Annotated in this window: 44 protein-coding genes, 1 tRNA gene and 1 pseudogene; 34 read left to right on the forward strand and 12 right to left on the reverse strand. The window is 58.0% G+C overall.

All coding sequences use genetic code 11. The features are described from left to right. Positions 1 to 49: 49 nt before the first annotated feature. On the reverse strand, positions 50 to 1,231 hold the full coding sequence (gene istA, locus ACYVGS_RS13935) for an IS21 family transposase (RefSeq protein ID WP_460589286.1): 1,182 nt from the start codon (positions 1,229 to 1,231) through the stop codon (positions 50 to 52). A 352-nt stretch (positions 1,232 to 1,583) separates the two neighbouring features. Between istA (ACYVGS_RS13935) and ACYVGS_RS13940 the strand changes: the two genes are divergently transcribed. The 11 genes and pseudogenes from ACYVGS_RS13940 to istB all read left to right on the forward strand — a co-directional run bounded on the left by ACYVGS_RS13940 (position 1,584) and on the right by istB (position 12,627). After that, positions 1,584 to 1,700 carry a hypothetical protein gene (locus ACYVGS_RS13940; RefSeq protein ID WP_460589326.1) on the forward strand — a complete coding sequence of 39 codons (117 nt, stop codon included), beginning with the start codon at positions 1,584 to 1,586 and terminating at the stop codon, positions 1,698 to 1,700. Between the two features lie 87 nt (positions 1,701 to 1,787). Next, positions 1,788 to 2,447 (forward strand): VOC family protein, encoded by a 660-nt coding sequence (locus tag ACYVGS_RS13945; RefSeq protein ID WP_460589287.1) that lies wholly within the window; start codon positions 1,788 to 1,790, stop codon positions 2,445 to 2,447. A 61-nt stretch (positions 2,448 to 2,508) separates the two neighbouring features. Then, positions 2,509 to 3,018 (forward strand): fatty acid desaturase family protein, encoded by a 510-nt coding sequence (locus ACYVGS_RS13950; RefSeq protein ID WP_460589288.1) that lies wholly within the window; start codon positions 2,509 to 2,511, stop codon positions 3,016 to 3,018. A gap of 157 nt (positions 3,019 to 3,175) precedes the next feature. Then, on the forward strand, positions 3,176 to 4,279 hold the full coding sequence (locus tag ACYVGS_RS13955; protein WP_460589289.1) for an NAD(P)-dependent alcohol dehydrogenase: 1,104 nt from the start codon (positions 3,176 to 3,178) through the stop codon (positions 4,277 to 4,279). Continuing rightward, the gene (locus tag ACYVGS_RS13960) at positions 4,252 to 5,073 is read left to right on the forward strand and encodes an FAA hydrolase family protein (RefSeq protein ID WP_460589290.1); all 822 of its coding nucleotides are present in this window, start codon (positions 4,252 to 4,254) and stop codon (positions 5,071 to 5,073) included. Before ACYVGS_RS13955 ends, ACYVGS_RS13960 begins: the two co-directional genes overlap by 28 nt. Before the next feature lie 69 nt (positions 5,074 to 5,142). Then, positions 5,143 to 6,990, forward strand: a complete 1,848-nt coding sequence (locus ACYVGS_RS13965; RefSeq protein WP_460589291.1) for an acyl-CoA synthetase family protein — start codon at positions 5,143 to 5,145, stop codon at positions 6,988 to 6,990. A 630-nt stretch (positions 6,991 to 7,620) separates the two neighbouring features. Further along, a complete protein-coding gene (locus ACYVGS_RS13970; RefSeq protein ID WP_460589292.1) occupies positions 7,621 to 8,499 on the forward strand; it encodes a PIN domain-containing protein in 879 nt (292 codons plus the stop codon). Between the two features lie 44 nt (positions 8,500 to 8,543). Next, a pseudogene (locus ACYVGS_RS13975) lies at positions 8,544 to 9,769 on the forward strand (IS3 family transposase). Positions 9,770 to 9,844: 75 nt separating this feature from the next. Next, positions 9,845 to 10,252: a hypothetical protein gene (locus ACYVGS_RS13980; RefSeq protein ID WP_460589293.1), complete on the forward strand. Its 408-nt coding sequence runs from the start codon at positions 9,845 to 9,847 to the stop codon at positions 10,250 to 10,252. A gap of 82 nt (positions 10,253 to 10,334) precedes the next feature. Beyond that, entirely contained in the window at positions 10,335 to 11,861 is a 1,527-nt protein-coding gene (istA, locus tag ACYVGS_RS13985; RefSeq protein ID WP_460589294.1) for an IS21 family transposase, read from the forward strand. Then, positions 11,851 to 12,627: an ATP-binding protein gene (istB, locus tag ACYVGS_RS13990; protein ID WP_460589295.1), complete on the forward strand. Its 777-nt coding sequence runs from the start codon at positions 11,851 to 11,853 to the stop codon at positions 12,625 to 12,627. The genes istA (ACYVGS_RS13985) and istB overlap by 11 nt, the downstream gene beginning before the upstream one ends. A gap of 59 nt (positions 12,628 to 12,686) precedes the next feature. On the opposite strand, the gene ACYVGS_RS13995 is transcribed toward istB, so the two are convergent. Next, positions 12,687 to 12,899, reverse strand: a complete 213-nt coding sequence (locus tag ACYVGS_RS13995) for a transcriptional regulator (RefSeq protein ID WP_460589296.1) — start codon at positions 12,897 to 12,899, stop codon at positions 12,687 to 12,689. Positions 12,900 to 13,016: 117 nt separating this feature from the next. Here ACYVGS_RS13995 and ACYVGS_RS14000 point away from each other — a divergent pair, with 117 nt between their 5' ends. Continuing rightward, positions 13,017 to 13,664: a LexA family protein gene (locus tag ACYVGS_RS14000; RefSeq protein ID WP_000854920.1), complete on the forward strand. Its 648-nt coding sequence runs from the start codon at positions 13,017 to 13,019 to the stop codon at positions 13,662 to 13,664. A 256-nt stretch (positions 13,665 to 13,920) separates the two neighbouring features. Then, positions 13,921 to 15,504: a peptide chain release factor 3 gene (locus ACYVGS_RS14005; RefSeq protein ID WP_460589297.1), complete on the forward strand. Its 1,584-nt coding sequence runs from the start codon at positions 13,921 to 13,923 to the stop codon at positions 15,502 to 15,504. Positions 15,505 to 15,558: 54 nt separating this feature from the next. On the opposite strand, the gene ACYVGS_RS14010 is transcribed toward ACYVGS_RS14005, so the two are convergent. The 5 genes from ACYVGS_RS14010 to ACYVGS_RS14030 form a co-directional block, all read right to left on the reverse strand. Further along, entirely contained in the window at positions 15,559 to 16,044 is a 486-nt protein-coding gene (locus tag ACYVGS_RS14010; protein WP_460589298.1) for a glutathione peroxidase, read from the reverse strand. Positions 16,045 to 16,116: 72 nt separating this feature from the next. Beyond that, positions 16,117 to 17,295, reverse strand: coding sequence for a fatty acid desaturase (locus ACYVGS_RS14015; RefSeq protein WP_460589299.1), 1,179 nt, complete (start codon positions 17,293 to 17,295; stop codon positions 16,117 to 16,119). A gap of 74 nt (positions 17,296 to 17,369) precedes the next feature. Then, the gene (locus ACYVGS_RS14020) at positions 17,370 to 18,203 is read right to left on the reverse strand and encodes an endonuclease/exonuclease/phosphatase family protein (RefSeq protein WP_460589300.1); all 834 of its coding nucleotides are present in this window, start codon (positions 18,201 to 18,203) and stop codon (positions 17,370 to 17,372) included. A gap of 114 nt (positions 18,204 to 18,317) precedes the next feature. Next, the gene (locus ACYVGS_RS14025) at positions 18,318 to 19,661 is read right to left on the reverse strand and encodes a glutamine synthetase family protein (protein ID WP_460589301.1); all 1,344 of its coding nucleotides are present in this window, start codon (positions 19,659 to 19,661) and stop codon (positions 18,318 to 18,320) included. A gap of 176 nt (positions 19,662 to 19,837) precedes the next feature. Then, positions 19,838 to 20,686, reverse strand: a complete 849-nt coding sequence (locus ACYVGS_RS14030) for a helix-turn-helix transcriptional regulator (protein WP_460589302.1) — start codon at positions 20,684 to 20,686, stop codon at positions 19,838 to 19,840. A gap of 167 nt (positions 20,687 to 20,853) precedes the next feature. On the opposite strand from ACYVGS_RS14030, the gene ACYVGS_RS14035 reads away from it, so the two are divergent. Further along, complete coding sequence (locus ACYVGS_RS14035) at positions 20,854 to 21,900, forward strand: AraC family transcriptional regulator (protein ID WP_460589303.1); 1,047 nt, start codon at positions 20,854 to 20,856, stop codon at positions 21,898 to 21,900. A 34-nt stretch (positions 21,901 to 21,934) separates the two neighbouring features. On the opposite strand, the gene ACYVGS_RS14040 is transcribed toward ACYVGS_RS14035, so the two are convergent. Both ACYVGS_RS14040 and ACYVGS_RS14045 read right to left on the reverse strand, forming a co-directional pair. Further along, positions 21,935 to 22,531, reverse strand: coding sequence for a lysozyme family protein (locus ACYVGS_RS14040; protein WP_460589304.1), 597 nt, complete (start codon positions 22,529 to 22,531; stop codon positions 21,935 to 21,937). A 17-nt stretch (positions 22,532 to 22,548) separates the two neighbouring features. After that, positions 22,549 to 24,261 (reverse strand): proline--tRNA ligase, encoded by a 1,713-nt coding sequence (locus ACYVGS_RS14045; RefSeq protein ID WP_460589305.1) that lies wholly within the window; start codon positions 24,259 to 24,261, stop codon positions 22,549 to 22,551. 279 nt (positions 24,262 to 24,540) lie between these two features. Between ACYVGS_RS14045 and ACYVGS_RS14050 the strand changes: the two genes are divergently transcribed. The 17 genes from ACYVGS_RS14050 to ACYVGS_RS14130 all read left to right on the forward strand — a co-directional run bounded on the left by ACYVGS_RS14050 (position 24,541) and on the right by ACYVGS_RS14130 (position 37,214). Beyond that, complete coding sequence (locus ACYVGS_RS14050; RefSeq protein WP_460589306.1) at positions 24,541 to 24,957, forward strand: HU family DNA-binding protein; 417 nt, start codon at positions 24,541 to 24,543, stop codon at positions 24,955 to 24,957. A gap of 183 nt (positions 24,958 to 25,140) precedes the next feature. Then, the gene (locus ACYVGS_RS14055) at positions 25,141 to 25,434 is read left to right on the forward strand and encodes an FmdB family zinc ribbon protein (RefSeq protein ID WP_460589307.1); all 294 of its coding nucleotides are present in this window, start codon (positions 25,141 to 25,143) and stop codon (positions 25,432 to 25,434) included. 61 nt (positions 25,435 to 25,495) lie between these two features. After that, on the forward strand, positions 25,496 to 27,286 hold the full coding sequence (aspS, locus tag ACYVGS_RS14060; protein ID WP_460589308.1) for an aspartate--tRNA ligase family protein: 1,791 nt from the start codon (positions 25,496 to 25,498) through the stop codon (positions 27,284 to 27,286). Between the two features lie 33 nt (positions 27,287 to 27,319). Beyond that, positions 27,320 to 28,063 (forward strand): YebC/PmpR family DNA-binding transcriptional regulator, encoded by a 744-nt coding sequence (locus ACYVGS_RS14065; protein ID WP_460589309.1) that lies wholly within the window; start codon positions 27,320 to 27,322, stop codon positions 28,061 to 28,063. Between the two features lie 110 nt (positions 28,064 to 28,173). Further along, positions 28,174 to 28,692, forward strand: a complete 519-nt coding sequence (gene ruvC, locus ACYVGS_RS14070; protein WP_460589310.1) for a crossover junction endodeoxyribonuclease RuvC — start codon at positions 28,174 to 28,176, stop codon at positions 28,690 to 28,692. 33 nt (positions 28,693 to 28,725) lie between these two features. After that, the gene (gene ruvA, locus ACYVGS_RS14075; RefSeq protein ID WP_460589311.1) at positions 28,726 to 29,346 is read left to right on the forward strand and encodes a Holliday junction ATP-dependent DNA helicase RuvA; all 621 of its coding nucleotides are present in this window, start codon (positions 28,726 to 28,728) and stop codon (positions 29,344 to 29,346) included. Continuing rightward, positions 29,346 to 30,416, forward strand: coding sequence for a Holliday junction branch migration DNA helicase RuvB (gene ruvB / locus ACYVGS_RS14080; RefSeq protein WP_460589312.1), 1,071 nt, complete (start codon positions 29,346 to 29,348; stop codon positions 30,414 to 30,416). Before ruvA ends, ruvB begins: the two co-directional genes overlap by 1 nt. 5 nt (positions 30,417 to 30,421) lie before the next feature. Further along, a complete protein-coding gene (gene ybgC / locus ACYVGS_RS14085; protein WP_460589327.1) occupies positions 30,422 to 30,847 on the forward strand; it encodes a tol-pal system-associated acyl-CoA thioesterase in 426 nt (141 codons plus the stop codon). Continuing rightward, positions 30,844 to 31,554: a protein TolQ gene (gene tolQ, locus ACYVGS_RS14090; protein ID WP_460589313.1), complete on the forward strand. Its 711-nt coding sequence runs from the start codon at positions 30,844 to 30,846 to the stop codon at positions 31,552 to 31,554. Before ybgC ends, tolQ begins: the two co-directional genes overlap by 4 nt. Before the next feature lie 36 nt (positions 31,555 to 31,590). Continuing rightward, positions 31,591 to 31,983, forward strand: coding sequence for a protein TolR (tolR, locus tag ACYVGS_RS14095; RefSeq protein ID WP_460589328.1), 393 nt, complete (start codon positions 31,591 to 31,593; stop codon positions 31,981 to 31,983). A 582-nt stretch (positions 31,984 to 32,565) separates the two neighbouring features. Further along, a complete protein-coding gene (locus ACYVGS_RS14100) occupies positions 32,566 to 32,841 on the forward strand; it encodes a cell envelope integrity TolA family protein (protein ID WP_460589314.1) in 276 nt (91 codons plus the stop codon). Next, entirely contained in the window at positions 32,841 to 34,148 is a 1,308-nt protein-coding gene (gene tolB, locus ACYVGS_RS14105; RefSeq protein ID WP_460589315.1) for a Tol-Pal system protein TolB, read from the forward strand. The genes ACYVGS_RS14100 and tolB overlap by 1 nt, the downstream gene beginning before the upstream one ends. Before the next feature lie 57 nt (positions 34,149 to 34,205). Further along, positions 34,206 to 34,739 carry an OmpA family protein gene (gene pal, locus ACYVGS_RS14110; RefSeq protein WP_460589316.1) on the forward strand — a complete coding sequence of 178 codons (534 nt, stop codon included), beginning with the start codon at positions 34,206 to 34,208 and terminating at the stop codon, positions 34,737 to 34,739. Between the two features lie 22 nt (positions 34,740 to 34,761). Continuing rightward, a complete protein-coding gene (gene ybgF, locus ACYVGS_RS14115) occupies positions 34,762 to 35,706 on the forward strand; it encodes a tol-pal system YbgF family protein (protein ID WP_460589317.1) in 945 nt (314 codons plus the stop codon). 7 nt (positions 35,707 to 35,713) lie between these two features. Then, entirely contained in the window at positions 35,714 to 36,367 is a 654-nt protein-coding gene (gene queE / locus ACYVGS_RS14120) for a 7-carboxy-7-deazaguanine synthase QueE (RefSeq protein WP_460589318.1), read from the forward strand. Continuing rightward, positions 36,351 to 37,037 carry a 7-cyano-7-deazaguanine synthase gene (gene queC / locus ACYVGS_RS14125; protein ID WP_460589319.1) on the forward strand — a complete coding sequence of 229 codons (687 nt, stop codon included), beginning with the start codon at positions 36,351 to 36,353 and terminating at the stop codon, positions 37,035 to 37,037. The genes queE and queC overlap by 17 nt, the downstream gene beginning before the upstream one ends. A 101-nt stretch (positions 37,038 to 37,138) precedes the next feature. Beyond that, positions 37,139 to 37,214, forward strand: a tRNA-Lys gene (locus ACYVGS_RS14130). Positions 37,215 to 37,226: 12 nt separating this feature from the next. Here the strand turns inward: ACYVGS_RS14130 and ACYVGS_RS14135 are convergent. Then, positions 37,227 to 38,399 (reverse strand): tyrosine-type recombinase/integrase, encoded by a 1,173-nt coding sequence (locus ACYVGS_RS14135; protein ID WP_460589320.1) that lies wholly within the window; start codon positions 38,397 to 38,399, stop codon positions 37,227 to 37,229. Between the two features lie 494 nt (positions 38,400 to 38,893). Here ACYVGS_RS14135 and ACYVGS_RS14140 point away from each other — a divergent pair, with 494 nt between their 5' ends. The 3 genes from ACYVGS_RS14140 to ACYVGS_RS14150 are packed head-to-tail and all read left to right on the forward strand — an operon-like array spanning position 38,894 to position 40,630. Continuing rightward, complete coding sequence (locus tag ACYVGS_RS14140) at positions 38,894 to 39,115, forward strand: hypothetical protein (RefSeq protein ID WP_460589321.1); 222 nt, start codon at positions 38,894 to 38,896, stop codon at positions 39,113 to 39,115. A 26-nt stretch (positions 39,116 to 39,141) separates the two neighbouring features. After that, positions 39,142 to 39,375, forward strand: coding sequence for a hypothetical protein (locus ACYVGS_RS14145; protein WP_460589322.1), 234 nt, complete (start codon positions 39,142 to 39,144; stop codon positions 39,373 to 39,375). 46 nt (positions 39,376 to 39,421) lie between these two features. Further along, positions 39,422 to 40,630, forward strand: coding sequence for a tyrosine-type recombinase/integrase (locus ACYVGS_RS14150; protein WP_460589323.1), 1,209 nt, complete (start codon positions 39,422 to 39,424; stop codon positions 40,628 to 40,630). A 409-nt stretch (positions 40,631 to 41,039) separates the two neighbouring features. On the opposite strand, the gene ACYVGS_RS14155 is transcribed toward ACYVGS_RS14150, so the two are convergent. Next, complete coding sequence (locus ACYVGS_RS14155) at positions 41,040 to 42,452, reverse strand: argonaute/piwi family protein (RefSeq protein ID WP_460589324.1); 1,413 nt, start codon at positions 42,450 to 42,452, stop codon at positions 41,040 to 41,042. Continuing rightward, a complete protein-coding gene (locus ACYVGS_RS14160) occupies positions 42,449 to 43,999 on the reverse strand; it encodes an SIR2 family protein (protein WP_460589325.1) in 1,551 nt (516 codons plus the stop codon). The genes ACYVGS_RS14155 and ACYVGS_RS14160 overlap by 4 nt, the downstream gene beginning before the upstream one ends. Positions 44,000 to 44,058: the final 59 nt, after the last annotated feature.

Genomic DNA, 44,058 nt, shown 5'->3' on the forward strand with positions numbered 1-44,058 from the left:
GCAAACACGGGGGCTTCGGAGGTTTTTGCAGTATTTGGAGGCAAAATCCCTAGGACCCCTCGTTAGGCAGCAAATCGTCTCGTAAGCTTGAGTAGCGGAAGGCTTGAGGCTTGGATGCTAAAGCCCGAATCACATGTTTGTAATCAATGCGGTGTGCACGCTGCTCGCCCGGTTTTGGATAAACACGCGGCAAAGTGAGCGCGTAGGTTTGTCCGACATAGAGCATGAGCTTGTCGTGGTGCAAGCGTAGTTGCAGACGCTCGCCGACGAGTCGTGAGGGTACTGAGTAAACCACCCGCCGAACCTCAATCGTAGCAGAGCGAGTGACCCGAACTGACAAAACTTGATAGTCAACAGAAGGTTGATCTGGCAGTGGACTCAGTGCAGCTTGTTCATCGGCAAACCGCGAACGAACCCGCTGATTGAGCTTGGCTACAGTTTTGTCGATCCAGTATTGGTACGCCGCAATGCACTCGAAATCGTGATTGCCACGCAGCTTAAACTGTTGTGACAAGCGATGTTTCAACGAACCGTTGGCGCATTCTACAACACCGTTTTCATGCGACTGGCCAGGGTTATTGCGGGTGGGCTGCATACGATAATGATCACACAAATCGCGGTATGCATCTGTCCATATATTCTGGGTATTGTTGCGTGCTGCACTGAGGCTGTCGGTGCGATGCTCAACCGGGCTGCCGCCTGCTTGTTGCAGTGCGCGCTGTAAACCACAGGCTAACGCTGCGTAGCTTTCGCCGCCTTGTACAATTGTGACTGAGCGCCAGCCGCTATAAGCAAGACGAAACTGGTAGAGCAAGTGGGGAAAGGCCTGACCCGCAAGGGTAACCGCGTCATCGGGGTGGGTGAAATCGGAAAACCCTTGCTGCCCTATCACCGCTTGCTGGCGAAACATCACCTCTTTGTCGGGGCCGGACAGCGCACGCCATTGCTTTACCCGTCGCTGCAACGTTCTCAATACACGTTGATCGTAGTGCTCGGGGTAGTGCTCTTGCAAATACCCCAACAGCGTCAGTCCAGTAAGGCTCGGCTCGCGTTCGAGTAACACCACAAGCTCACGCTCCCAGACCGCCTCCAGCGGATCTTCGCGGGTGCGCCAATGGCGCTCAGGTGGATGGTGGATTGGGTCTTTCTCGATTCTACGGCCTGAACGGACGGAAATATTTGCCTTCGCGGCTGCAGTTTCTTGGGTGATACCACGTTGTCGATGCTGCATGTACAGCTCCTCTTGTCGTTGGGTGATATGTAATCCCGGCACGCTGTTCTCCAAGGGAAAATCAAAGTACCGAACGTTACACCCAACCGGCCAAGATAGTTGTCGTCAACCGGTCATCCTAATTGTCGCCGAACAGCAATCCCAATCCCAATCCCAGTGGCAGGTTAGTGGTATGAAAATTCTAACTTAGCGTGAGGTCGGAATCATAACTTTAGGAAGTTTGACAGGCGCCAAACTGGCATGCTAGCATTTGTAAGAGCTTAAGCAGATGTTGTTTTGAGTTAAATGAAGACGACGATAATTAATAATAGTGAGTGAGACGTGTATGGCAAAGGTAACTGAGCTTGGGTATATGGGTTTGAGTATTTCGGATGCTGATGCTTGGAAAAGTTATGCTACGAGTTGCCTTGGTATGGAGCTGCTGGAAAGCGAAGTTGCCGATACATTCTATCTAAGGATGGACTATTGACATCACCGTATAGAATTGCGTGTCGGTAGTGAGGATGACCTCGCCTATTTGGGTTGGAGAGTAGCTGGCGCAGCTGAGTTAAGTGCTATGGCGGTTAAGCTTTCAGAGGCGGGAATAGCCTATAAGGTAGGAAGTTCGGCTGAGGCCAAAGAGCGGCGTGTTCTGGGGTTGATTAAGACCCGGGATCCAGCGGGTGTTCCAACGGAAATATTTTACGGTCCACAGGTTGATGGTCATCTGCCGCTTTACCCTGGTCGTCGAATGCATAGTGGGTTTGTTACCGATGATATGGGGATGGGGCATGCGCTCGTAGCAAGTGACGATCCAATTGCGTCATATAAGTTCTATGAGCTTCTGGGCTTGAGTGGGTCAATCGAGTATCACTTGAAAACCCCTGATGGAGTGGCGAAGCCAATATTCATGCATTGCAATAATCGACAGCATTCTATTGCATTCGGAGTTCCAAGCCAAAAACTACTAAATCATTTCATGATCGAATACCGTTCTCTTGATGACTTAGGTATGGCCCATGACATTATTCGTACAAAGAAAATTGATGTTGCGCTTAATCTTGGAAAACATGCAAATGATCAGGCTTTAACTTTCTATTCGGCAACGCCTTCTGGATGGTTGATGGAGTTGGGGTGGGGTGGCGTGGTGGCGTCATCGCAGCAGCAATACCACGAGAATGATGTTTTTGGACACCAAATTGAGGCGTCCGGAATGGGATTGGATGTCGAACTTTAATTTTTAATCAAATAATAATATTTCTTATGTGATTAATGATAAATAGAATTTGGTGATAATAATGAAAGATTACATAATATATTACCTTTCCCCGCTGACAATATTGGTAAGTGTTGTTGGTCTGGTTTTAGGGGGAGGATATGTCTGGCTAGGATTAGCAACGTTACCTGCTTTAGCGTTGGGTGATGCAATTCTCCCCAGAGATTTAAGAACACGAAATATCAAAATAATGTGGCTAGCCTACGTTCCAGTAGTTATTACTTCGATACTGGCTGCATCCGCCTATTTTCTATTATCTATGCGAGTGGGTGAAGGTGGTTTAACGGCCTTTAATACAATTGGCGCTGTGATTTCTACAGGTTGGACAGCAACTATCGTAGGTATACCTGCTTTCCATGAAATGTTCCATCGCAGAGATTCTTTTTTAAGAAATTTTGGATTGTGTTTTCAGGTGTTCTATATGGATCCCACTCGGGACATAGCGCATGTGGTTGGGCATCATATTGATGTAGGGACCAATAAAGATGGTGATACTGCAAGGCGCGGTCAATATCAGTTTGCATGTCGTTAGAAAGTTAAGTTTTAGAGTGATTAATTAGTTGTGTTGAAACTTCACCCAGCTTGCGACTTTAATATTAAGTTATAAATTTGGTGTTACAAGTCGCTTTTTTATATCTAGAGTAAGATTTTATTATTGTTAATTAAACTTTACGTAACTAGGATTTATTATGGAAATCAATGCTGCAGTTGTGCGAGAAGCTGGTAAAGATTTTTCTATCGAAAGCCTCCAGATGGAGGAACCTAGAAAAAATGAGGTATTAGTAAGAATAGTTGGTGTTGGAATTTGCCATACTGATATTGTCGCGCGAGATCAGCAGCTCCCTATACCACTGCCAGCCGTTCTTGGGCACGAAGGGGCGGGTATTGTAGAAAAGGTTGGTAGTGAAGTGCGTTCTGTTAAGCCTGGTGACCATGTCGTTTTATCTTACTCGCATTGCGGGATTTGTCGAAGTTGTAGCAGAGATAATTACAGTTATTGTGAGAGCTTTGCACCTCTAAATATGTCGGGTGGACGTGCTGATGGTAGCTCCGCGTTGTCTTCTGGTGGGAAGAGGATATCGGGCCACTTTTTTGGCCAGTCTTCCTTTGCTAATTTTGCCTTAGCGTACGAGGATAATGTTGTAAAGGTTAGAAATGATGCACCCTTGGATCTCCTTGGTCCGCTGGGATGTGGCATCCAAACGGGTGCAGGTGCAATCATGCGAGCTTTTTCCTGTAAAGCAGGGTCATCGATAGTGATATCGGGTGGGGGGGCTGTGGGCTTGAGTGCGGTTTTGGGTGCCGTTGTCCAGGGCTGTAATCCAATCGTAATTATTGAACCACATCAGAATCGAAGGGATTTAGCACTAGAATTAGGCGCTACTCATGTTCTTGATCCGCTGGAAATAGAAAATCTCAGTGAAGCGTTGTTGGCGATAGCTGCCAGCGGCTTTGATTATGCGCTTGATACTAGTGGTATTCAGCCAGTTATTTCTAGCGTTTTTAATGCGATGGGGCTTAGTGGCACGCTAGGTCTGGTGGGAATGCCGAAGCCTGAAGCCAGTGCGGCCAGCTTTGATATTCTTACGATGATATTAAAAGGTATAAAAGTGAAAGGGATTTGTGAGGGCGATGCAGATCCTCAGGAATTCATCCCTACATTAGTCGACTTATATTTAGATAATAAATTCCCGTTCGATAAGTTGTGTCAAAAATTTCCATTTGAAAAAATCAACGAAGCTGTTGCCGCCCAGCATGGTGGTAAATGTATAAAGGCAATTTGTTTGATTTAGGAATGGGTTTGTGTATGACAAATTATATAGAAAGTGTCGGCGATGAACTGTACGCAGCCCTTAAGGGCGGTAAGGCAGTACCTCCTATAACAGACCGCTATCCGGAAGTAAGTATAGATGACGCCTATAAAATTTCGCTCCATTTGCTTAGAAAGCGTGAACTAGACGGAGAGCGGGTCATAGGAAAAAAGATTGGCGTTACCAGTCAAGCAGTTCAAGATATGTTGAATGTTGCACAACCAGATTTTGGCTTTCTAACTAACCAAATGCAGTGTGAAACTGAAGCGCGAATATCAAATATGATTGCTCCGCGCGCGGAAGGTGAGATCGCATTTGTATTGAAAAGTGACTTGGTAGGACCGGGGATCAATGAAACAGATGTTCTTAATGCAACGGCGTGGGTAATGCCGTGCTTTGAGATTGTTGATTCCAGAATTCATAACTGGAAAATAAAGATTCAAGACACTATAGCCGATAACGCCTCATGTGGGCTGTTTGCCGTCAATCAGAAGTGCCGGATTGATCCTAGGGAAGTAGATCTTGTGAATTGCAATATGCGCGTTTACAAAAATGGCAACGCCATTAGTGAGGGGCGCGGGATAGAGGCAATGGGCAATCCTTTAACATGTGTTGCGTGGCTTGCAAATACTTTAGGAGAGTACGGAATCAGTCTTTATCAAGGCGATATTATTCTGTCTGGGTCGCTAGTCCCTCTCGAGCCGGTTTCAGTTGGTGATCAAATGTCGCTAGAGATTAGCGGTATTGGTGGGTTGAGCTTGAATTTTGTTAGCTGAAATTTCCCAGAATATCTATGTTAAGTGTGAATTGCATGCTATTGATTAATATTGAATTGGAAAATAAAAATGGATAAATGGCAAAACATTAATATGTGGTGCGAGGCGGCTAAATCAATAGACTGGTTTAAGGAACCATCGATTACGCTTGACGAGAGTCAAGCGCCGCTCTATCAATGGTTTAGTGATGGTGAATGTAATACCTGCTACAACAGTTTAGATAGGCACGTTCATGATGGTCGTGGTGAACAAACGGCTATTATCTACGACAGTCCGGTTACGGATACCATTGAGTATATATCGTACAGCACACTATTAAATAGAGTTAGTCGATTTGCCGGTGCGCTTAAGGAGCTGGGGGTTGGCAAGGGAGACCGAGTTATAATATATATGCCTATGGTTCCTGAGGCAGCAGTTGCAATGCAGGCTTGCGCAAGAATCGGTGCGATTCATTCGGTAGTCTTCGGTGGATTTGCTGCTAATGAGCTTGCTTCACGAATTGATGATTGCCTGCCAAAACTTGTGATTTCGGCTTCTTGTGGTATTGAGCCTAACCGATTTGTTGCGTACAAGCCTCTGCTTGATGAGGCGATACAACGCGCTACGCATAAACCTGAGCATTGCATAATTTTACAGCGGCCACAGTTAGAGGCGGTGATGATAGAGCATCGAGATCTCAACTGGAGTGACGTAGAGGAAACCGGTGATTTATGCGATTGTGTACCGCTCAAGTCTACTGATCCACTCTATATTATTTATACCTCTGGTACCACAGGAAATCCTAAGGGCGTAGTTAGAGATAATGGCGGCCATATGGTTGCGATGAACTGGAGTCTTGAAAATATCTATGGAATTAATCCAGGTGACGTGTTTTGGGCAGCTTCTGATATAGGTTGGGTGGTGGGGCATTCATACATTGTGTATGGGCCACTCATTCGCGGCGCCACTGCATTGATGTTTGAAGGTAAGCCAGTTGGAACGCCAGATGCCGCTACTTACTGGAGATTAATAGAGCGCCATAAAGTTAAGGCTATGTTTACAGCCCCAACTGCAATAAGGGCAATCAAACAGCAAGATCCTGCTGGAGAGGGGCCTCAGAATTTCAATCTTTCGAGTCTTAAACACTTATTTTTGGCTGGCGAGCGTGCAGATTCAGACACTATACAGTGGGCCGAGAAGCAACTAGATATTCCTGTTATAGACCACTGGTGGCAAACAGAATTAGGTTGGCCTGCAGTCGCAAATTGCATTGGTATTGAGTTATTGCCAGTAAAGTACGGGTCTTCTGGTAAGCCCGTGCCAGGTTTTGATGTGGTGGTGTTGGCTGAGGACGGTAGCGAAGCTGAGCGCGGAGGAATGGGATCACTTGCCATTCGATTGCCCTTACCGCCTGGAACATTGCCGAGCTTATGGAAAAATGACACTGGCTTTATCGATAAATATCTCTCTGAATACCCAGGTTACTACAGTGCTGGCGATGCGGGATATATAGACAAAGACGGTTACGTTTACATTATGAGTCGTACCGATGATGTTATCAACGTAGCTGGTCATCGCTTATCGACTGGTCAGATGGAAGAAGTAATTTCTAAACATCCAGATGTTGCAGAATGCGCAGTGTTTGGAATTAAGGATGAAATGAAAGGGCAGATACCGTTAGGATTGCTAGTTCTAAATTCAGGAACACTGCGAGCGGATAATGATATTGTTGCTGAAGTTGTTTCTAGAATTCGCGATGAAATAGGGCCAGTAGCATTCTTCAAAAGAGCAATTGTTGTAAAGCGGTTGCCAAAAACGCGGTCAGGTAAAATACTCCGCGCAACGTTACAAAGAATTGCAGATAAAGAAGAGTTTAATGTACCTGCGACAATTGATGATCCGGTTATTCTCGATGAAATTGCGTTATTAATTGGATAAATTAGTTACGTGATTCATAGAGACCGTTTCAATCTTGTTAGCTCCGGCTTTATTTTGGAATTGGCATTTCGTATACGCTTATCAGATCGATGACCATCACCGTAAGGCTTGATATGTATGTTCTACATATATATCAAGAGTCACTAGTTTGTTTGTGAAGGCACATCGACACAGTCAGCTTTGCTGAAATTCTTTTTCTATGTAGCCATATGATAGTGAAAGGATGTACATGAATTACATGTGTAGGAGTTTACTCCTCAGTTTAAAACTGAAGAGTAAAGCCATCGCGATATTGATAGATGATTACCTTGATGGGATGTTGTGGAGTGCCTGCCCATGGAATATGCAGAATAGACATATTCCATGCTCGTACAGAAATGTTCTACGTTATTCAGCATTGTGGTTAGACGATAACGCAGTTAGGAATTTCAGCTACATTTTGTAATAAGTTGGTTAAACTTTTTCTAGGATTACTTGTAACTCCTAGTAGCTAAGCATGGTACTTTCTCAAGCCATGCTTAAAGCTTCAGACTCGTCCATATATTGATGATTACGTGTTTGTGGTGCGATGTCAGAAATTTCCTTTATCATGTTCTCTGGTCAAAAAGTGGCATATATGGGGCATTGGGAATGGATTACAAAACGTTAGTTTTCATCGACACCAACGTGGTATTGGAGTGTCTTGATCTGAGACAGCTCCCTTGGTTTGAAATTGACAAGTCAGGTCCAGTCCTAGTCATGTTGACTCCCACCGTTTTACGTGAGGTGGATAGCAAGAAAAATGATGGGCGCCTAGGTAATCATGCTCGTCGATTCAACAATCTTCTTCGTCCGCTTTTGGGCTTGGAAGAGGTTACGACAGTAAGATCTTCTCCGTTTCCAAGGGTTGATGTTGCACTCGCTAGATGTTCTGCGATCAGCTGGCACGATTTTCCCGAACTCGACCAATCTGAGGCTGATGCACGTATCATTGCCGAGATTTTACACACCGAGGCGGCTGAGCCTGTTCGAAAAGTATTTGTCAGTCAGGATATACGGCCGTTGGATTTAGCGCGACGGCATGGTGTCGAAATTTATCATATCGGTGAAAATTGGCTGCGTCCAAAGGAGATAACAACTGCTGAACGTAAGGTGGCTGCTCTTGAAAAGGAAATAGCTGCACTAAAAATAAGTCAGCCTGAATTGCTATTGGAATGGAGTTATGCAGACTCTTCTGTTGATGTACTTCGCGTTAATAGCCTTTCTGACAGTGAGCAGGATGCGATTTTAGATCGGATTAGAAAACAAAGCCCAAGGCAGGAACAGCAGAATGGATATAGCACCCGAATTATTGGTGACTTTAACTATGACTACACATTAGATGACCGATACGACGAATGGTTAGACCATCAGTTGCCGCGCTTTGTTAATCAGTTAGATAAGAAAATGGAGCTTCTCTACAATCAAGTTGAGATTTCCATTATTTTGAGAAATGTGGGCCAAGTGCAAGTGGACTGCCCCGGCAATTGATTGGACACCTTTGATTGCTTATTTTGTTGCAATTGGAGGTGAGGATGAAGAAGTACAAACGCTGGAACAGCAAGCGGAAGGCGGAAGTTGCTGTAGCCTTGCTGAAGGGTGAGCCACTCGAGGAGGTGAGCCGGGCGACAGGCCAGCCTGCTCATGTGCTGACAGCCTGGAAGGAAGCATTTCTTGAGGGCGGTGCGGCAGCTTTCCAGGAGGGTGAATCGGCCAAGGAGCGGCAGCTGGAGGCCGAGAATCGCCAACTCAAGGCCAAGGTCGGTGAGCTGGTCATGGATAGTGACCTGCTCTACGAGAAGATCGCTCGCCTGGAGAATGGCGTCCCTTTTCACTTGAGGAAGTCGAAGCGTTGAGCGAGGCCAGCTCGATTTCCACGAAGCGTCGCTATGGATGGTCTCGTGTATGCAGGGTTTGGAGTCTGCCGCGGTCAACGGCTTATGATTGGCGCCGTCGCCGTGCACAGAGTGGTCGTGCCGTTTCCCGTAGGGGCTGTAAGCCCATCGTGTCGGACGAGGTACTGCTGAGTGCCATCCGCGCAATTCTGGCAGAGGCGCCGAGAACGACGTTCTATGGAGAGGGTTACCGCAAGGTGTGGGCGCGACTGCGCTTCCGAGGTATCCGGGCCGACAAGGAGCGTGTCCGCCGTCTGATGGGCGAGCACAATTTATTGGCACCAACCCGCACGGGGCGCCCTCGCGGCCCGCGATCGCATGATGGGACGATTATCCCAATCGCTCCGAACGTGATGTGGGGGACTGACGCCACGGCAGCCTGGACGCTGGAGCAGGGGCAAGTCACGGTCTTCGCGACCGTGGACCATTACACGGGAGAATGCCTTGGCATTCATGCCGCCAAGTATGGTTCCAGGCACGAAGCTCTGGAGCCCATCCGGCAGGCAGTGAAGCGAATCTACGGCACCTACGAGAACCAGGTGGCGACAGGCCTGCTTCTGCGTCACGACCACGGCAGTCAGTTTGTGAGTCGTGATTATCAGCGGGAGATTGAGTTTCTCGGCATCACCTCGTCGCCGAGCTTTGTCAGAAGCCCGGAGGGCAATGGCGTGATCGAGCGCTTCTTCCGGACGCTCAAGGAGCAACTACTGTGGCTGCGAGAGTTCAGGGACGCTGAGGCACTCCGAGCTGCGCTGTACGCTTTCCGGGACCGTTACAATGCGAACTGGATCCTGCAGCGACACGGCTACCGCACGCCTGATCAGGTGCGCGGAGAGTGGGAGCGGAAGCTGAAAATGGCTTCCTAAATGGGTGTCCGATCAATTGCGGGCGGTACACAAGCCGAATCGTTGCTTATAGAACTTACTGCCACCGGTGGGTGGATGAATAGTAAACTTATTCTGGTAGCTCCTACGGGCCCGTCGGCTCCACGCCCCCGGCCACTTAACATGTTTGGGCCAGATTTCCATTCAAATATTCCCAGAGTAAATTCTCCACCTGGGAAGCACGAGGTAGTCGTCGAGGATGAAGTGAAGCGCTCCTGTTATGTGCGAATCGGCTGCGAGGATTTCAGGCACGGTTCAGAATATGAATATAAATTTGTAGCTTGGTTGGATCCTTGGATCGAAGCACCTTTTAGGGTTGATGCGGTACTCACCGCTGCTAATCTTCGAGGGGAGAGCAGTTCTAGTCTTATCTTGCAAAAATGCGCAAATCTCGTGACCCTTGATGATTTGATCGATTTGGATGAGCTGAAATATCGCAAGCTGTTGATTTGCATCCAAAATTGACCCACTAACCCCCCGGAATTGCATCGAATTTTGACCCACGTATAACTCTTCCCTGTTGAGTCTTCAGCAGGGGTGAAACGGAGTGATAGACGTGGCTTTAGTCAGTGTAATTCGGCGTTGGCACCTGCGAGACCAGGTGCCAATAAGAGAGATCGCCCGCCGCACCGGGTTGTCCAGAAACACGGTACGCAAGTACCTCGCCAGCGGCACCCTGGAGCCGGCTTACCCGTCGCGCAGGTCGCCGAGCAAGCTGGATGATTACGAAGATACCCTAACCAACTGGTTATTCCGGGAGTCGCGCCGGCACCGCAAGCAGCGGCGTACCATCAAGCAGCTATATCGGGATCTGCTCACCCTCGGCTACACCGGCTCATACGACCGGGTGGCCGCCTTTGCACGGCAATGGCGCCAGGAACAGCAGGATGCCCGGTTGCTAGCGACCAAGCAGGCCTACGTTCCCCTCCAGTTCTCTCCCGGAGAAGCGTTCCAGTTCGACTGGAGTGAAGACTGGGTCAAGATCAGCGGCGTTAACACCAAATTGCAGATTGCGCACTTCAAGCTCAGCTACAGCCGGGCCTTCTTCCTCCGCGCCTACCTGACGCAGTCACACGAGATGCTCTTTGACGCCCACTACCACGCATTTGTCGCCTTCGGCGGGATACCGGAGCGGGGTATCTACGACAATATGAAGACTGCCGTGGACAAGGTGGGCCGCGGTAAACAACGGCAGATCAACAAGCGCTTTTATGCCATGGTGGGCCATTACTTGTTCGAACCGGAGTTCTGCAACCCGGCCTCCGGTTGGGAAAAGGGCCAGGTCGAGAAAGCCGTTCTCGATGCCCGCCATGGTCTGTGGTACGACACCCCTCCGTTCGGCAGTCTCCAGGACCTGAACAACTGGCTGCAGCAGCGCTGCCGAGAACTCTGGCAGGAAACCGCGCACCCCATCCTCAAGTCACGTTCGCTCGCTGAATGCTGGGCAGATGAGCAGTCCGAACTGATGCCGGTGCCGTCGGCCTTTGATGGCTTCACCGAATATGCCAAACGCATCTCATCGACTTGCCTGATGACCTTCGAGCACAACCGTTACAGCGTCCCGGCCAGCTTCGCCAATCGGGTAGTCAGCCTCAGGGTCTATCCGCAGCGGGTGGTCATTGTGGCTGAAGCCCAGATCGTTGCTGAGCACGAGCGTGTGTTCAACCGGGATAAAAGCTCTCCGGGGCAAACCGTCTTCGACTGGCGCCACTACCTGTCTGTGGCGCAGCGCAAACCAGGATCACTGCGCAATGGCGCGCCCTTCCTGGAACTCCCAGAGTGCTTCCGGCAGCTGCGAACCCGCCTGATCAAGCGGCCCGGTGGTGACCGGGAAATCGTCGACATCCTTGCCCTGGTCTTGCTCCACGATGAGCACCTTGTAGAGCAGGCGGTGATCCTGGCACTGGAAGCTGGCGAACCCTCCAAGCAGCACGTACTGAACTGCCTGAGCCGGTTGGAAGCGCCGGAGCGCCCGAAGGCATTAACCCCGCCGCCGGCACTCAAGCTGATAACTGAGCCGACCGCTGATACCGCCCGCTACGACCAACTAAGGAGTGTAAGCCATGAATCCTGACGCAATGATCAGCACCCTGAAAACGCTCAAGCTCCACGGTATGGCCGATGCCATCGGTACACTGGCTGAGCAATCTTCGCCGGCATACCATCAGGCCATCCCTGTGTTGGAGATGCTGCTCAAGGCAGAGTCGTCAGAGCGCGATGTCCGCTCGATCAATTACCAGATGAAAGTGGCCAGGTTCCCGGCGTACCGTGACCTTACCGGCTTCGACTTTGCTCAATCCCCCGCCGATGAAGCACTGGTGAAGTCACTCCACCGCTGCCAGTTCCTGGAAGACGCGCAGAACGTGGTACTGGTCGGCGGTCCCGGCACTGGTAAGACGCATCTGGCGACAGCCATCGGAGTACAGGCCATCCAGCACCATCGGCAACGAGTACGGTTCCTATCGACGATCGAACTGGTCAATGCGCTGGAGCAGGAGCAGGCCGCGAACCAGCAAGGGCGCATTGCCAATCGACTGACACATACCGATCTGGTGATCCTGGATGAACTGGGGTATCTGCCCTTTAGCCAGGCAGGTGGCGCTTTGCTGTTCCACCTGATCAGCAAACTCTACGAACGTACCAGCATCATCATAACCACCAACCTCAGCTTCGCAGAATGGTCTGCCGTGTTCGGTGACGAGAAAATGACGACAGCCTTGCTGGATCGGCTTACTCATCACTGCCATATCTTGGAAACGGGAAACGACAGCTATCGGTTAAAACACTCCACGACACAGGAGCGTGGAGACAGAGGCAGGAAACTGAAATCTACGCCATAATCTGGCGTTCGGGGTGGGTCAACATTAGATGCAAATCCCGGGTCAGTTTTAAGTGCAAATCAACAGTCCGGTCTTAACTGAGATCGGGTTACCTGTCCTTGCGTAGCTTGTTCGATGGGTAAAACGAATTCAGCGGGAACACGCCCTGATTTATTCAACCAAAACCAGACGTTTTGCTGTTTTGAGTTGATGGCTCTTGCTAATGCTGATTGCCCGCCGACCAAGTCAATGGCACGGCGGAGATGTTTTTGTGTCGTTTTGAACACTTCCATACCGTCTCCTGTTACAATAATAACTGTTACAAGATTGAATGTTACAGTTTTAACTGTAGATAAGTCAACAGTTAAAATTGTTGAAAGACTACAGTTTTATTTGTAGAATGCGGGCTTATGAAAACTTTATCCGAACGACTAAACCATGCCTTGCAGCTTACTGGGGTAACTCAGTCTGAGTTGGCTCGTCGCATTGGTATCAAACAGCAGTCGATCAGCCAGATTTGCTCTGGTAAATCGGCTAGGTCTCGTTACACCATGCAGATCGCGGAGGCGCTTCGCGTGAATGCTCATTGGCTCGCCACAGGTGATGGCGAGATTGGCTTGGGGGTCGGTAATGTAGAAGTCGGACCTGATATTAAGGGAAGAATTCCTCTCATTAACTGGGTTCAGGCCGGTGATTGGACTGAAATAGCGGAGGGATTTGCCCATGAAGATGCTGAGGAGTGGCGTGAAGTCACTGGGAAAGCACATGAGGGTTGTTTCGCACTTCGCGTAAAAGGCGACAGTATGGAAAATCCAAGCGGAAAAAAATCCATACCTGAGGGGGCAGTGATCGTTGTTGATCCTGAGTTACCGTACTCTTCAGGTTCATTGGTTGTTGCGCGTTTGGATGATTCGAAAGAAGCAACCTTTAAGCAGTTAGTTATTGATGGTGAACAGAAGTACCTAAAACCTTTGAACCCGCAATACCCTGCAATACCGATCAACGGCAACTGCACCATCATCGGTGTAGTACGACAAGCTATCATCGATTTCTGGTAGCGAAGGAATTTGTGGTTTAGCCACAGTTGTTCATGAGCTGAAGAAGCAACGATTGCAAACAGCTACAACTGAGCATTGGCGCACGCTGAGAGTAAATGGTAACCGATTAGATAACCATTGATTGTTTATAAAGTCAAGATCAGCGAAAATAGCGGCCAATTACGATTAACACGACGGATTTGACAAGCGAAGAACTGAAAAGAGAGTACTTCCAAAAGTGTGTACAAATCCGTGTACAAACTAAAAGAATTTATACATGGCAAACCAAGATTTTCTTAATGAAATCAATAAGCGAAGGACCTTTGCTATCATCTCACACCCGGACGCGGGCAAGACGACGATTACGGAAAAGCTGCTGCTACTCGGGCAGGCGATCCAGGTCGCCGGCAGTGTGAAGGGCAAGCGTGGCCCCCATGCCACCTCGGACTGGATGAGCATGGAGCAGGAGCGGGGTATCTCGGTGACCTCCTCGGTCATGCAGTTTCCCTGGAACGAGCGGGTAGTCAACCTGCTGGATACCCCCGGCCACGAGGACTTCTCCGAGGATACCTACCGCACGCTGACCGCGGTGGACTCGGCACTGATGGTGATCGACGGCGCCAAGGGCGTGGAGGACCGCACCATCAAGCTGATGAACGTCTGCCGCCTGCGGGACACGCCCATCTTCAGCTTCGTCAACAAGCTCGACCGGGATATCCGCGACCCCATCGAGCTGCTGGACGAGATCGAGGAGGTCCTGGACATCCAGGGCGCACCGATCAACTGGCCCATCGGCATGGGGCGCCATCTCAAGGGCGTCTACAACCTGTATACCGATACCATCCACTGCTACACGCCGGGGCAGGGCAGCGTGCTGCCGGAGGACCGTCGCATCCAGGGCCTGGACAGCGACGAGGCCCGGGCCCTGCTGGATGACGAGTACGAGGATTTCCTGGAGGAAATCGAGCTGGTGCGCGGTGCCAGTCATACCTTTGACCTGGAGGATTTTCTGGCGGGTCGCCTGAGCCCGGTGTTTTTCGGCACGGCGCTTGGAAACTTTGGCGTGCGGGAGATGCTCAACGACTTCGTCGAGTGGGCCCCGGCGCCCCTGGGCCGGGAAGCGGCCCAGCGTCAGGTGAACGCTGCGGAAACCGCCTTCAGCGGCTTTGTTTTCAAGATCCAGGCCAACATGGACCCGAAGCATCGCGATCGCATTGCTTTCCTGCGCATCTGCTCGGGCCGCTACGATAAAGGCATGAAGATGCGCCATGTGCGCATCGGCAAGGACGTGCGTATCGCCGACGCGGTGAACTTCAAGGCGGGGGACAGGGCCCTGGTGGAAGAGGCTTTTGCCGGTGACATCATCGGCCTGCACAACCACGGCACCATCCAGATTGGCGATACCTTCACCGAGGGCGAGGAGCTGCAGTTTACCGGCATTCCCCACTTCGCCCCGGAGCTGTTCCGGCGTATCCGGCTGCGCGACCCGATGAAGTCCAAGCAGTTGCAGCGCGGCCTGCAGCAGCTCTCGGAGGAGGGTTCCACCCAGGTGTTCGCGCCGCTGAACTCCTCCGAGCTGATTGTCGGCGCGGTGGGGCAGCTGCAGTTTGATGTGGTGGCCTATCGCCTGAAGGACGAGTACAAGGTGGAGGCCCTGTACGAACCGGTGAGTGTCTACACCGCGCGCTGGGTCGACTGCGAGGATCCGCGCAAGCTGGAGGAGTTCCGCAGGAAGGCCGCGGATCAGCTGTCCATCGACGGCGGTGGCCACCTGACCTACCTGGCGCCCACTCGCGTCAATCTGGCACTGATGGAGGAGCGCTGGCCGGATATCCGCTTCCGTGCCACCCGCGAGCACTGAAGCCGGAGCTTCGCGCTCGCAGCATCCGTTTCCGACCGTGCGCCCAGGGAAGGCCTAAGCCGTCAGCAGCGCCTCGATGTCAGTGGCGATATCTTCCGGCTTGGTGGTGGGGGCATAGCGCTTTACCACCTCGCCGTCGCGATCGACCAGGAATTTGGTGAAGTTCCACTTGATGCCCTCCAGGCCGAGAGCGCCGGGTGCCGCCTTCTTCAGGTGGCGAAACAGCGGGTCGGCATCGCCGCCGTTGACCGCGATCTTGCCGAACATGGGGAAGCTGACGCCGTAGTTGAGCTGGCAGAACTCCTGGATTTCCGCATTGCTGCCCGGGTCCTGCTTGCCGAACTGATTGCAGGGGAAGCCCAGGATCACCAGGCCGCGCTCCCGGTATTGCTGGTAGAGCTGTTCCAGGCCGGCAAACTGCGGCGTGAAGCCGCACTTGGAGGCGGTGTTGACGATCAGCAATACCTTGCCGCGGTAATCCGCCAGGGACTGCTCGGCCCCCTGACCGGTCTTGCAGACGAAATCGTAAACAGCGCTCATGGTGCCTCCGGACTTGTTGTTATCGGCGACCCTGCCACACCCGGGTGGTGTGGCAGAGCTACTGCCTCGGGGTCAGGCGGGTTGCGGGGTGAGCTGCACCTGTTGCAACAGCAGCCCCAGCCGCTTGCGCTGCATCTTCAGTGAGTATTCCAGTTCCTGCAGGCGGGTGCGCAAGGCGGCGTGCTCCCACCGGTCCAGCAGCTGCTGTCGGCGTGCCTCGAGGGCATCCCCCAGTTCACTTTTCTTGCGGTCGTAGCGTTCGGCCTGCAGGGCCTTCCACTGATTGACCGACTCGGTGAACAGCTGGTACTCGCGTTCGAGGACACTGCGCAGGCCCTCATTGGCTTCCTGGGCCTCGAGGGCGCGCCGGGCGCGGGCAAACTGGGTGTCGAGGATGGCGCGCTGGATACGGAAATCGGGGACCCGCTGCAGCCGGCTCGCCAGCCCGACCCGGGCGCAGCCACTGATCAGCCACTTGGTGGGATCCCAGTGGTACCAGCGGATGCCGTTGCGGTAGTCGTTCTGAAACAGGTGGTGGTAGTTGTGGTAGCCCTCGCCGTAGGTGAGGAAGGCCAGCACGGGGTTGTCCCGGGCACTGTTCTCCTCGGTGTAGGGGCGCGAGCCCCAGAAGTGGGCGAGGGAGTTGATGAAGAAGGTGAAGTGGTGGTTGACCACCAGCCGCAGCAGGCCGACCAGCAGCACCGTGCCGATGATGTCGCCCAGCCACCAGCCCAGCAGCACCGGCAGGCCGAGGTTCATGACGGTCGTCAGCAGCACGTAGTGGCGGTGCTGGAACATCACCACGGGGTCGCGCTGCAGGTCGCGGGCGTTGCTGAAATCGTTGTCGCCACTCGGGTAGTTGCGCAGGATCCAGCCCATGTGGCTGAACCAGAGGCCGCGCCCGGCGGAATAGGGGTCGCGCTCATTGTCGTCCACGTGACGGTGGTGGCGGCGGTGGTCGGAAGCCCAGATCAGAATGCTGTTCTGCAGGGCACCGGCGCCCCAGAGGGCAAAGAACCACTTCAGGGCCGGGTGGGCATCGTAGGCATTGTGGGCCCACAGGCGGTGATAACCGGCGGTGATCGACAGGCCATTGAGATAGAGGAAAACCAGGGCCCACAGCCACTGGGCGCCGGAAAAGCCCTGGTAGAAGCCCCACAGGGGGACCAGGATCAGGGCGAGAATCGGGAAGCCGGCGAAGATCACCGCGTTAACCGGGATCAGGGGCGGCTTGCTAGCAGGGTTTGTCATGGGCGAGGTACAACTCTGGTTGAAAAACGATCGAAACGGGGAGCATGTTAACCGCTGGCCGGGCAAAAGTCTTGTCAGGGCAGTCGCAGGCTGACCAGCAGCGGATTGTGATCGGAGCTCGTCACCGGGACGGCACGCGGTGCGCTCGCTTCCAGGCCGCGAATAAAGATGTGGTCCACCGCCTGACCCAAGAAGGTGCTGCGGTGGTCCGGTTCGAAATCGAGGCCGCGCAGGCCGTGGCGCTGCATCAACTCGAGCAGGGCCAGCTGGCGTGCCTGGCGCCAGGTGTTGAAGTCGCCGGCCACCACCGCGGGCCCGCCGTGGCTGTTCAGCAGCGCGTCGAGTTGTGCCAGCTGTCCCTGGTAATCCTCGAGGCCCAGGGCGAAATTCACCGCGTGAATGTTGATCGCCAGCAGGCGCTCGTCGCGCCCGGCCAGGGGGTACTGGGTGACGGCCATTGCCTTCGGTGTACCCAGCCAGGGCTCCATGGTCTGCAGGTCGCACTCCACCAGGGGAGCCACCTGACTCAGTGTCATTACGCCGGTGTGCAGGTTCTCGCTCTCATAGCCGGGGGCAAAGGCCGTCCCCGCCCGTCCTGGCAGCACGTCGGCAATCGCGGCCTCCGTGGTGGCTTCCTGCAGGAAGGTCAGCTCGATACCCTCGCCGAGGCTTGCCAGGTCCCGGCGCCAATCGGTCTGGCTGGCCTTCTGCAGGTTCCAACTGAGAACCTCGAACTCGCTTGCCAGGCTGGTTCCGGCATCTCCGGGGGGGGCGCTCAGTTGTCGGGCGCAGGCGGCCGGGTCTGCGCCCGCCGGGGAGGATTCCGGCCAGAGGCCCGCACCCAGAGTGGCGCCCGTGACCAGAACGAGGCCGGCGAGGAAGGCGCTGTGTTTTCGCGGTAGGGGCATGGGTGGTGGTGGCTGTCCTGCTGTCAGTAAGGTGGCACAGTGTGCCCGGATGCGAGGGCGTCGCCAAGCGGTGTGGCTTTGGAGTGTTCCGCTACCTGGAAGTTCCCGCCGGGCCTAGATGCGTTCCAGGTAGGACTGGTATTCCAGCAGGGTGATGCGGCGCCGGAACTCGTCCACCTCCTGTTCCTTGGTCAAGGTAAATATCCGCTGCAGTTCGCCCCCGAGGCCGTCGTGAATGAAGTCGGAATGGCGAAAGCGCTGCAGGGCATCGTGCATGTAGACCGGCAGTGAGCCCCGTTTCTGAGAGTAGCCGTCGCCGCGAACCGGTGCGCCGGGGTCGGCCTGTTGTTCGATGCCGTCGAGCATGGCGGCCAGGATGACGGCATAGAGCAGGTAGGGGTTGCTGTCGGCACCCGCCACACGGTGTTCCAGCCGGCGGGCGGCGTGGGAACCCGCGGGTACCCGGACGGCGACCGTGCGGTTCTCGTAGCCCCAGCTGGGGTAGGTGGGCGCGTGGCTGCCGGCCTGGAAGCGTCGGTAGCTGTTGAAGCCGGGGGCAAAGATGATCATCGAGTCGGACATGTGCTGGAGGCAGCCGGCGATGGCCTGGTGAAGCAGGGGGGTGCCGCGCTCGCTGCCGTCGTCAAAGATATTCCGCCCCTGGGCGTCCAGCACACTGCAGTGCACATGCATGCCATTGCCGGCCTGGTCCTCAAAGGGCTTGGGCATGAAGCTGGCGACCAGTCCGTGCTTGTGCGCGACACCCTTGATCAGGCGCTTCATCATCAGGATCTGGCGCGCTCCCAGGGCCGGGTCGGCAACATGCTGCAGGTTGATCTCGTACTGCGACGGGGCCGATTCCTTGACCACCCCATCGAAGGGCAGATCCTGCAGTTCGCAGGCCAGGCGCAGTTCCTCCATCATGGGTCCGTGCTGGTTGAGGATGTCCAGGCCGTACATGTTGCCGCCCACAGGCTCGCCGCCAGGGGATGCGTGGCAGGTGTGCCGGGGCAGGGTCTGATCCCAGTGCACCAGGCTGAATTCCAGCTCCGCTGCCATGACTGGGGTCCAGCCGGCGTCCTGGTAGCGGCTCAGCACCTGGCCAAGCACGTGCCGCGGGTCCCCCAGGTAGGGCGTACCGTCCGCGTCGTACATGGACAACAGCACCTGGCCATGCTGGCCGCCGGGTGACCAGGGGGTCGACAGCAGGGAGCCCTCGACGGGCCGACAGATACCATCGGCGTCGCCGGACGCGAATACCAGTTCCTCCACATCCCGTCCCCAGATGTCCAGGGAGAGTGCGGTTTTGGGGAGTTTGAGCTCGCCGTCGAAAATCTTGGTCAGTTTGTGGCGCGGTAGCCATTTGCCGCGCAGGACGCCGTTGCAATCCGGCAGCAGGGCTTCGACTGTGGTGATTTCGGGGTGGGCCCGCAAGAACCAGTCGGCTTCCAGGGACATTCGGGCACCGTACATACTGGGGGTTTGGCGGACTTTGCAGGATTTGCCGGCAGGGCACAATACCCCAGCTGGGCCAGCTTGGCGTAGTGCATCTCTCGGCGGAATACGGAGAGATTCCCCTATAGCATCGGGCGGTAAGGTCGCGCTCGCCGGGAATCGCCGCGCCGCGCTTGGGCTTACTGGTCGGCGGGCCCCATGTAGATGGTCAGGGGGTCGCGCCCCGCCGCTTCCCCGAGACAGGAGAGGGAATTGATGAACAGTGCAAACAGGTCGGTCTGGGAGCTGACGTCCAGCTTGCGGTAGATGCTCTTGCGGTGCCGGCGCACGGTTTCAAGGGCGATGCCCAGGCGCTGGGCGGTGATGTCGGTGCCATAGCCCCGCAGCATCAGTTCCAGCACGTCCTTTTCCCGGGGCGAGAGGAAGGCGGTGCCGAAGGTGCGAAAGGCCAGGTCGATCTGGTGATCCAGGCCCGGCTGGATCAGGTGGGTCACGGCGAAGTCGTCGTGCTCGCTGTGGCTGCGAATCAGTTCGGAGACCGGGTCGGCCAGCAGGTAGAGGGTCTGGTACTCCTCCTCGGAAAAGGGGCCGCGCTGGGGCAGGCGCATCATGCACAGGTTGATGACATTGCCCGCCCGCAGCTGTGACAGGTAGATGGCTTCATCCACGGTGCCCGTGTCCGCATAGTATTCCTGGTAGTAGCGGGAGTCCTCGAGCTTGCCCGCGACACGGCCCAGGCGGTAGATCCTGGCCCGCGGTTGCTGCATCGAGGTCTGGAAAAAGGGGTCTTCCCGGTAGGGGCCTTCCAGGTAGTAGTCGATCTGCGCCGCCACGGCGCTGGCGGGAATCTCGTGGTAGAGCACCTGGGGCGGCAGGTCCTTGTGATAGAGCCAGACCTGCGGGTAGTCGAAGGGCACCTGACCGCGAATGGCCTCGATCAAGCGGGGGAAGAAGGCCTCGCTTCCCAGCGCGCCAATCGCGCGCGACAGGTCGCGGTTCCACTTGCTGATCTGCTGGATATCGGTCATGTGTTGTGCTTGCCCCACCCCTTGCGTGCCGCGCGCCCGGCTGCGACCGCGTGCCGGGCTCTAGCGGCCCGGTGGTTCCAGTTTGTGCAGGGCGGGTCGGCTTGTCAAATGGGTTTCCCGGCGCGCCGGCGCTATACTGCCACTCTGGATGCGCGGAGCCGCTGATCATGACGAGGTCCTTACTACTCGAGGCGGGCGCCGGGGACGCGGTGCCCACCAGCTACACGCGAGGCCTGTTCCAGGGCCTGTCGCGGCGCGGCCTGGTGCGCGACGGGCTGCTCTGGCGGGCCGGGTTCGCCTGGGACCCCCTGTGCGGGCAGGCCCAGGTGCGTCGTGTCACGCCCCAGCAATACAGTCGTCTGCTGGCGCTGCTGTTCCGCGAGCTGCGGGATGAAACCCTGGGTAGCATGCCGGACGCGCCGACCCCGCCGGGTACGCTGCGCCTGGTTGCCATCAGCATGCTCGGTGCCAGCCAGCTTGGCGTGGCGATGCAGCGGGCGACCGCCTTCAACGCCTGTTGCCGGGCCAGACGTCATCGGCCGCGCGAGAACCAGTTGCAGATCGATACCAGCGGCCGGACTGCGACCCTGACCTACCTCGGTCAGGGGATCGCTCCGCGCCACGAGCACCGGATGCTGGCTGGACTCGGCCTCTGGTTGCGCTTTTGCAGCTGGCTGATCGGCCAGGAAATCGACGTGCTGGAAGCCAGCTGTGCCGGGCCCGAACCGGGACGCACCGCGGCGTTGCGTCACTTCATGCCCTGCCCGGTGTCCTTCAACGCCAACACCAACTCCGTGACCTTCAGTGCCCGCCACCTCGAGGCGCCCATCCTGCGCAGCGAGGCGGATCTGATGGACTTTCTGCCCCTGGCGCCGTGGTACATGCTGGTGGCACCGGAGGCCGGTTATCAGAGTACCGCCGCTCGCATCCGCCGCCTGCTGGGGGGGGATTTTACCCGCCCGCTGCCGAGTTTTGAGGAGCTGACACGACTGCTGGGGATGTCCGCCCGTACGCTGCGTCGCCGTCTGGAGAAGGAGGGCACGTCATACCAGCGCATCAAGGATACTGCCCGGCGTGACATTGCTATCGGTCTGCTGCGGGATCAGCGCCTGTCCGCGGTGACGGTGGCGGAGCGCCTGGGTTTCAGTGATCCGAGCGCTTTCCACCGTTCGTTCCGGCGCTGGACCGGTCGCTCGCCGGGCCAGTTTCGCTGATCCCGGGGCGACGCTACACGCGCGGCCAGCGCCTTCACCAGGGCAGGGGGCCGGTGCGCCAGTGTTGATCCCAGGCGCGATAGACCTTGTTGCTGTAGCGCCGGCTGCCGGAACTGCCGTTGTAGGCGGCTAGCGCCCGGTGCAGGTCGCCATCTTCCCGCTGCAAGTAGAACTGCAGGATGCGACAACCGTACTCCAGGTTGGTGCGGTTGTCGGTGAGGTTGTCCTCGCGGCGGCCGATCTCGTTCTTCCAGAAGGGCATGACCTGCATCATGCCCTGGGCGCCCACCCGGGAAATGGCGAAGCGGTCAAAATGGCTCTCCACCTCGATCACCGCAAGGACCAGTTCCGGGGGCAGGTTGGCGCGGGTGGCCGCGGCGTGAATCATGCGCAGCAGGCCGAGGCGGAGTTCCGGGGTGTCGACGAATCGCTCGAGCCGCGTCGACATGTCCACCAGCCAGACCTCGGCATCGTAGCGGTCGGTGAAGCTGTCGGCGCGGTTGATGGTGCGGTCCAGGAACGCGCGCAGCGCGGCACGTTCAGCGGGGTCCTCGGGCTGTGCGGCGAGCAGCGATGGCAGCAGGAGCGCGGCCACCCCGAGGCAGATGGCGCGGCGCCTCCGCAGGTTCACGCTGCCGATCTCCGGCGTCAGCGACCCAGGCGCCGCAGCAGCTCGTCCACCGCGGCGTCGCGGCTGATCATTTCCGCGGACTCGTCGCGACGCCCCTTGTACTCCAGCTTGCCGTCCGCGAGGGTGCGCTCGCCGATCACCAGCCGATGGGGAATGCCGATCAGCTCCATGTCGGCAAATTTCACCCCCGGGCGCTCATTGCGATCGTCCAGCAATACTTCGACGCCGGCGGCGGTGAGTTTGCGGTAAAGGGACTCGGCACACTCGGCGACGGCGGGAGACTTGTTCATGTTGATGGGCACGATCGCCAGCTGGAAGGGCGCCATGGCATCGGGCCAGATGATGCCGTTGTCATCGTGGTTTTGCTCGATCGCAGCGGCGACGATGCGGCTGACGCCGATACCGTAGCAGCCCATGGTCATCAGCACGCTCTTGCCCTGCTCGTCGAGGACGGAAGCCTGCATGGCCTCGCTGTATTTGCGTCCGAGCTGGAAGATGTGCCCGACTTCGATGCCGCGGCGGATCAGCAGCGTGCCCTGGCCGTCGGGGCTGGGGTCCCCCTCGACCACCTCGCGGATATCCTCGACCTGGGGCAGGGGGCAGTCGCGCTCCCAGTTGACGCCGGTCAGGTGCATGTCGTCGCGGTTGGCGCCGCAGCTGAAGTCCGCCAGCAGCGCGGCGCTGCGGTCGGCGATCACCGGCAGTGACAGCCCCACCGGCCCGAGTGAGCCAAAGCCGGCGCCACAGGCCGCGCGCACTTCCTCCTCGCTGGCCATGCGCAGGGGGTTGGCCACACCGGGCAGTTTTTCTGCTTTCACGCTGTTCAACTGGTGGTCGCCGCGCAATACCAGGGCCACCAGCGAGTCGGGCTCCTCTCCTGCGACGATCAGGGTCTTCAGCGTGCGGCTGGCAGGTACACCCAGTTGCGCAGCAAGCGCCTCGATGGTGCGGATGCCCGGCGTGGGGATTTCCGCCAGGGTTTCGCCGGGGGCGGGGCGCTCGCCCGCCGGTGGCAGTGCCTCGGCCATCTCGACATTGGCGGCGTAGTCACTGCTGTCACTGAAGGCGATGGCGTCCTCGCCGGAACCGGCCAGAACATGGAATTCGTGGGAACCGCTGCCGCCGATGCTGCCATTGTCGGCGATCACCGGCCGGAACTCGAGCCCCAGGCGGGTGAAGATCTTGCTATAGGCCTGGTGCATGACCTGATAGGTCTCCTCCAGGGAGGCCTGATCGAGGTGAAAGGAGTAGGCGTCTTTCATCAGGAACTCGCGGCCGCGCATGATGCCGAAGCGCGGACGGATTTCATCGCGCACCTTGGTCTGGATCTGGTAGAGGTTCACGGGCAACTGCTTGTAGCTCCTGACCTCGTTGCGCACCAGGTCGGTGATCACCTCCTCGTGGGTCGGGCCCAGGCAGAAGTCCCGCTGGTGGCGGTCCTGTATGCGCAGGAGTTCAGGCCCGTATTGCTCCCAGCGTCCGGACTCCTGCCACAGCTCGGCGGGCTGTACCACCGGCATGCTGACCTCGATCGCGCCACTGGCATCCATCTCCTCCCGGACCACGCGCTCTACCTTGCGCAGCACGCGCAGGCCCAGTGGCAGCCAGGTGTAGAGGCCGGCGGCCAGCTTGCGGATCAACCCGGCCCGCAACATCAGCTGGTGGCTGATCACTTCGGCATCGGCGGGGGTTTCCTTCTGGGTACTGAGCAGGTACTGGCTGGTGCGCATGGCAGGCTGACATTCCGTTTATTGGACAGAGGGGCATTTTACGTCCCCAGCCAGGCCCGGTACAGCGCAAGCCGGTGTTTCGCCTGCCTGGTACCGTAGCGGTCGCGCTGGCTCGGGTAATTTGCCCCAGCGGCCGCGAAACTGCTTGTATTGCAGCTTTCCCTGTTTTATACAGGGCAGGAGCCTGCAGGCAAGGGCGGTTCCGCGTCGGCGGAAGCTTGCAGACGGGCTTGGAAGCGTCTCCCTCAATTCAAGCACACAAAGGAAGGTTGGATATCCATGGCTACCAAGAAAGCAGCAGCGAAGAAAGCGCCCGCCAAGAAGGCGCCGGCGAAGAAAGCCGCTACCAAGGCGGCTCCGGCCAAGAAGAAGGCGGCTCCGCTGATCAAGGAGAAAATGACCAAGACCCAGATCGTCGCCAGCCTGGCGGAGAGTACCGAGCTGACCAAGAAGCAGGTCAACGACGTGCTGAGCGAGCTGGAATCCCTGGTGGAGCGCAGCATCAAGAAGCGTGCCGTGGGCGAGTTCACCCTGCCGGGCATGTTCAAGATCACCACGGTGAAAAAGCCCGCTCGCAAGGCGCGCAAGGGCATCAACCCCTTCACTGGCGAAGAGACCACCTTTGCGGCCAAGCCGGCCAGCGTGGCGGTCAAGGTTCGCCCGCTGAAGAAAATGAAGGACTTCGCCGCCTCCTGATGCGGCGTGCCACCGGTGCCCTGCGCCGGTGGTGCCTCCCAAGCCCGCCGGGGTGTCCTCGGGATACCCTGAGGCGGCAGCCCGGCCGTCCCGCGGCCGGTCGTTTCTCTCGTCTTGGCCTGATACCGGCCATGGGGTAAAATCCGCGCCCTGTTTTTCTTGTCCACGGGAGGCGAGAGACCCATGCCCATTTACGAGTACCAGTGCCAGGCCTGCGAGCATCTTCATGAAGCCCTGCAGAAGATCAGTGATGCACCGCTGGTGGATTGTCCCGCCTGCGGGCAGCCCGCGTTGAAAAAGAAGGTGTCTGCCGCGGCCTTTCGCCTGAAAGGCGGTGGCTGGTACGAGACCGACTTCAAGAGCGGCTCCAAGAAAAACCTCGCTGGTGACGCGGCCACGGGCAGCTCTGAGAGCAAGCCCGCCACTGCCTCTGCATCCAGCGCGGGCAGCAAGGGTGCGGAAGCCGCCAGCGCCTGACACCCCCCGAACCCCGCGCCAGTCGGTGCGGGGTCACACCGACAACTGATGGATCCAAATTATGCGCACTCAATACTGCGGCGCCCTGGGCACGGCCGACATTGAAAAGACTGTCACCCTCTGCGGCTGGGTGGATCGTCGCCGCGACCACGGTGGCGTGATCTTCCTCGATGTCCGCGACCGGGAAGGCATTGTGCAGGTGGTTTTCGATCCGGACACCGGCGAGCACTTCCAGCTGGCCGACCGGGTGCGCAGTGAATATGTGATCAAAGTGACCGGGCGGGTGCGGGCGCGCAGCGAGGGCACGGTCAACCCGGGCATGCCCACCGGTGCCATCGAGGTCCTGGGCAAGGAGCTGGAGGTGCTCAACAGCGCGGCGACGCCGCCCTTCCAGTTGGATGAGCACACCGCCGTGGGCGAGGATGTGCGCCTGCAGTACCGCTACATGGACCTGCGTCGGCCGGAGATGCAGAAACGCTTTATCCTGCGCGCCAAGATCACCAGTGCAGTGCGCAATTTCCTCGACGGCGAGGGCTTCTTGGATATCGAGACGCCGATCCTGACCCGCGCCACCCCCGAGGGCGCGAGGGACTACCTGGTGCCCAGCCGGACCCACCCGGGGCACTTCTTCGCCCTGCCGCAATCGCCCCAGCTGTTCAAGCAGCTGCTGATGGTCTCCGGCTTCGATCGCTACTACCAGGTGGCCAAGTGTTTCCGGGACGAGGACCTGCGCGCCGACCGTCAGCCCGAATTTACCCAGATTGACATCGAGACAGCCTTCCTCGATGAAGCGGCGATCATGGAGATCAGCGAACGGATGATCCGCCAGCTGTTCCAGCAGGTGCTGGACGTCGACCTCGGCGAGTTCCCGCACATGACCTGGCACGAGGCCATGGAGCGCTACGGCTCGGACAAGCCCGACCTGCGCATCCCCCTCGAGCTGGTCAGTATCGACGACCTGATGCAGCAGGTGGAGTTCAAGGTTTTCCGCGGACCGGCGGACAATCCGGAAGGTCGCGTCGCGGCGCTGCGCGTGCCCGGCGGGGCGAGCATCAGCCGCAAGGAAATCGACGATTACACCCGTTTCGTCGGTATTTACGGCGCCAAGGGGCTGGCCTGGATCAAGGTCAATGACCTCGCTGCGGGCGTCGAGGGCCTGCAGTCTCCCATCCTCAAGTTCATGCCGGAGGCGGTGGTCGAGCAGCTGATGCAGCGGCTCGGCGCCGAAAATGGCGACATCATCTTCTTCGGCGCCGACCGCACGGCGGTGGTTAACGAGGCCCTGGGGGCCCTGCGCATCAAGGTGGGTCAGGACCAGGGCCTGGTGCGCGACGGCTGGGCACCCCTCTGGGTGGTGGATTTCCCCATGTTCGAGGACGATGGCAAGGGCGGCCTGACGCCGCTGCACCACCCCTTTACCGCCCCGGCTTGCACGCCCGAGGAGCTGCAGGCCAACCCGGCGGGAGCCCTGTCACGGGCCTACGACATGGTGCTCAACGGCACCGAGCTGGGTGGCGGCAGCGTACGTATTCACCAGCGCGAGATGCAGGATGCGGTATTCCGTATCCTGGGCATTGACGAGGAAGAGGCCGCGGAGAAGTTCGGTTTCCTGCTGCAGGCCCTGCAATACGGGGCGCCGCCCCACGGCGGCCTGGCCTTCGGTCTGGATCGCCTGGTGATGCTGATGACTGGCTCCCAGTCGATCCGCGACGTGATCGCCTTCCCCAAGACCCAGACCGCCCACTGTGTCCTGACCGATGCCCCCGGGGAAGTCGGCGCCGCACAGTTGCGCGAACTCAACATCCGCCTGCGCCAGCGTGAGGGCGGGGACAGCAAGCCAGCAGAGGCCTGAGCGGGCAGAACGGACAGCACGGAGAAGTACGCCATGGCGGGACACAGCAAATGGGCCAACATCAAACATCGCAAGGCGGCGCAGGATGCCAAGCGCGGCAAGATGTTCACCAAGCTGATTCGCGAGCTGACCATCGCTGCTCGCAGCGGTGGGCCGGCACCGGAGGATAATCCGCGCCTGCGCGCCGCCGTGGACAAGGCCCTCGGCTCCAACATGACGCGGGACACCATCGACCGGGCGATCGCCCGGGGTGCGGGCACCAACGAATCCGAAAACATGGAGGAGTTGACCTACGAAGGCTACGCGCCGGGTGGGGTTGCGGTGCTGGTGGAGGCGATGACCGACAACCGCAACCGCACGGTGGCGGAAGTGCGCCACGCCTTTAACAAGCGCGGCGGCAACCTCGGCACCGACGGTTCCGTGGCCTACCTGTTCAGTCGCAAGGGCCAGATCTCCTTCGCCCCCGGCGCGGACGAGGAGCAGGTGATGGAAGTGGCCCTGGAGGCGGGGGCCGAGGACGTGGAAAGCTTCGAGGATGGCTCGATTGACGTGACCACCGCCTGGGAGGACTTCAGTGCGGTGAAAACCGCCCTGGAGGAAGCCGGGCTGGAGATTGCTGGCGGCGAGGTGACCATGGTGCCCTCCACGACCGTAGCGCTGGATGCCGACGGCGCTGCCTCCGTGCTGGGCCTGGTTGACATGCTGGAGGATCTCGACGACGTGCAGAACGTCTATACCAACGCCGATATCCCCGACGACGTCTACGCCCAGCTCTGAGGGCGACAACCCGCCCTCGCGGCGGGCCAGCCTGTCCGGCGCCCCTGTTCCCGCGGGCCCGAATACTGTAGATTTGTACAGATAAGGGCGGCAGCACAGGCGAGCAGGGTATGGCGGTGATCCTCGGGATCGACCCCGGTTCACGCAAGACCGGTTTTGGCATCATCCGCCACGAGGGTGGTGCCAGTCGCTATGTCACCAGCGGCGTGATCCGCCTGCCCGAGGGCGAGCTGCCCGAGCGCCTGGGCATTATCTATCAGAGCCTCAACCAGCTGCTGGAGGAATTCCGGCCGGAACAACTGTCGGTGGAGCAGGTGTTCATGGCCCGCAGTGCCGGCTCCGCGTTGAAACTGGGCCAGGCACGGGGGGCGGCCATCGTGGCCTGCGTCGCCCGCGGGCTACTGGTGGCGGAGTACTCCGCGCGGCAGATCAAGCAGGCGGTGGTGGGGACCGGGGCGGCCGACAAGTTGCAGGTCCAGCACATGGTCAAGACCCTTCTGCGCCTGCCGGCGGCGCCCCAGGAGGACGCGGCGGACGCCCTGGCGGCGGCCCTGTGTCATGCCCACACGCAACACAGTATGATGCAGGTTCCCGGGGCCAGTGCGGTGCGTCGCCGGCGCCTGCGTTGACCCGACAACCCGACAGCAGCACAGGATACCGGCATGATCGGCAGGATTCGCGGCACACTGGTCAGCAAGCAGGCCCCGGACATTCTGGTGGATGTCGCCGGGGTGGGCTACGATATCCAGGTCCCCATGAGTACCCTGTTCCAGTTGCCGGAGCCCGGCGCCGAGGTGACCCTGATCACCCACTTCGTGGTGCGCGAGGATGCCCAGCAGCTGTTTGGCTTTGTCGCTGAACGCGACCGTCATCTGTTTCGCCAGCTGATCCGCGTCAGCGGCATCGGCCCGCGCCTGGCCCTCACCATCCTCTCGGGCATGGACGCCGCCCAGTTTGCGCGCTGTGTGCAGCGAGACGATCTCTCCGCCCTGGTGGCGCTTCCCGGGGTGGGCAAGAAGACCGCCGAGCGCCTGCTGGTGGAAATGCGCGACCGCCTCAAGGACGATATCAGTCACTGGGCGGGCAGCGACCCGGCGGCAGTGGCCAGTGGCGCTGCGGCGGCACCCGTCCACGACCCCGTGGCGGACGCCGAGGGTGCTCTGGTCGCGCTCGGCTACAAGCCGGCGGAGGCAGCGCGCATGGTTTCGTCGGTGCAGGACGAGGGCGCCGCGAGTAGTGAGGAACTGATACGGCGTGCTCTGAAAGCCGCGGTGAAAGCCTGATGATCGAGACCGACCGCCTGATTGCCCCCCGCGCCAGCGAGCGCGAGGAAGCCTTGGATCGCGCCATTCGCCCCAAGTCCCTGGCCGAGTACATTGGCCAGCCCGCGGTGCGCGAACAGATGAGTATCTTCCTCGCGGCCGCCCGCCAGCGCGGTGAGCCCCTGGACCACACGCTGATATTCGGGCCGCCGGGTCTGGGTAAGACCACCCTCGCCAGTATTGTCGCCCAGGAAATGGGTGTGTCGCTGAAAACCACTTCCGGGCCGGTGCTGGAGAAGGCCGGGGATATCGCCGCCCTGATGACCAACCTGGAGCCGGGGGACGTGCTGTTCATTGACGAAATCCATCGCCTGAGCCCCTTCGTTGAGGAAGTGCTCTACCCGGCGATGGAGGACTACCAGCTGGACATCATGATCGGCGAGGGCCCCGCGGCACGGTCGATCAAGCTGGATCTGCCGCCCTTTACCCTGGTGGGTGCGACCACCCGGGCGGGCCTGCTGACCTCGCCGCTGCGGGATCGGTTTGGCATTGTGCAGCGGCTGGAGTTCTACCAGGTGGCCGACCTGGCGAAGATCGTTGCCCGTTCCGCGGCCATCCTGGGTATCGATATCGATGAACGGGGCGCCAGTGAGATCGCCCGCCGCGCCCGGGGCACCCCGCGTATCGCCAACCGGCTGTTGCGGCGGGTGCGGGATTATGCCGAGGTCAAGGCCGACGGGCACATCAGCGCCGAGGTGGCCGATCGCGCGCTAGACATGCTCAGCGTCGACCACCAGGGCTTCGACCATCAGGATCGCCGCCTGCTGCTGGCGATGATCGAGAAGTTCGACGGCGGTCCGGTGGGGGTGGACAGCCTGGCGGCTGCGATATCCGAGGAGCGCGGGACTATCGAGGATGTGCTGGAGCCCTTCCTGATCCAGCAGGGCTTCATGGTTCGCACACCGCGGGGGCGCATGGTCACACGCTCGGCCTACCTGCACTTCGGTTTGCCCGCCAGCACCGGCGGGGCGTCATCCGGACAGCCTGTCGACCCGGAGCTTCCCTTCGATCCGCCCGAGGAATCGGCGTGACGGCGATGGAATTTTCGCTGCCCGTCCGCGTCTACATGGAGGACACCGACGCCGGTGGCATTGTCTACTACGTCAACTACCTGAAATTCATGGAGCGGGCACGCACGGAGTTCATGCGTCAGCTGGGCTTCGGGAAAGACTGGATTTTCAGCCACGATCTCATGTTCGTGGTGCGCGACGTGGCCGTTCGCTACCGGCGCCCGGCCCGTCTCGACGATGCACTGAGTGCCACGGCGCGCGTCCTTCACATCGGCGGTGCCTCTCTGCTGTTGCAGCAGGCAGTGCGGCGCGGTGATGACGAGCTGGCCAGCGCCGAAGTCGGTTTGGCCTGCGTTGCCCGCGACGGGGTGCGACCGCGGCGTTTGCCGCAGGAAATGCTGACTGCCCTGCGCGCGGCGCAGGGCGATAACCACCAGGGGGAACCCGCTTGAACGAAGAACTGAGCATACTTCAATTGATCCTGCAGGCCAGCTTTACCGTGAAGCTGGTCATGCTGCTACTGGTGCTGGCCTCGGTCGTTTCCTGGTACATGATCGTGCAGCGCTTCCTCTACTTCCGTGAGGCGGCGGACGAAATGTTCGACTTCGAGGAGAGCTTCTGGTCGGGGATCGACCTGGCCCAGCTCTACCGCGAGGGCAACGAGCGCAGCGCCGAGGGAGAGGCCATCATCGGTATGGAGAGCCTGTTCCGGGCCGGTTTCAAGGAGTTCTCCCGCCTGGCCAAGCAGCCAGACCTGGACGCCGAGTCCCTGGTGGAGGGCGCGCGTCGCGCCATGCGGGTGGCGCTCCTGCGGGAAGAGGAGCGCCAGGAAAGGCACCTGGCCTTCCTCGCCTCCGTGGGGTCGACCAGCCCCTACATTGGCCTGTTCGGCACCGTGTGGGGGATCATGCACTCCTTCCGCGGACTGGCCAATGCCACCCAGGCCACACTGGCCACCGTGGCGCCTGGCATCTCCGAGGCCCTGATCGCGACGGCCATGGGCCTGTTCGCGGCCATCCCGGCGGTGTTGGCCTACAACCGCTTCTCCAGCAAGGTCGACAATTTCGCCAACCGCTACGACACCTTCATCGACGAGTTCTCCGGCATTCTCTATCGCCAGGCCTACGCCCTGCGAGCCCGGGACCGGAAAGCGGGGTAGACGGTCGTGGCGAGACTGCGCAAGAAACGCGGGGCGATGTCGGAGATCAACGTCGTTCCCTATATCGACGTCATGCTGGTGCTGCTGATCATCTTCATGGTGACGGCACCGATGCTGATGCAGGGCGTCAAGGTGGAATTGCCCGAGGCCGACGCGGAGCCGGTGGAAAACCAGGACAGCGAGCCGGTGATTGTTTCCATCGACGCCCAGGGGCAGCTGTTCCTCAATCTGGGCGAGGATGAAAAACAGGCCCTGGAATTGGCCACCGTGGCCCAGCGAGTGGGTGCCGTGGTGCGCCGCAGCCCGGAAAAGCCTGTCCTGGTCTGGGGTGACCGCGCGGTCCCCTATGGCGAGGTGGTGACCCTGATGGCGGCGCTGCAGGCGGCGGGAGCGCCCAGTGTCGGCCTGGTGACAGAGCCGCCCCAGTGAACCTGCGCGAGCTGTTTTCCCCCCACCGCCCGGCGGGGCCGCGGATCGTCCTGCGCCCGACCCTGGCGACCCTCGCCCTGCACGGTCTGCTGATCGTCGCGATTACCGCCAACTGGTCCTTCTTCGAGCCCGAAGTGGTGCCCCACAAGCCGATTCCCAAGGTCATAGCCGCAACCCTGGTGGATCCGGCGGATCTCGCTCGTCCGCAAGCCAAGCCCGAGCCGAAGCCCGAACCGAAACCGGCGCCGAAGCCGGCGCCCAAACCCGAACCGAAGCCAGAGCCCAAGCCGACGCCCAAGCCGAAACCCAAACCTGAGCCGAAGCCTGAGCCGAAGCCTGAGCCGAAGCCTGAGCCGAAGCCTGAGCCGAAGCCNGCCTGAGCCGAAGCCCGAACCGAAGCCTGCGCCCAAACCCGAACCCAAACCCGAGCCGAAGCCACAGCGCGACCCGGGCCCCACTCCCCAGGAGCTGGCGGAGCTGACGCGGCAGGCCCAGGCCCGCCAGCGCGCCGAGGCAGCGCAGCGGGCGGCGGCGCAGCAGGCAGCCGCCGAGGGCGAGCGGCTGGCCGCCAGCTACGCGGCGTTGATCCAGCAAACCGTGATACGCTACTGGAGTCGCCCCCCGAGCGCGCGCAACAATATGGAGGCGGTGCTGTCCATACAGCTGATACCCACGGGGGATGTGGTGAGTGTGAGCGTACTGAGATCCAGCGGCGACAGTGCCTTTGACCGGTCCGCCATAGCGGCGGTGGAGCGGGCGGGGAGTTTCCCGGAGTTGAAGAACCTCCCCCCGCGTGAATTTGAGCGAAATTTCCGGCGATTCCGCCTGGTGTTCAGACCCGAGGATCTGCGTTACTGATGAAAGCGATACGAGTGTTCCTGCTGACGGCCTGGGCCCTGTTCCTCGCCCACAGCGCACGCGCCGAGCTGGTGATCGAGATTACCCAGGGCATGGACAACCCTACCGCGATTGCGGTGGCGCCCTTTGACTGGGCCGGCGGGGGCACCCCGCCCGAAGACGTCGCCCAGGTCATTGAGAATGATCTCGCGCGGAGCGGCCAGTTTGCACCGGTGGATCGCGGTGACATGCTGGCCCGGCCCACGCGCCAACAGGAAATCTTCTACCGCGACTGGCGCGCCATCAACAGCGAATACCTGCTGATCGGCCGGGTGTCGGTGACCGACAGCATCCAGATGCGCATCGAGTATGAGCTCTACGACGTCAATCGCCAGGCACGTATCCTGAATGGCTATGAAGAGGGGCATGTGCGCGATGCCCGCATGTTGTCGCACCGGGTCGCCGATGAAGTCTACGAGACCCTGACCGGGGTGCGCGGGGCCTTCTCCACGCGCCTGCTGTATGTGGCAGTGGAGCGGGTGCCTGGAGAGAAGAGTGTCTATCGGCTGACCATGTCCGACTCCGATGGTGCGCGACCGGTGGTGTTGCTGGAGTCCCGCGAGCCGCTGCTGGCGCCCAGCTGGTCGCCGGACGCCAAGCACATTGCCTACGTGTCATTTGAAACCAGCCGACCGGCGATCTTCCGTCAGGAGCTGGCCACCGGCGCGCGGGAGCAGCTGACCAACTTCCAGGGGCTGAACGGCTCGCCCGCCTGGTCGCCGGACGGTCGGCGCATGGCCATGGTGCTCTCCAAGGATGGCAGCCCGGACATCTACGTCATGGACCTGGCGAGCAAGGCACTGACCCGTATTACCCGGCACTATGCCATCGACACCGAGCCCACCTGGTCACCGGATGGCCGGTCGATCTACTTCACCTCCGATCGCGGCGGCAGGCCACAGATCTATCGCTATGACATGGCCAGTGGCAACACGGAGCGGGTGACTTTCGAGGGCCGCTACAACGCCCGTGCCCGCCTGGCCCAGGACGGCCGCAGCATGGTCGTGGTACACCAGTCGGACGGCCAGTTTCATATCGCCCTGCAGGACCTGGTCAGCAAGCGGCTGTTCGTATTGACCAGTACCGATCTCGACGAGAGCCCCAGTATCGCACCCAATGGTTCCATGGTATTGTACGCCACCAAGTCCGGGGATCGCGGCATACTGGCCGCCGTTTCCGTCGATGGCGGGGTGAAGTTCCGCCTGCCGTCCCGGGAAGGCGATGTTCGGGAGCCGGCCTGGTCGCCATTCCTGCCCCGCGGTCAATAGGCAATCGCGGGCGGTGCAAGTCTCTAGCGTTCAACTCTCATGAAGGAAACGAAGGCAATGAAACAACTGACTGTTGCTGGCAAGATGCTGACTCTGCTGTTTGCAGCGGCTTTCCTGGTGGCCTGTTCCAGCAAGGGCACACGTGACGATGATGCGGCAGCCGAGGCTGCGGCGCGTGCGGCCGCGGAACGGGCAGCAGCCGAAAGGGCCGCCGCCGAACGGGCCGGTTCCGAGCGCGCCGAGCAGCAGCGCCTGGAAGAGGAAGTTGCGCGGGTCGGCAACGTGTTCTATTTCGAATTCGACAGCTCCACCCTGACGCCCCAGGCGCAGGAGTCCCTGGATGCGCACATTGCCCTGCTGCGCACCAATGACCGCACTGTCCGCCTGGAAGGTCACACCGACGAACGCGGTACCCGGGAGTACAACATGGCACTGGGTGAGCGTCGGGCCAACACGGTTCGCGATTACATGGTGGTCAATGGCATCCCCAGCTACCGTATCGAGACGGTGAGCTACGGCGAGGAGCAACCCGTTGCCTATGGATCCGGTGAGGCCAACTGGTCCCAGAACCGGCGCGTGGAACTCAAGTAAGGCGTAACGCGAAGGACCGGGCATGCGAGAGCTGAGCAAGGCGCTGTTGGCAGGCGGGTTGGCCCTGGTGGCCGCTCCACTGTACATGTCGGCGCAGGCACAGGATTACATCGACCTCGAAGCCGAGCGCGAGCGCTCGGCGCGCTCCGAGGCCACCGCGGAATCGCGGCCCGACCCCTATGCCCCGCAAGCCGCCCGCAGCTACCCGGCGACCAGTTTCGGGGTGCGGGGCGCGCCGGCGCCGACCCAGCAGGCCCAGGCACCGTCCCCAGTGGATGGAGGCGCAGCAGCGCAGGGCGCCGCGGGGCCGGTATCGGGCGGATCTGCTTCGGGTGGTGGCAACGTCGGTCAGCTGTTCATGACCGTACAGCGCCTGCAGCAGGAGGTCATGCGCCTCAATGGTATCGTCGAGGAGCAGGCCCACGAGCTGCGCAGCCTGCGCGAGCAGAGCCTGGAGCGTTATGTCGACCTGGATCGGCGGCTGGGGCTGCTTGCGGGTGCCGATCCGGGCGCTGCGGGTGGCGCCGCGAGCGCTGTGGGGCCGTCTTCCTCCGGGGAGAGCGCAGCAGCTCCAGAGCAGTCCGGCGAGCGCGAGGCCTACCAGTCGGCCTACAACCTGGTGCGCGACCAGCAGTTTGACCAGGCCGTCGGTGCTTTCCAGCAATTTCTTCAGGATTACCCGGCGGGTCGGTTTGCTCCCAATGCCTATTACTGGCTGGGTGAACTGCACCTGGTGACACGTCCACCAGACCTCGAGGCGGCACGTCAATCCTTCATGCTGCTGCTGGAGCTCTATCCGCAGGACCAGAAAGTCCCGGATGCCCTGTTCAAGCTCGGCAAGCTGCATTTCGAGAAGGGTGAGCGCGACAAGGCCCGGGAGTTCCTGGAGCGTGTGGTCAATCAGCATGCGTCCTCCGGTAGCGGTGCCGTCAACCTGGCCCGGGATTTCCTGCGCAACAATTACTGAGACGCGCGTGGACCTCTCCGCCAGCCTTAGAATTACCGAGATTTTCCATTCCCTGCAGGGCGAAACCCGCACCGTCGGCTTGCCGACGGTCTTCGTGCGCCTGACCGGGTGCCCCCTGCGCTGTGTTTACTGCGATACCGCCTATGCATTCAGCGGGGGTGAACTGCGCACGCTGGAAGGCATCCTCGAGGAGGTTCGCCGTCATGGTGCTCACTACGTCACGGTGACGGGGGGCGAGCCCCTGGCGCAGCCAAACTGCCTGCCGCTGCTGGCAGCCCTGTGTGACGCCGGCTACGAAGTGTCCCTGGAAACCTCCGGTGCCCTCAGCGTCGCCGGGGTCGACCCGCGGGTGGTCAAGGTGCTGGACTTGAAGACACCGGCCTCTGCCGAATCGCACCGCAATGACTATGCCAACATCGATCAGCTGAATCCCCGCGATCAGGTCAAGTTCGTGATCTGCGACCGGGCAGACTACGAGTGGGCGCGCTTCAAGCTGGACGAGTACCGGCTGGCGGAACGGGTGGACGACGTGCTGTTTTCCCCCTCTCACCACGATCTCCCTGCGCGCGAGCTGGCGGAGTGGATTCTCGCCGATCGCCTGCCGGTACGCCTGCAACTGCAACTGCACAAGCTGCTGTGGAACGATGAGCCCGGACACTGACTCCCCGCGCGCCGTGGTTTTGGTCTCCGGCGGCCTGGACTCCACCACGGTACTGGCGATGGCCCGTGCCCGAGGCTACGCCTGTTATACCCTGAGTTTCGACTACGGCCAGCGGCACCGGGCAGAGCTGGCGGCGGCGGAGCGCGTATCCCGCGCCCAGGGGGATGTCGAACACAAGGTGGTGAGCCTGAATCTCGACAGCATCGGCGGCTCGGCGCTCACCGACCCGGACATCGCGGTCCCCGAGGAGGCGACCGAGGGTATTCCGGTCACTTATGTGCCCGCGCGCAATACGGTGTTTCTGTCGATCGCCCTGGGCTGGGCGGAGGTGCTGGGAGCGGAGGCGATCTTTATCGGGGTCAACGCGGTGGACTATTCCGGCTACCCGGATTGCCGGCCGGCGTTCGTGGCTGCCTTCGAGACCCTGGCCAACCTCGCCACCCGCGTTGGCGTCGAGGGCGGCAAGCTTCGGGTGGAGGCTCCCCTGATGCATATGAGCAAGGGGGAGATCATCCGCGAGGGTCTGCAGCTCGGGGTGGACTACAGTCTCACCGTGTCCTGCTATCAGGCTACGGATGCGGGGCTGGCTTGCGGCCGGTGCGATGCTTGCCGGCTGCGCCGGGAGGGTTTTCTGGCGGCCGGCGTGAACGATCCGACCCGCTACCGCTGAGTCTCCCGTGTCTCTCGCCGAAAAGTGATAAAAAGTCGTCCCACGGTGGCTAAAATCGCTTGAGTTTTTCCGCCAGATCCGTAGTATACGCACCTCGTTACGGGTCGTTAGCTCAGCTGGTAGAGCAGTTGGCTTTTAACCAATTGGTCGCTGGTTCGAATCCAGCACGACCCACCATTTTTCAAGGGGTTAGCGGTGATTTGCTGCTAACCCTTTTTTCTTTTCCGACACCTTTCCGACAGTGGTTTTTGCGGCCTTGCCGTGTACCAAAGTCAGTGTCGGCGTCTGGGCAATGTCACGGTTGACGATCCGCTCACTGGCCTCAATCAGCTCGCTGATTTCGGCCGCCGAGTAATGCGTCGTCATATCGCCGTTCGCATGCCCCAGCAGGCATTTGCGGGTCTCCAGCGGAACACCCGCCGCCCTTAATCTGCGCCCGCATGTATGGCGCAGGTTATGGATGCCTTTCAGGACACCTTCATGGACGGGCAGTCCCGCATCCTTCCAGGCCCGCCGCCATCCATTGCTGTGAAGCCGCTTCATGGGCCGGCCCCGGTATGTAAAAACATACTCCGGGTGAATGCCGCGCCGCGCTTCAACGACCCTGCGAGCGATGGAGTTCAGGGCCACAACCCGCTCCATTCCGGTTTTTGTCGCGGTTTCCGGGAGAACGAAGACAGACAGGTTGAGATCGTCTATCCATACCTCCCAGTCCCAGCGGAGCCGGCAAATCTCCAGCTCCCGGCATCCGGTATTGACCGCAAACAGCGCGGCTTGCTCCAGATGTCCCGGCAGCGCCTTCAGCAGCCGCTCCTGCTCTTTCCATGAAAGAGGGTAGGGCTTGGCCTGCCTGCCCTTTGTTGACAGCCTGGTGAGCTTTGGCGGGGCCTGGCGCAGCCAGGGCCGTCCGTCCTCGTGACGCCAGACCCTTGCCGCCCTGTTCAATATCGCGCTGACGGCGATCAGGGCGTTATTGACCGATTTTGGCGCAAGACCGCGCGCCAGTTCATGGTCAATGAAGGGCTTTAGCGTCCCGTCATGTACCTGCTCCAACGCCAGATGGCCGAGAAAGGGCAGCATCTGGTCGATATGTATGGCTACAGCGTCAACAGAGGGCTTGTGTGCTATATCTTCGAGGTAGCGCATAGCCGCTTCTTCGAAGAGATAGACAGCTTCCCGCTTCCTTGCGGCTTCCTCTTCAATACCTGCCAGTCGCCTGATCAGGTATCTTTCCGCCTCAGTGCGGCTAGCTTTTCCCGTGCTTTCACGGATCCAGCCGCCTTCGGCGTGTTTGCATCGTTTTTCGATGTGCCAGATACCGCCCTTAAGGCGGAGCCCCGGCATTCTGCTTTGCTTAGACATATGTCGTCCTCCGGTGCAGAGGCCTTAGGACGACGCCCGTTGCACCGCATATATTCGTCCACCCAGGCGTCGAGTTCAAGCCGGTCAAAGGCAACGGACTGGGATCCCAGCGGAATCTCGGTGATATGCGGCCTGACCTCGGCGTTGAATTTGTTCCGATCCATACCGAGATAGCTGGGGGCATCCCGCAGCCTTATCAGTCGGGGAAGCAGAGTCAGCCGCAGGCTGGATTGATCCGATCCTTTGCTCATGGGCTAGATGTTATTGCCAGGCCACCGACCGAAACCGCGCACGAAACGCGCGCGGGGCAGGGTGTGCATCCAGGGGTAGCGGTAGAGCCGGATAAATAGTGAAACCGTGATGGGTATGGTGTGCTTCTCGCGTATCCAGAAATCTCAAGATGCGCGCACATAAGTCGTTTTGAGCAGTTTGTTAACCGGTTTTTAACGAAATTCCCATAACAATTATAGGTAGAACGAATAGAAGAGGCGCGTATGGAGATAAAAGTAAAAGGAGAAATGACACTTGTGGAGATACGGCAGGCGCTGTTCGAAAAGCTCAGCGAGGTTGAGTGCGACCATGCAATACGATATTCGTTCGGCGCGACGCTATTCCTCAATCCAACCAATGGCTTTGGCGATGCGGTCAGCCCATCGGTCTCAAAGGTTTACAGCCGTGGGCCGTATAAGTCAGCAGCAGATGAATACAAAATCTAATATCTGTTAAGAGAAAGGAGTATCCCATGAAGACCCCATGCTATATCGGATTGGATCAGGCCCGTCAGGTCTTGTCGGATATGGGCATCGAGCTTAACGACCGGCAGATGAAACGAGCCGCTGACAAGGATGCCAGTGGCAGGCGGAAACTGCCCTTCTTCGTCGATCCAATTGAGGGCCGGTTGAAGATCGAGAAGGGTTCGCTGGTGCGAATATACCAGGAGCTACAGGTTCAGGCTGAGAATAGCGTAAAGGACTAAGAATTTGCTTGAACAGGCTGGAATCCGGTAGTAATCATTAAGATTCATGTCAGATATAAGAAAACGGGTCGGCAGGAAAGGTACGACATACCAAGTACGCTACCCGAGCAACACGACAAAATCAGGCTACGCCTACGCCACCTTTAATACGAGAAAGGAGGCGCAGGCGTTTGTCGAAAGTGGTGAAATCGGTAAAAGGTCTAAAGCTCCGCGATGCGAAATCACAACTGTGTGTCAGGCAACCGATGCTTGGCTTCGGATCTGTGAAAAGGAAGGTCTAAACGGCCGTGAACCCGTTACCGCTTACACCCTGAAGAACTATGAGTATCGAGCAAACTTCATCCGATCCTATGACTGGGATAAAGGTATTCACGATTTGACAGCGCCTGATATCGTTGCCTTTAGATCGTGGCTTCTTCGGAACGACATAAGCCGTGATCTTGCCAGCAAAGTTCTATCATCGTTCCAGTCCGTGATGAAAGAAATGACCATTCAAGGGGTCATTTCCCAGAATGTCGCCTCTGGAATTTGTATTCGCTCGGATGCGCGCTATAAAGAGCCGGTGAAAATTCCAACAAGAAAGGAAGTCCTGGCTTTGTTAAATGCGGCCGATACGCTCGCGAATGCAAAGAACCAAACAATTGCCAGAGCCTGGCAACGGTACCGACCCATGTTATATCTCGCGGCAGATTCCGGCATGAGACCCCAGGAATACCTGGCAATCTCAAAAGGCTGCCTGACAGACCGTGGAGTTCAAGTACAAAGGGCAATTGAGGGTAGCGGAACCAAGATTTCTGTAACGAAGACACCGGCGGCGCGTCGTCTCATTGAGCTTAGTCCAGAGGTAATGGAAATGGTGCGCGACTATGCTAAGTATCACGCGTGTCAGAATCCCCACGATCTGGTCTTCCCCGCTTCAAATGGCGGACTGCAATCACGTCGGAACTGGCAGCGACGTGGATTTAATGTAGCATGCAGAGAGGCTGGCTTGCTAGAAACGGTAGAAGTCGAGGGTAAGAAGTTAGAGCAGCCCAAATATCGTCCCTATGATCTTCGCCATTTTTTTGCTTCGATGTTGATTCAAGAAAAGACCAATCTAAAAAAGATACAGACTTTGATGGGGCATACTAATATTGAAACCACCCTCAATGTTTACGGTCACTTGCTGCCAGACGAGAATGATGATGAAGCTGGAGGCATGATTAGCGGTTTGTTGCAGAAAAGTTGTGGCGGGTCTGTGGCGGAAAAATCCTAAATGACTGAGGATACGGATTTTTATTATGCATGGGGTGCAAGGGGTCGGAGGTTCGAATCCTCTCGCCCCGACCATAATAAAAACAATAGGTTAGGGTTAAAAAAGAGGTTGAAGCGACAACTTTTCCGCCATCTTTGCCACAAATAGCTGCCCTCTGTAACCCGCAGAAATCCGCCATTGTCCTTTTTGGCCGGTTTCAGCTTGTGGCGAATTTGTGGCAAGTTTTTGTGCAACAAGTGATTGGCTCGCGTATACAAAGATGTGTATCGATTCGCTAACCCTACAAGGAGAGCATGGTAGGTGAGCAGCCTGTCCGTCATTCGCGATACGAAGCAGGAAGTCTCCCCACAAGCCTATCATAGTACGAAAACATCGACTCCCACTTGCAACCTAATTGCTATGCAAACCATCACATAAAGTTGCGGAAGTCATAGACGCTATCAACCATGTCCTTGTTCTGCTGGATGATGTCCGCGAATGCTTTGGAATAGACAAGCGTAACCGGCAGCTTCTTATACAGAGTGTTGTTGTTCCAATCCATTTTGGTAAGGCCAAGAATACCCGAACAGGTTTCGTGCCAGCCGCCTACGCCTGAAAAACGGCGAACAAGAACAGGTGAAGGGGTAGGCTTTAGAGGCCCTTCCTTGTAGACATTGAAATTCGGATTCTTGAGGTTAACGCCGGTCACACTGCCTTGCGTCCAAAGGAGAGCTTCATTGCGTTCAATAGGAATATAGGTGCCCCGCATGACAGGATATCCGTGGGCCTGGGGAGGCTTCTTGGTGTCAAAGCGGACACCCTTCCAGTTTGTCCCTTTTACGATCTGGACAAGTTCAACGTCCGTACCATCACGGAACGTATCGAGCGCACCTAGTATTTCCTGTTCCTGAAACGGCGTATTCTTGTGAACGGTGATCTTTCGAGGCAGTCGTCCGAAATGACCACTTTGGTAAATCTCTAGACTACGAGAGAGAACCGATTGCATCTCATAGTATGAAAGATACGGATTTTTCTTGCTGTCCTGCGTGAACTCTCGCGCATCGTAGGCTACGAACCGGAACCCCGTTCCGTCTGGATCAAAGACCTGGCTGCAACAGGTCGTATAAAGGTTTCCGCTCTTATCGGTCTTCATGGCATAGCTGATGCCGATGAAGGCCTCATCTTGGCTTAATCCGGTGAGCTTCCAGGGCACACCTCCGGCCTTGGCGTAGATCGCGACGCTTATGCCCCACATAACATTGGCGCGGCACCTCCGCGTAAAGCTCTTCTCCCGAACAATTTGTATCGGGATATTCGATGGTGCGCAGTATGCTTTGAGGTAATCGTGAAAATCGAAATTTTCACCTTCGAAACATGCGGCCCAGCTTTGCGGTAAATATAAAAGTGCAATATCAAAATTGCTACGCACGCTCCGAAGCTGGGCGACACACTGGAACAAGCCTTTTGCGAGTTCTTCTTTCTGCCCGGTCTGAGCATACCTATCAAGCTCATCGGGAAAGGAGATAACCAGAGCATTATCCTGGCTGGCGATGGGAATACGAAATAGCGTTTCAAAGCCAGGATATTCAGGGTAATAGTTTGATGCTTCCCGCACCTGCGCAGTTCCTTTCAGCTCCCGAACCAATCCGGTGAGCTTGCCCATATCCGCTTTGGGGGCGAGAAGCGCCAGGCGAAGCGTGGCTGGCGCACCAAATTTCAGGCCGTACGGCCCGTGATTGATCAACCCCATCAACGGGTGTCTACTGGTTCTGCCTCCGGCAAAGACAAGTTCCGGTTCGGGTAGTGTCGCATAGCCACTCAACTCTCCTGTGCCTGATATCATGCGACAAGCCTCCGCGAAAATGTCGTCCTATTGCTTACGCGAAAACGCGGGTTTTCAATCTCGTTTCCATCGGAAAAAGGCGTCAACGTGATTTCAGAATTGCGCTGATCAGTGTCAAAGAGTAACTTGATCCACGCATCCAAAAGTGCATTGAACTTATCGTTCTTCCTGTCGCTACGCCTCTTGTCCAGAAAGTCTCGGGCATTGGCTCGGTCGCGAGGTGGCCATATCCAGATGTCTGGGTCGATCATAATCCAGAAACGACCACCCTTCTGATCAACGGATATCCGCAGCGCCTCAGCCCATTGAACCTGTTGGGCTTTCGGTTTTTCGGGAGTGGGGACTGTAAAGACCCCCGGCACCGTGCCAGATACTTTGCCGACAACTTGAAACAATGGATCCAGACTTCCAGCATCTTCGGTATGCTGATCGGCAATCAGGAACACTGATCCGTGCCGCACACGGACGAGCAAGGGACGTTCGCGTGCAAATGCATATCCCAGAGCCTGTTCGATAAATCCCTTTACGTGTAGATTGCCCGGGGCGCGAATGTCATCCGGCAAGGCACGGGACTCTACTGTCTGGATCGCCCCTGCGAATCCCCGGCGGGCGTCATCTTCTTTTCCCCAGCACCACACTGTATCTGATTTGGTCAGAACTAGGGTTTGTTGCGACGCACCTGCAACTTTTCTAACCTCATCCCACTCAATGGTTTGGTTCGATGACAGTGACAAGCATTCGGATGGCATGCCCAGTATGGGGAGGGCATTGAGACGAAGGAGCGGCTGTTGTCTTCCAGCTGATGGTAGGGGAATGTTCACTTCCGACAAATGTGCTTTGCGTACCTTAGTGTCCAAGTCGTGCGACTTGGCATCGATGTTTCGCCATAGACGAAGCATCAGCGCATCAAACGTCTCAATCTCGACAAGTTCGGCGGTCACTCCTTTACTCTGTGCAGCCGTGAGCAGCTCCGAGACCGCAGGATGTACAGAACAGCCCTTTAAGCCAGTCCAGTAAAGACCGTGTGGGAAAGGATTGGGCGTCTCTAGAGCTTTCTTGAACAGAGCCATGACGCTCTCATCACGCCCGCTATAGCCAGCGACGATAAAGCCAAAGCGATTGGCGGCATTCAAAAGGCAGGCGGAGAGTTCCTGGTTCTGTTTTTCCAGGTCGGCACTTAAGTTCTTGATGCTGTCGTAGCGAAAGTCGCCGTGGAGCTTGCAGTAAATAGGGAATTCTTCGTTGTTGAGAGCAGTATTGGCCGCGTATGATCCTTCTAGGTGAAATGCCGCGAATGACCGGCCGCTGACTTCAGCAACTGATTTTTCTACGACGCTATCAAAATTTGTTGTAAATACGGCACGGCACATTTCATTCGTGAGTAAAGCACCTAGAACACGGTTGCCCACCGATAATGCGACTTTATCTTCGGCCAGCTTGGCACTCATATATCTCCGCTGGCGTTCCTTATCGTTGCCGAAAATTTTCTCAAAATAGGTGGAATATTCCTGATCCGCCCACAGCTCTGGGAAACCGTGCGCATCCATATACTAACGTTATCGAAAGTAATGTCACTCGATAATGTATCGACATTCGGGTTGTCGGA

This window comes from Haliea atlantica, assembly GCF_054779855.1.

Bases quoted from the DNA above. Each gene is read 5' to 3' on its own strand.
- istA (WP_460589286.1), bottom strand. From the start codon at position 1,231: ATGCAGCATCGACAACGTGGTATCACCCAAGAAACTGCAGCCGCGAAG.
- ACYVGS_RS13940 (WP_460589326.1), top strand. From the start codon at position 1,584: ATGGGTTTGAGTATTTCGGATGCTGATGCTTGGAAAAGTTATGCTACG.
- ACYVGS_RS13945 (WP_460589287.1), top strand. From the start codon at position 1,788: ATGGCGGTTAAGCTTTCAGAGGCGGGAATAGCCTATAAGGTAGGAAGT.
- ACYVGS_RS13950 (WP_460589288.1), top strand. From the start codon at position 2,509: ATGAAAGATTACATAATATATTACCTTTCCCCGCTGACAATATTGGTA.
- ACYVGS_RS13955 (WP_460589289.1), top strand. From the start codon at position 3,176: ATGGAAATCAATGCTGCAGTTGTGCGAGAAGCTGGTAAAGATTTTTCT.
- ACYVGS_RS13960 (WP_460589290.1), top strand. From the start codon at position 4,252: ATGTATAAAGGCAATTTGTTTGATTTAGGAATGGGTTTGTGTATGACA.
- ACYVGS_RS13965 (WP_460589291.1), top strand. From the start codon at position 5,143: ATGGATAAATGGCAAAACATTAATATGTGGTGCGAGGCGGCTAAATCA.
- ACYVGS_RS13970 (WP_460589292.1), top strand. From the start codon at position 7,621: ATGGATTACAAAACGTTAGTTTTCATCGACACCAACGTGGTATTGGAG.
- ACYVGS_RS13980 (WP_460589293.1), top strand. From the start codon at position 9,845: ATGAATAGTAAACTTATTCTGGTAGCTCCTACGGGCCCGTCGGCTCCA.
- istB (WP_460589295.1), top strand. From the start codon at position 11,851: ATGAATCCTGACGCAATGATCAGCACCCTGAAAACGCTCAAGCTCCAC.
- ACYVGS_RS13995 (WP_460589296.1), bottom strand. From the start codon at position 12,899: ATGGAAGTGTTCAAAACGACACAAAAACATCTCCGCCGTGCCATTGAC.
- ACYVGS_RS14000 (WP_000854920.1), top strand. From the start codon at position 13,017: ATGAAAACTTTATCCGAACGACTAAACCATGCCTTGCAGCTTACTGGG.
- ACYVGS_RS14005 (WP_460589297.1), top strand. From the start codon at position 13,921: ATGGCAAACCAAGATTTTCTTAATGAAATCAATAAGCGAAGGACCTTT.
- ACYVGS_RS14010 (WP_460589298.1), bottom strand. From the start codon at position 16,044: ATGAGCGCTGTTTACGATTTCGTCTGCAAGACCGGTCAGGGGGCCGAG.
- ACYVGS_RS14015 (WP_460589299.1), bottom strand. From the start codon at position 17,295: ATGACAAACCCTGCTAGCAAGCCGCCCCTGATCCCGGTTAACGCGGTG.
- ACYVGS_RS14020 (WP_460589300.1), bottom strand. From the start codon at position 18,203: ATGCCCCTACCGCGAAAACACAGCGCCTTCCTCGCCGGCCTCGTTCTG.
- ACYVGS_RS14025 (WP_460589301.1), bottom strand. From the start codon at position 19,661: ATGTCCCTGGAAGCCGACTGGTTCTTGCGGGCCCACCCCGAAATCACC.
- ACYVGS_RS14030 (WP_460589302.1), bottom strand. From the start codon at position 20,686: ATGACCGATATCCAGCAGATCAGCAAGTGGAACCGCGACCTGTCGCGC.
- ACYVGS_RS14035 (WP_460589303.1), top strand. From the start codon at position 20,854: ATGACGAGGTCCTTACTACTCGAGGCGGGCGCCGGGGACGCGGTGCCC.
- ACYVGS_RS14045 (WP_460589305.1), bottom strand. From the start codon at position 24,261: ATGCGCACCAGCCAGTACCTGCTCAGTACCCAGAAGGAAACCCCCGCC.
- ACYVGS_RS14050 (WP_460589306.1), top strand. From the start codon at position 24,541: ATGGCTACCAAGAAAGCAGCAGCGAAGAAAGCGCCCGCCAAGAAGGCG.
- ACYVGS_RS14055 (WP_460589307.1), top strand. From the start codon at position 25,141: ATGCCCATTTACGAGTACCAGTGCCAGGCCTGCGAGCATCTTCATGAA.
- aspS (WP_460589308.1), top strand. From the start codon at position 25,496: ATGCGCACTCAATACTGCGGCGCCCTGGGCACGGCCGACATTGAAAAG.
- ACYVGS_RS14065 (WP_460589309.1), top strand. From the start codon at position 27,320: ATGGCGGGACACAGCAAATGGGCCAACATCAAACATCGCAAGGCGGCG.
- ruvC (WP_460589310.1), top strand. From the start codon at position 28,174: ATGGCGGTGATCCTCGGGATCGACCCCGGTTCACGCAAGACCGGTTTT.
- ruvA (WP_460589311.1), top strand. From the start codon at position 28,726: ATGATCGGCAGGATTCGCGGCACACTGGTCAGCAAGCAGGCCCCGGAC.
- ruvB (WP_460589312.1), top strand. From the start codon at position 29,346: ATGATCGAGACCGACCGCCTGATTGCCCCCCGCGCCAGCGAGCGCGAG.
- ybgC (WP_460589327.1), top strand. From the start codon at position 30,422: ATGGAATTTTCGCTGCCCGTCCGCGTCTACATGGAGGACACCGACGCC.
- tolR (WP_460589328.1), top strand. From the start codon at position 31,591: ATGTCGGAGATCAACGTCGTTCCCTATATCGACGTCATGCTGGTGCTG.
- tolB (WP_460589315.1), top strand. From the start codon at position 32,841: ATGAAAGCGATACGAGTGTTCCTGCTGACGGCCTGGGCCCTGTTCCTC.
- pal (WP_460589316.1), top strand. From the start codon at position 34,206: ATGAAACAACTGACTGTTGCTGGCAAGATGCTGACTCTGCTGTTTGCA.
- ybgF (WP_460589317.1), top strand. From the start codon at position 34,762: ATGCGAGAGCTGAGCAAGGCGCTGTTGGCAGGCGGGTTGGCCCTGGTG.
- queC (WP_460589319.1), top strand. From the start codon at position 36,351: ATGAGCCCGGACACTGACTCCCCGCGCGCCGTGGTTTTGGTCTCCGGC.
- ACYVGS_RS14135 (WP_460589320.1), bottom strand. From the start codon at position 38,399: ATGTCTAAGCAAAGCAGAATGCCGGGGCTCCGCCTTAAGGGCGGTATC.
- ACYVGS_RS14140 (WP_460589321.1), top strand. From the start codon at position 38,894: ATGGAGATAAAAGTAAAAGGAGAAATGACACTTGTGGAGATACGGCAG.
- ACYVGS_RS14145 (WP_460589322.1), top strand. From the start codon at position 39,142: ATGAAGACCCCATGCTATATCGGATTGGATCAGGCCCGTCAGGTCTTG.
- ACYVGS_RS14150 (WP_460589323.1), top strand. From the start codon at position 39,422: ATGTCAGATATAAGAAAACGGGTCGGCAGGAAAGGTACGACATACCAA.
- ACYVGS_RS14155 (WP_460589324.1), bottom strand. From the start codon at position 42,452: ATGATATCAGGCACAGGAGAGTTGAGTGGCTATGCGACACTACCCGAA.
- ACYVGS_RS14160 (WP_460589325.1), bottom strand. From the start codon at position 43,999: ATGGATGCGCACGGTTTCCCAGAGCTGTGGGCGGATCAGGAATATTCC.